Origin of the sequence: Microbacterium sp. UMB0228, assembly GCF_002871415.1 — a bacterium.
In the GTDB taxonomy this organism is placed as follows: domain Bacteria; phylum Actinomycetota; class Actinomycetes; order Actinomycetales; family Microbacteriaceae; genus Microbacterium.
This window is the reverse complement of the sequence record NZ_PNFU01000003.1, coordinates 479,703-536,294: the sequence shown is the minus strand read 5'-3', so window position 1 is coordinate 536,294 and position 56,592 is coordinate 479,703. Positions and strand designations below refer to the sequence as shown.

General features: G+C 70.2%; 54 protein-coding genes and 1 tRNA gene (1 of these 55 cut by a window edge). 18 read left to right on the top strand and 37 right to left on the bottom strand.

What is annotated here, in order from left to right:
* From CJ226_RS10035 to CJ226_RS09995, 9 genes are all read right to left on the bottom strand, one after another.
* A protein-coding gene (locus CJ226_RS10035) for a polysaccharide deacetylase family protein (RefSeq protein ID WP_102209076.1) crosses the window boundary here: on the bottom strand, nt 1–93 show its beginning. 1,017 nt of this gene lie to the left of the window's left edge; only the first 93 of its 1,110 coding nucleotides appear in the window; its start codon is at nt 91–93; its stop codon lies beyond the left edge, outside the window.
* A 2-nt stretch (nt 94–95) separates the two neighbouring features.
* Complete coding sequence (locus CJ226_RS10030; protein WP_102209075.1) at nt 96–1,211, bottom strand: adenosine deaminase; 1,116 nt, start codon at nt 1,209–1,211, stop codon at nt 96–98.
* Nucleotides 1,212–1,259: 48 nt separating this feature from the next.
* Nucleotides 1,260–2,552 (bottom strand): thymidine phosphorylase, encoded by a 1,293-nt coding sequence (locus tag CJ226_RS10025; RefSeq protein ID WP_102209074.1) that lies wholly within the window; start codon nt 2,550–2,552, stop codon nt 1,260–1,262.
* Nucleotides 2,549–2,968: a cytidine deaminase gene (locus tag CJ226_RS10020; RefSeq protein WP_062636553.1), complete on the bottom strand. Its 420-nt coding sequence runs from the start codon at nt 2,966–2,968 to the stop codon at nt 2,549–2,551. Before CJ226_RS10020 ends, CJ226_RS10025 begins: the two co-directional genes overlap by 4 nt.
* Nucleotides 2,969–2,996: 28 nt before the next feature.
* Nucleotides 2,997–4,280, bottom strand: coding sequence for an ABC transporter permease (locus tag CJ226_RS10015; protein ID WP_025105663.1), 1,284 nt, complete (start codon nt 4,278–4,280; stop codon nt 2,997–2,999).
* Nucleotides 4,280–5,587, bottom strand: a complete 1,308-nt coding sequence (locus tag CJ226_RS10010; RefSeq protein ID WP_102209073.1) for an ABC transporter permease — start codon at nt 5,585–5,587, stop codon at nt 4,280–4,282. Before CJ226_RS10010 ends, CJ226_RS10015 begins: the two co-directional genes overlap by 1 nt.
* Nucleotides 5,584–7,098: an ABC transporter ATP-binding protein gene (locus CJ226_RS10005; RefSeq protein ID WP_025105661.1), complete on the bottom strand. Its 1,515-nt coding sequence runs from the start codon at nt 7,096–7,098 to the stop codon at nt 5,584–5,586. The genes CJ226_RS10010 and CJ226_RS10005 overlap by 4 nt, the downstream gene beginning before the upstream one ends.
* Before the next feature lie 105 nt (nt 7,099–7,203).
* Nucleotides 7,204–8,322, bottom strand: coding sequence for a BMP family protein (locus CJ226_RS10000; RefSeq protein WP_102209143.1), 1,119 nt, complete (start codon nt 8,320–8,322; stop codon nt 7,204–7,206).
* A gap of 147 nt (nt 8,323–8,469) precedes the next feature.
* The gene (locus CJ226_RS09995; RefSeq protein ID WP_025105659.1) at nt 8,470–9,585 is read right to left on the bottom strand and encodes a mannose-1-phosphate guanylyltransferase; all 1,116 of its coding nucleotides are present in this window, start codon (nt 9,583–9,585) and stop codon (nt 8,470–8,472) included.
* Between the two features lie 165 nt (nt 9,586–9,750).
* On the opposite strand from CJ226_RS09995, the gene sdhC reads away from it, so the two are divergent.
* From sdhC to CJ226_RS09965, 6 genes are all read left to right on the top strand, one after another.
* Nucleotides 9,751–10,185 carry a succinate dehydrogenase, cytochrome b556 subunit gene (gene sdhC / locus CJ226_RS09990; RefSeq protein ID WP_082758508.1) on the top strand — a complete coding sequence of 145 codons (435 nt, stop codon included), beginning with the start codon at nt 9,751–9,753 and terminating at the stop codon, nt 10,183–10,185.
* A complete protein-coding gene (locus tag CJ226_RS09985) occupies nt 10,185–10,625 on the top strand; it encodes a succinate dehydrogenase hydrophobic membrane anchor subunit (RefSeq protein ID WP_025105657.1) in 441 nt (146 codons plus the stop codon). The genes sdhC and CJ226_RS09985 overlap by 1 nt, the downstream gene beginning before the upstream one ends.
* A 19-nt stretch (nt 10,626–10,644) precedes the next feature.
* Complete coding sequence (sdhA, locus tag CJ226_RS09980; RefSeq protein WP_025105656.1) at nt 10,645–12,471, top strand: succinate dehydrogenase flavoprotein subunit; 1,827 nt, start codon at nt 10,645–10,647, stop codon at nt 12,469–12,471.
* A 2-nt stretch (nt 12,472–12,473) separates the two neighbouring features.
* Nucleotides 12,474–13,241, top strand: a complete 768-nt coding sequence (locus CJ226_RS09975) for a succinate dehydrogenase iron-sulfur subunit (protein ID WP_025105655.1) — start codon at nt 12,474–12,476, stop codon at nt 13,239–13,241.
* 132 nt (nt 13,242–13,373) lie between these two features.
* Nucleotides 13,374–14,579: a YihY/virulence factor BrkB family protein gene (locus tag CJ226_RS09970; RefSeq protein WP_102209072.1), complete on the top strand. Its 1,206-nt coding sequence runs from the start codon at nt 13,374–13,376 to the stop codon at nt 14,577–14,579.
* 9 nt (nt 14,580–14,588) lie between these two features.
* The gene (locus CJ226_RS09965) at nt 14,589–15,428 is read left to right on the top strand and encodes an exodeoxyribonuclease III (protein WP_025105653.1); all 840 of its coding nucleotides are present in this window, start codon (nt 14,589–14,591) and stop codon (nt 15,426–15,428) included.
* On the opposite strand, the gene CJ226_RS09960 is transcribed toward CJ226_RS09965, so the two are convergent.
* Complete coding sequence (locus CJ226_RS09960) at nt 15,422–16,087, bottom strand: DUF4166 domain-containing protein (RefSeq protein ID WP_257996614.1); 666 nt, start codon at nt 16,085–16,087, stop codon at nt 15,422–15,424. The genes CJ226_RS09965 and CJ226_RS09960 overlap by 7 nt on opposite strands.
* Nucleotides 16,088–16,149: 62 nt before the next feature.
* On the opposite strand from CJ226_RS09960, the gene trpS reads away from it, so the two are divergent.
* Nucleotides 16,150–17,154, top strand: coding sequence for a tryptophan--tRNA ligase (gene trpS, locus CJ226_RS09955; RefSeq protein WP_102209070.1), 1,005 nt, complete (start codon nt 16,150–16,152; stop codon nt 17,152–17,154).
* 26 nt (nt 17,155–17,180) lie between these two features.
* The gene (locus CJ226_RS18105) at nt 17,181–17,813 is read left to right on the top strand and encodes a hypothetical protein (protein WP_180964578.1); all 633 of its coding nucleotides are present in this window, start codon (nt 17,181–17,183) and stop codon (nt 17,811–17,813) included.
* Between the two features lie 19 nt (nt 17,814–17,832).
* On the opposite strand, the gene pth is transcribed toward CJ226_RS18105, so the two are convergent.
* Both pth and CJ226_RS09940 read right to left on the bottom strand, forming a co-directional pair.
* Complete coding sequence (gene pth / locus CJ226_RS09945; RefSeq protein WP_102209069.1) at nt 17,833–18,414, bottom strand: aminoacyl-tRNA hydrolase; 582 nt, start codon at nt 18,412–18,414, stop codon at nt 17,833–17,835.
* Nucleotides 18,415–18,510: 96 nt separating this feature from the next.
* Complete coding sequence (locus CJ226_RS09940) at nt 18,511–19,128, bottom strand: 50S ribosomal protein L25/general stress protein Ctc (protein ID WP_062636537.1); 618 nt, start codon at nt 19,126–19,128, stop codon at nt 18,511–18,513.
* Nucleotides 19,129–19,352: 224 nt separating this feature from the next.
* Between CJ226_RS09940 and CJ226_RS18470 the strand changes: the two genes are divergently transcribed.
* Nucleotides 19,353–19,478, top strand: coding sequence for a hypothetical protein (locus CJ226_RS18470; RefSeq protein WP_255218687.1), 126 nt, complete (start codon nt 19,353–19,355; stop codon nt 19,476–19,478).
* Here CJ226_RS18470 and CJ226_RS09935 read toward each other — a convergent pair.
* Nucleotides 19,463–19,987 (bottom strand): gluconokinase, encoded by a 525-nt coding sequence (locus CJ226_RS09935; protein WP_102209068.1) that lies wholly within the window; start codon nt 19,985–19,987, stop codon nt 19,463–19,465. The genes CJ226_RS18470 and CJ226_RS09935 overlap by 16 nt on opposite strands.
* Nucleotides 19,988–20,004: 17 nt before the next feature.
* Complete coding sequence (locus CJ226_RS09930) at nt 20,005–21,063, bottom strand: D-2-hydroxyacid dehydrogenase (protein WP_062636534.1); 1,059 nt, start codon at nt 21,061–21,063, stop codon at nt 20,005–20,007.
* Nucleotides 21,064–21,226: 163 nt separating this feature from the next.
* Between CJ226_RS09930 and gndA the strand changes: the two genes are divergently transcribed.
* On the top strand, nt 21,227–22,681 hold the full coding sequence (gene gndA / locus CJ226_RS09925) for an NADP-dependent phosphogluconate dehydrogenase (RefSeq protein ID WP_102209067.1): 1,455 nt from the start codon (nt 21,227–21,229) through the stop codon (nt 22,679–22,681).
* Nucleotides 22,682–22,732: 51 nt separating this feature from the next.
* On the opposite strand, the gene CJ226_RS09920 is transcribed toward gndA, so the two are convergent.
* From CJ226_RS09920 to CJ226_RS09910, 3 genes are all read right to left on the bottom strand, one after another.
* A complete protein-coding gene (locus CJ226_RS09920) occupies nt 22,733–23,983 on the bottom strand; it encodes an FAD-binding oxidoreductase (RefSeq protein ID WP_102209066.1) in 1,251 nt (416 codons plus the stop codon).
* Nucleotides 23,984–24,059: 76 nt separating this feature from the next.
* Entirely contained in the window at nt 24,060–24,779 is a 720-nt protein-coding gene (locus tag CJ226_RS09915; RefSeq protein WP_180964583.1) for an ABC transporter ATP-binding protein, read from the bottom strand.
* Between the two features lie 47 nt (nt 24,780–24,826).
* Nucleotides 24,827–26,296, bottom strand: coding sequence for an ABC transporter permease (locus CJ226_RS09910; RefSeq protein ID WP_102209065.1), 1,470 nt, complete (start codon nt 26,294–26,296; stop codon nt 24,827–24,829).
* A 164-nt stretch (nt 26,297–26,460) separates the two neighbouring features.
* Between CJ226_RS09910 and CJ226_RS09905 the strand changes: the two genes are divergently transcribed.
* Together CJ226_RS09905 and CJ226_RS09900 are read left to right on the top strand one after the other, a co-directional pair.
* The gene (locus CJ226_RS09905) at nt 26,461–27,189 is read left to right on the top strand and encodes a response regulator transcription factor (protein ID WP_025105641.1); all 729 of its coding nucleotides are present in this window, start codon (nt 26,461–26,463) and stop codon (nt 27,187–27,189) included.
* 26 nt (nt 27,190–27,215) lie between these two features.
* Nucleotides 27,216–28,706: a cell wall metabolism sensor histidine kinase WalK gene (locus CJ226_RS09900; RefSeq protein ID WP_102209064.1), complete on the top strand. Its 1,491-nt coding sequence runs from the start codon at nt 27,216–27,218 to the stop codon at nt 28,704–28,706.
* A 491-nt stretch (nt 28,707–29,197) separates the two neighbouring features.
* Here CJ226_RS09900 and CJ226_RS09895 read toward each other — a convergent pair whose 3' ends face one another.
* From CJ226_RS09895 to CJ226_RS09870, 6 genes are all read right to left on the bottom strand, one after another.
* Nucleotides 29,198–30,772 (bottom strand): FAD-dependent oxidoreductase, encoded by a 1,575-nt coding sequence (locus CJ226_RS09895; RefSeq protein ID WP_102209063.1) that lies wholly within the window; start codon nt 30,770–30,772, stop codon nt 29,198–29,200.
* Nucleotides 30,769–31,662, bottom strand: coding sequence for an FAD:protein FMN transferase (locus tag CJ226_RS09890; protein ID WP_102209062.1), 894 nt, complete (start codon nt 31,660–31,662; stop codon nt 30,769–30,771). Before CJ226_RS09890 ends, CJ226_RS09895 begins: the two co-directional genes overlap by 4 nt.
* Nucleotides 31,663–31,677: 15 nt before the next feature.
* The gene (locus CJ226_RS09885; protein ID WP_102209061.1) at nt 31,678–32,154 is read right to left on the bottom strand and encodes an FMN-binding protein; all 477 of its coding nucleotides are present in this window, start codon (nt 32,152–32,154) and stop codon (nt 31,678–31,680) included.
* Between the two features lie 92 nt (nt 32,155–32,246).
* Nucleotides 32,247–33,281: a ribose-phosphate diphosphokinase gene (locus CJ226_RS09880; protein ID WP_025105636.1), complete on the bottom strand. Its 1,035-nt coding sequence runs from the start codon at nt 33,279–33,281 to the stop codon at nt 32,247–32,249.
* Between the two features lie 7 nt (nt 33,282–33,288).
* Complete coding sequence (gene glmU, locus CJ226_RS09875) at nt 33,289–34,719, bottom strand: bifunctional UDP-N-acetylglucosamine diphosphorylase/glucosamine-1-phosphate N-acetyltransferase GlmU (RefSeq protein WP_102209060.1); 1,431 nt, start codon at nt 34,717–34,719, stop codon at nt 33,289–33,291.
* A 1-nt stretch (nt 34,720) separates the two neighbouring features.
* Nucleotides 34,721–34,792 (bottom strand) — tRNA-Gln (locus CJ226_RS09870).
* Nucleotides 34,793–34,915: 123 nt separating this feature from the next.
* Between CJ226_RS09870 and CJ226_RS09865 the strand changes: the two genes are divergently transcribed.
* Nucleotides 34,916–35,425: a GNAT family N-acetyltransferase gene (locus CJ226_RS09865; protein WP_102209059.1), complete on the top strand. Its 510-nt coding sequence runs from the start codon at nt 34,916–34,918 to the stop codon at nt 35,423–35,425.
* On the top strand, nt 35,422–35,916 hold the full coding sequence (locus CJ226_RS09860; protein ID WP_062636517.1) for a MarR family winged helix-turn-helix transcriptional regulator: 495 nt from the start codon (nt 35,422–35,424) through the stop codon (nt 35,914–35,916). Before CJ226_RS09865 ends, CJ226_RS09860 begins: the two co-directional genes overlap by 4 nt.
* Before the next feature lie 158 nt (nt 35,917–36,074).
* On the opposite strand, the gene CJ226_RS09855 is transcribed toward CJ226_RS09860, so the two are convergent.
* Nucleotides 36,075–36,545, bottom strand: coding sequence for an Rrf2 family transcriptional regulator (locus tag CJ226_RS09855; RefSeq protein ID WP_102209058.1), 471 nt, complete (start codon nt 36,543–36,545; stop codon nt 36,075–36,077).
* 44 nt (nt 36,546–36,589) lie between these two features.
* Here CJ226_RS09855 and CJ226_RS09850 point away from each other — a divergent pair, with 44 nt between their 5' ends.
* On the top strand, nt 36,590–37,357 hold the full coding sequence (locus CJ226_RS09850; protein ID WP_257996612.1) for an SDR family oxidoreductase: 768 nt from the start codon (nt 36,590–36,592) through the stop codon (nt 37,355–37,357).
* Nucleotides 37,358–37,576: 219 nt separating this feature from the next.
* Nucleotides 37,577–38,500 carry a pseudouridine synthase gene (locus tag CJ226_RS09845; protein WP_102209056.1) on the top strand — a complete coding sequence of 308 codons (924 nt, stop codon included), beginning with the start codon at nt 37,577–37,579 and terminating at the stop codon, nt 38,498–38,500.
* 5 nt (nt 38,501–38,505) lie between these two features.
* On the opposite strand, the gene CJ226_RS09840 is transcribed toward CJ226_RS09845, so the two are convergent.
* The 6 genes from CJ226_RS09840 to CJ226_RS09815 all read right to left on the bottom strand — a co-directional run bounded on the left by CJ226_RS09840 (nt 38,506) and on the right by CJ226_RS09815 (nt 45,847).
* Nucleotides 38,506–39,165, bottom strand: a complete 660-nt coding sequence (locus tag CJ226_RS09840; RefSeq protein ID WP_062636509.1) for a methionine ABC transporter permease — start codon at nt 39,163–39,165, stop codon at nt 38,506–38,508.
* A complete protein-coding gene (locus CJ226_RS09835) occupies nt 39,165–40,208 on the bottom strand; it encodes a methionine ABC transporter ATP-binding protein (protein ID WP_062636507.1) in 1,044 nt (347 codons plus the stop codon). Before CJ226_RS09835 ends, CJ226_RS09840 begins: the two co-directional genes overlap by 1 nt.
* A 106-nt stretch (nt 40,209–40,314) precedes the next feature.
* A complete protein-coding gene (locus tag CJ226_RS09830) occupies nt 40,315–41,217 on the bottom strand; it encodes a MetQ/NlpA family ABC transporter substrate-binding protein (RefSeq protein WP_102209055.1) in 903 nt (300 codons plus the stop codon).
* Nucleotides 41,218–41,317: 100 nt separating this feature from the next.
* A complete protein-coding gene (locus CJ226_RS09825) occupies nt 41,318–43,096 on the bottom strand; it encodes a Na+/H+ antiporter (protein ID WP_102209054.1) in 1,779 nt (592 codons plus the stop codon).
* Nucleotides 43,097–43,135: 39 nt separating this feature from the next.
* Nucleotides 43,136–45,028, bottom strand: coding sequence for an ABC-F family ATP-binding cassette domain-containing protein (locus CJ226_RS09820; RefSeq protein WP_102209053.1), 1,893 nt, complete (start codon nt 45,026–45,028; stop codon nt 43,136–43,138).
* Nucleotides 45,029–45,070: 42 nt separating this feature from the next.
* Entirely contained in the window at nt 45,071–45,847 is a 777-nt protein-coding gene (locus CJ226_RS09815; protein ID WP_146008239.1) for an alpha/beta fold hydrolase, read from the bottom strand.
* A 90-nt stretch (nt 45,848–45,937) separates the two neighbouring features.
* On the opposite strand from CJ226_RS09815, the gene CJ226_RS09810 reads away from it, so the two are divergent.
* Entirely contained in the window at nt 45,938–47,359 is a 1,422-nt protein-coding gene (locus CJ226_RS09810; protein WP_102209051.1) for an HNH endonuclease signature motif containing protein, read from the top strand.
* Between the two features lie 98 nt (nt 47,360–47,457).
* On the top strand, nt 47,458–48,639 hold the full coding sequence (locus CJ226_RS09805; protein WP_102209050.1) for a Cmx/CmrA family chloramphenicol efflux MFS transporter: 1,182 nt from the start codon (nt 47,458–47,460) through the stop codon (nt 48,637–48,639).
* Between the two features lie 107 nt (nt 48,640–48,746).
* Here CJ226_RS09805 and CJ226_RS09800 read toward each other — a convergent pair whose 3' ends face one another.
* The 7 genes from CJ226_RS09800 to CJ226_RS18465 form a co-directional block, all read right to left on the bottom strand.
* Nucleotides 48,747–49,865, bottom strand: a complete 1,119-nt coding sequence (locus CJ226_RS09800) for a sugar-binding protein (RefSeq protein ID WP_062636493.1) — start codon at nt 49,863–49,865, stop codon at nt 48,747–48,749.
* A gap of 59 nt (nt 49,866–49,924) precedes the next feature.
* Complete coding sequence (mmsB, locus tag CJ226_RS09795; protein ID WP_025105620.1) at nt 49,925–51,295, bottom strand: multiple monosaccharide ABC transporter permease; 1,371 nt, start codon at nt 51,293–51,295, stop codon at nt 49,925–49,927.
* The gene (gene mmsA, locus CJ226_RS09790) at nt 51,292–52,812 is read right to left on the bottom strand and encodes a multiple monosaccharide ABC transporter ATP-binding protein (protein ID WP_308409686.1); all 1,521 of its coding nucleotides are present in this window, start codon (nt 52,810–52,812) and stop codon (nt 51,292–51,294) included. The genes mmsB and mmsA overlap by 4 nt, the downstream gene beginning before the upstream one ends.
* A 153-nt stretch (nt 52,813–52,965) precedes the next feature.
* Nucleotides 52,966–53,979, bottom strand: coding sequence for a LacI family DNA-binding transcriptional regulator (locus tag CJ226_RS09785; RefSeq protein WP_082802940.1), 1,014 nt, complete (start codon nt 53,977–53,979; stop codon nt 52,966–52,968).
* Between the two features lie 120 nt (nt 53,980–54,099).
* Nucleotides 54,100–55,032, bottom strand: a complete 933-nt coding sequence (locus tag CJ226_RS09780; RefSeq protein ID WP_102209048.1) for a 4-(cytidine 5'-diphospho)-2-C-methyl-D-erythritol kinase — start codon at nt 55,030–55,032, stop codon at nt 54,100–54,102.
* 7 nt (nt 55,033–55,039) lie between these two features.
* A complete protein-coding gene (mgrA, locus tag CJ226_RS09775) occupies nt 55,040–56,107 on the bottom strand; it encodes an L-glyceraldehyde 3-phosphate reductase (protein WP_085606093.1) in 1,068 nt (355 codons plus the stop codon).
* Between the two features lie 9 nt (nt 56,108–56,116).
* On the bottom strand, nt 56,117–56,592 hold a 476-nt coding region (locus tag CJ226_RS18465; RefSeq protein ID WP_308409682.1), incomplete at its 5' end, for an rRNA adenine dimethyltransferase family protein.

The window sequence follows — 56,592 nt, the reverse complement described above, 5'->3', positions numbered from 1 at the left end:
GGCGGCGACACCTCCCGCGATGAGCAGGACGCCGACGGCGGAGCCGATGACGGCTGCCGTGCGTGATCGTCGGTTCTTCCCCCCGGAAGCCACGATCAGGCGTCGAATCCCTCGGCGATCATCTCCACCAGCTCCTCCCGCTCCTCGACGGGGAGGAAGGCCGCAGCGGCGGCGTTGAACTGGAAGGCCTCGAGGTCGTCGAGGTCGTACTCGAAGGTCTGCACGAGCAGGGCCAGTTCCCTGGTGAGCGAGGTGGCGCTCATGGTGCGGTTGTCCACGTTCACGGTCACCGCGAAGCCGAGCTGGTAGAGCAGGTCGAAGGGGTGATCGGCGAGCGTCGTGCCCCACGCGGCGACCGCACCCGTCTGCAGGTTCGACGACGGGGAGAGCTCCAGCGGGATCTCCCGGTCGCGCACCCAGCGCGCGAGGTCGCCGAAGCGCACCTGCACCTCGTCGCCCTCCTGCGTGACGACCTCGAGGTCTTCCGCGATGCGGACGCCGTGTCCGAGGCGGAGCGCACGACCGTCCAGCAGGGCGGAGCGGATCGAGGCGAGGCCCGCCGCCTCCCCCGCGTGCACGGTCACCGGGAAGAAGTTCTCGGCGAGGTAGTCGAATGCCGCGCGGTGGTCCGACGGCGGGAAGCCGTCCTCGGGTCCGGCGATGTCGAAGCCGACGGCACCCCGTCCGCGGAAGTCCACAGCGAGCTCGGCGATCTCCCTGGCGCGGTCGGTGTGCCGCATGGCGGTCAGGAGCTGTCCGACGCGGATGCTGCGACCGTCCCGGTCCGCCGCATCCTCGCCCTCCTCGATCCCCTGCTGCACGGCCTCGACGGCGTCCTCCAGCGAGAGCCCGCCGGCCTGGTGCTGTTCCGGCGCCCAGCGCACCTCGCCGTAGATGACGCCGTCGGCCGCGAGGTCCTGCACGAACTCGCGCGCCACGCGGGTCAGTCCCTCCCGGGTCTGCATGACCGCGCTGGTGAGCTCGAAGGTCTTCAGGTACTCCCCCAGCGACCCTGCGTCGCTCTTCTTCGCGAACCAGGAGCCGAGCGCCGCCGGGTCGGAGGCCGGGAGGTCGAGACCGATCGCGTCGGCGAGCTCGATGATCGTGGCCGGACGCACGGCGCCGTCCAGGTGGTCGTGCAGCGACACCTTCGGCAGACTCCGCAGGGAGACGCCCTGGATGGCGACGTCGCCGTTCGCATCGATCGACATGGGGATCCTCTCGGTCGCGGGGTGTCCGTCCAGGCTAGCGCCCGGGCCTCACGCCGTGATGCGCTCGCGGACGATCGGCCCCACGGTCGGCGCGTCGTCGCCGAGCTCCCAGGCCCCTTCGAGAGCCTCCATGGCCCGGGGGAAGCGCGCCTCGTCCGCCGCCGACAGGGTGAACAGCGGCTGCCCGGCGGCGACCCGGTCGCCCGGCTTCGCGTGCAGGTCGATGCCCGCCTCGAAGATCACCGGGTCCTCGGCCCGCGCGCGGCCGGCGCCGAGACGCCACGCGGCGATGCCGAAGGGGAGCGCGTCCATCCGGGTCACGACGCCGTCCGCGGGCGCCGTGACGACGTGCGTCTCCCGCGCGACCGGGAGGGCCGCTTCGGGGTCGCCGTCCTGCGCGCGGATCATCGCCTTCCAGGTGTCCATGGCGCGGCCGTCGTCCAGCGCCGCCTCCACGTCCGCCTCGGGCCGGCCGGCCAGGGCGAGCATCTCCCTGGCGAGAGCGATGGTCAGCTCCCGTACGTCGGCGGGTCCCCCGCCGGCGAGGATCTCAACCGACTCGCGGACCTCGTTGGCGTTGCCGATCGCGCGGCCCAGCGGGACGTTCATGTCGGTCAGCAGCGCCGTGGTGGCGACGCCGGAGTCGGTGCCGAGCGCGACCATCGTGCGGGCGAGCTCGCGGGCGCGGTCGATGTCCTGCATGAAGGCGCCGGAGCCGAACTTCACGTCCAGGACGAGAGCGTCGGTCCCCTCGGCGATCTTCTTCGACATGATGCTGGAGGCGATCAGCGGGATGGCCTCGACCGTGCCCGTCACGTCGCGGAGCGCGTAGAGCTTCTTGTCGGCCGGAGCGAGACCCGACCCCGCGGCGCAGATCACGGCCCCGACGTCACCCTGCATCTGCGCGAACATCTCCTCGTTGCTGAGTGCCGCGCGCCAGCCGGGGATGGACTCCAGCTTGTCGAGCGTGCCGCCGGTGTGGCCGAGGCCGCGGCCGCTGAGCTGCGGGACCGCCACGCCGAACGAGGCGACGAGCGGGGCCAGCGGCAGGGTGATCTTGTCGCCGACACCGCCCGTGGAGTGCTTGTCCACGGTCTTCTTGCCGAGGGTCGCGAAGCTCATCCGCTCCCCCGACGCGATCATCGCGTCGGTGAGGACGCGGATCTCTTCGCGCTCCATGCCGCGCTGGAAGATCGCCATCGCGAAGGAGGCCATCTGCGCGTCGGACACATAGCCGCGCGTGTACGCATCCACCATCCAGCGCAGGGCGGGCTCGGGCACGACGCCCCCGTCGCGCTTGGCCCGGATCACATCGACCGCGTCGAACGGCTCCACACTCATCGTCCTTCTCCCTCGGGTCCCTGAGCCTGTCGAAGGGCGCGCGGCCCGAATGCATCGGGCAGCACCTCGTCGATCGTGCGGATGCCGGAGACCGTCTCCAGCAGCATTCCGGGTACGGCGTGCTCGAACAGCAGCTGCCGGCACCGGCCGCACGGCATGATCGTCTCGCCGTCGTTGTTCACGCACACGAAGGCGACGAGCTGGCCGCCGCCGGACATGAACAGGTCGCCCACGAGCGCGCACTCCGCGCACAGCGTGACGCCGTACGAGGCGTTCTCGACGTTGCAGCCGGCGACGATCCGCCCGTCGCTGACGAGAGCCGCCGCCCCCACGCGGTAGCGGGAGTACGGCGCGTACGCCTTGGTCATGGCCTCCGCGGCGACCTGGCGCAGCTCGTCCCAGTCGATGTCCGTCATGGTGATGGTTCCTTCTTCCCTGCGGGTTCTACGACTTGATGTACGGCTTGCCGCTGGCGGCAGGGCCCCGGATCTGTCCGGCGAACCCGGCGACCGCGAGGAGGGTGACCACGTACGGCAGCATGAGCATGAACTCGCCGGGGATCGGCGTCTTCAGGATCGAGAGCAGGTTCTGCAGGTTCGTCGCGAAGCCGAAGAGCAGGGCGGCGAGCGTCGCGCGGATCGGGTCCCAGCGTCCGAAGATCACTGCGGCGAGGGCGATGAAGCCGAGCCCGGCCGTCATCTCCTTGCCGAACTGCGGGACCGAGACGAGGGTGAAGTACGCGCCGCCGATGCCGGCGATCGCACCCGCGAGCAGCACGTTCCAGAACCGCGTCGGGTTGACCCGGATGCCGACCGTGTCGGCCGCCTGCGGGTGCTCGCCCACGGCGCGGAGGCGCAGGCCCCACTTGGTGCGGTACAGGCCCCACGCGACGACGGCCACGGTGATGAACATGAGGTACACGATGAAGGTCTGGTTGAAGAGCACCGGACCGATGATCGGGATGTCGCTCAGCACCGGGATCTCGATGCGGGAGAAGCGCACCGGGGTGTTCAGCTCGGCCTCGTTCGGGGCGAGGAGCGCGCCGTAGAGGAAGCCGGTGAGGCCGGTGACAAGGACGTTGAGCACGACACCGACGATGACCTGCTCGACGAGGTACTTGATCGCGAACGCCGCCAGCACGCTCGCGACGAGAACGCCGCCGATCATGGCGCCGATGAGGCCCACGAAGGCGTTGCCGGTGATGCTGGACAGCAGCGCCGCCGAGAACGCACCGAGGAGCAGCTGCCCCTCGATGGCCACGTTGACGACACCGGCCCGCTCGCCGATGACACCGCCGAGCGCGCCGAACACGAGCGGCACCGACAGCGACACGGCACCGAAGAGGAGGCTCGTGACGGGGACGAGGCCCCCGGCCGCGGCCCAGACGAGGAACGCGAACACCGCGAGCACGCCGTACGCCACGATGAGCCAGATCGACGGGGCGCGGTACGTCCATGCCCGGAGGAAGGCCCCGACCGTGAGGACGACGAGCACGGCGAAGACGACCCAGAAGGTCGGCGCGGTCGGCAGCCCCACGTCGGGGAGCTCGAAGGCCGACGTGCGGTCGCCGAGCCGGAAGGTGCTGATACCGCTCCGCGGCACGGCGAGGAAGAGCACCGCGAGCAGCGCGGTGACGACCGCGAGGCTGATCGGCGCCTTGAGGTGGCGCTCCCGGACGGTGGCGAGCTGCACCGTGCCGTCGGCGGCTTCGGTCTGCACGAGCGACATCATGCCGTCACCGCCTTCTTCGCGGCCTTGGCTCTCGCCTTGGCCGCCTTCTCTGCGTCGGACTTGGGGAGGAAGAACACCGTGCGCAGCAGCGGCGGCGCGGCGATGAACAGCACGACGAGCGACTGCACGACGAGCACGATGTCGACGGGGATATCCTGCGCCTGCATCGAGAACGAGCCCGCCTTGAGGGCACCGAACAGGATTCCGGCCGCGAAGGTCCCCCACGCGCGGCTGCGCCCGAGGAGGGCGACCGTGATGGCGTCGAAGCCGATGCCGGCGTCGATGGTCTCGGTGACGCCCGTGGTGACGGCGCCCTGGAGCTGGTTCATCCCGGCGAGGCCGGCGAGGGCGCCCGCGAAGAGCATCGCGTAGACGTAGACGCGCTTGACGCTGATGCCCGCGGCACGAGCGGCGTGCGGGTTCTCCCCCACCGCGCGCATGCGCATGCCCAGCGAGGAGCGCTCGATGAGCCACCACACGAACACCGTCGCGATCACCACGATGACGAAGCCGAGGTCCAGGAGCGGGAACTGCGGGCCGAGCAGGGTCGGGAACTGCGCGCTCTCCGGCGTGGCCGAGCCGAGCGCCTGGTTGGTGCCCGGCTTCTGCAGGAGCCCGGGCGTGCGGATCATCCACAGCAGCAGGTAGTACGCGATGTAGTTGAGCATGATCGTGAGGATCACCTCGTGCGCGCCCGTGCGTGCCTTGATGAGACCGGCGATGCCGCCCCAGAGCGCACCGCCGGCGATGCCGGCCAGCAGCGTGACGGGGAGGTGGAACCAGATCGGCAGGTCGAGGTTGAAGGTCAGCAGGGCCGCGACCGCGACGCCGACGAGCATCTGACCGCGGGCGCCGATGTTGAACAGACCGACGCGGAAGGCGAGCGCGACGCCGAGCCCTGCGGCGATCAGCGGGGCCGCGAAGCCCAGCGTGTTCGTGAGCGGACGGATCTGCGCGGCGAAGTCGGCGCCGCGGGCGTTGAAGATCGCTCCGCGGAACAGCGCCTCATAACCGTTGTAGACCGCGTTCCAGGCCGCGACGAACGTGTCGCTCGGCTTGTTGAAGAAGTACCCGGAGGCTTCCTGCACGTCTTCGTTGGTGAACGCGATGAGGATGCCGCCGACGATGAGCGCGAGGACGATCGCCAGGACCGTCGTGACCGCGCTGCCGCGGAGGATCTCCTTGAGGACGACGTTGCCGCGCGGGGGCGGGGGCACCTCGTCCGCGAGGCCCGTGCTGGGCGGGAGCTGCTCGGGAGGCAGCCCCTTCGTGACGTCTCCTGCACCGGGTGTCGCGCCGCTCACGCGGTCACCTCCGCATCGGCCGCTCCGGCCATCATGAGTCCGAGTGTCTCCCGGGGCGTGTCACCGGGGACGATGCCGACGATGGTGCCGCGGTACATGACCGCGATCCGGTCGGCGAGGGCGGCGACCTCGTCGAGCTCGGTCGAGACGACGATCACGGGGATGCCCGCGTCCCGCGTCTCGATGATGCGCTTGTGGATGAACTCGATCGAGCCCACGTCCACCCCGCGGGTCGGCTGCGCGGCCACGAAGAGCCGCAGTTCCCGGCTCATCTCGCGGGCGATCACGACCTTCTGCTGGTTGCCTCCGGAGAGGGTGCCCGCGGGAGTGTCCGGGCCCTGCGTGCGGATGTCGTACTCCGCGATGCGCTCCTTGGCGAAGTCCTCCAGGGCGCCGCGGCGCAGCGTCCCGGCCCGGCTGAACGCGGGATCGTCTGAGCGGTCGAGGATGAGGTTCTCGGCGACCGAGAATCCGGCGACGAGGCCGTCCTCGGTGCGGTCCTCCGGGACGAACCCGACGCCGGCGTCGAGGATGCCGCGGACGCTCTTGCCCACGAGCTCGGTGCCGTCGAGGATGATGTTCCCCTCGACGCGTGCGGCGAGGCCGACGATGGCCTCGACGAGCTCAGTCTGGCCGTTGCCCTGCACACCGGCGACGGCGAGGACCTCCCCGGGTCGCACGGTGAAGTCGACGTCGTCGACGACGATGGCTCCGGTGGCGGTGAGCACGCGGAGGTTGCGGACCTCCAGGCCGCCCTCGCCCAGCCGCGGAGCCTCCTTGTGCACGGTCAGCTCGACTGCGCGGCCGACCATCAGCGAGGCCAGTTCGGCGTTGGTGGCGGTCGGCGAGGCCTCCCCCACCACCCGACCGAGCCGGACGATCGTGATGCGGTCGGCGACCTCGCGCACCTCGCGCAGCTTGTGCGTGATGAAGACGATCGCGGTGCCCTCGTCTCGGAGCTGGCGCATGATGGCCATGAGCTCGTCGGTCTCCTGCGGCGTCAGCACCGCGGTCGGCTCGTCGAAGACGAGGACCTTGGCGTCGCGGGACAGCGCCTTGATGATCTCGACGCGCTGCTGCACACCGACCGGCAGGTCGCCGACGACCGCGTCCGGATCGATGTCGAACCCGAATCGGGCCGCGACCGCGCGCACGTGCTCGCGCGCCTTCGCGATGTCCAGCGTGCCGAGGCCCTTGGTCTGCTCGTGACCGAGCATGACGTTCTCGGCCACCGTGAACACCGGCACGAGCATGAAGTGCTGATGCACCATGCCGATGCCGGCGGCCATCGCGTCGCCGGGGCCGCGGAAATGCTGCACGACGTCGTCGAGGAGGATCTCGCCCTCGTCGGCCTGATACAGGCCGTAGAGCACGTTCATCAGCGTCGACTTACCTGCGCCGTTCTCGCCGAGGAGAGCGTGGATCTGACCGGGTTCGACCACGAGATCGATGTGGTCGTTCGCCACGAGGCTGCCGAATCGCTTGGTGATGCCGCGAAGTTCGAGCTTCATATCTGCACCTTATCCAGAAGAGTCACCGAGGAGAATCGTCGCCGCCCACAGTGCGGGGCGAGTGGCAGCCTGCGCCACTCGCCCCGTGCTGGGTACGGCTCCGACTCAGCGGGTGGGAGAGTTCTCGGACTCCACCGTGATGTCGCCGGAGATGATCTGCTCCTGCAGAGCGGACAGCTCGTCCATGAGGCCCTCGGGCAGGTCCGCCTCGAAGTCGCCGAAGCCGGAGAGCTTGACGCCCTCGTTCTCGAGCGTGCCGATGTAGGGCTCCGGGTCGAACTCGCCGGCGGCGGCCGCGAGCGTCGCGTCGCGGACGGCCACGTCGATGGCCTTCATGATCGAGACGAGCGTGATGTCGGCGACGCTGGGGTCGGCGACGGCGAGGTCGCTGTCGACACCGAGCATCAGCGTGTCCTTGCCGCTGTCGTTGATCGCCGCTGCGGCGCTCTGGTAGACCGGGCCGCCGACGGGGAGGATGACGTCGACACCCTGGTCGAGCACGCCCTGGGCGGTCTGCTTGGCGGTGTCGTTGGCGTCGAAGCCGCCCGTGAAGGAGCCCTTCTGGGTCTCAGCGTCCCAGCCGAAGACCTGGACGTCGGCCGACTTGTCCTCGTTGTACTTCTCGACGCCGAGCTGGTAGCCGTCCATGAAGACCGCGACCGACGGGATCTGCATGCCGCCGAAGGTGCCGACCTTGTTCACGCCGGCCTCCGCGGACCAGGCGGCCGCCGCGTAGCCACCGAGGTAGGCGGCCTGGGCGGTGTCGAAGACGAGGGGCTTGATGTTCGGCGCGTCGGTGGTGCCGTCGAAGTCGTTGTCGGCCCAGTCGTCGATGATCGCGTAGTCGATGTCGGGGTTCGCGAGCGCGGACTCGACCGTGGCGGCGGACAGCTTGAAGCCGACCGAGACGATGAGCGAGCAGCCCTCGGAGACGGCGGTCTCGAGGTTCGGCGCGTAGTCGTTGTCGTTCGCGGACTCGAACTCCAGCGGCTTGATGCCGAGCTCGTCGGCGGCGCTGTCCATGCCCTCCTTGGCCGACTGGTTGAACGACTTGTCGTTCCAGCCGCCGGCGTCGGAGATGAGGCAGGGCTTGAAGTCGGAGTCGACGGGGGCGGATCCGCCCTCGGACTCGTCGGTCGGCGCCTGACCGCAGCCGGCAAGAGCGAAGACGACACCGGCGGCGACCGTCGCGCCGAGCAGCTTCTTGGTGGTGGAGATGGTCACGGATGCCTCCCTCAACGAACCCGCGGCCATCGCGGATCGATCAAAGTTACCTAGTGTTTCGACGTTCGTGCACGTCGGCCCCGGGCGGCCGGGCCAATGGTTACAAAGCTGAAATCAACCCTGCCGATGAGCACGGGCCGATGCTCATCAGAGCACGTCGCCCTGTCCGTTGAGTTTCAACGACTCCACCACGCCCTTCACCCGCTGCGCGTTCTCGACCGTCGTGACCAGGAGCGCGTCGGGGGTGTCGACCACGACGATGTCCTGCACGCCGACGAGGCTGATCACGCGGCTGGTCTGGCTGACGAGGATGCCGCTGGCCGCGTCGGTGAGCACCCTGGCGCGGGGTCCGAGGACGGCGAGGTCGTTCTTGCGGCCGTTCGTGATGAGCTTCGTCAGCGACGCGAAGTCCCCCACGTCGTCCCAGTCGAAGTGCCCGGGGACCACGGCGAGGCGCCCGCGCCGCGCCGCCGGCTCCGCGACGGCGTAGTCGATCGCGATCTTCTTCAGCCGCGGCCAGATGCGGTCGACGGCCGGCCCGCGGAGCTCCCGGTCGTCCCAGGCCTCGGCGAGCTCGAGCAGACCGGCGTGCAGCGCGGGCTCGTTGGCCGCGAGCTCGTCCAGCAGGACGCTCGCCTTCGCGATGAACATGCCCGCGTTCCACAGGTAGGTGCGCTCGGCGAGGTAGGCCTTGGCCGTCTCCAGATCCGGCTTCTCGACGAAGCTCTCGACGAGGGCCGCCTCCCTGGCGCGCTCGACGACCAGCTCCGGCCCCTTCTTGATGTAGCCGAAGCCGACCGCCGGCTCGGTCGGCGCGATGCCGATCGTGCAGATGTAGCCCTCCCTCGCGACCTCGACGGCGTCGCGGACGGCGAACTCGAAGACCCGCGTGCCCCGGATGACGTGGTCGGCGCTGAACGAGCCGATGATGACGTCCGGGTTGCGCCGGTGCAGCACGGCCGCCGCCAGCCCGATCGCCGCCGCGGACTCGCGGGGCTCGGATTCCAGGAAGACGTTGAGGTCGGCGATGCCCGGCAGCTCCGCCTCCACCGCCGCCCGGTGCGCACGCCCGGTGACCACCGCGATCCGGTCCGGACCGGCGAGCGGCTCCAGACGGTCCCACGTGTCGCGCAGCAGCGAATGCCCGGACCCGGTGAGATCGTGCAGGAACTTCGGGGCGTCCGCCCGGGACAGCGGCCACAGCCGACTGCCGATGCCGCCGGCAGGGATGACCGCGTAGAAGTCTTCGATCGGCTCGCTCATGCAGGCCAGCGTAGCGGCGGGCCCGACTTAGGCTCCCCTTCGTCGCCCGGGGCGTCCGCGCGGGAATAGGATGGACACCGATCGGGCGTGCCTGACCCTCCTCCAGGCCAGATGTGGACGAAGCAGCGCACGCGACCGAAACACATCGATCCAGGGAGGACGACCGTGTCCACAAGCGCTCGCTTGACACCGTCGATTTCGGAAACCACGTCCAAGACCCCCCGCGGCACCCTCTACCGGGGTCGCGAAGGCATGTGGTCGTGGGTGCTTCACCGCATCACCGGAGTCGCCATCTTCTTCTTCCTGTTGGTGCACGTGCTCGACACGGCGCTGATCAGGGTGTCGCCGGAGGCGTACGACGCGGTCATCGGCACATACAAGAACCCGGTCATGGCGATCGGCGAGGTCGTCCTCGTGGCGGGCATCGTCTTCCACGCCATGAACGGCCTGCGCATCATCGCCGTCGACTTCTGGTCGAAGGGCGCCAAGTACCAGCGCCAGCTCTTCTGGGGCGTGCTGCTCGTGTGGGGCATCATCATGGCCGGCTTCGTGCCGCGCCACCTGATGCTCGCGTTCGCCGGCTTCGGAGGAGGACACTGATGACCGCCCAGACCGTCGCCGCTCCCGCCCGTCGCCAGCGCGGCGTCAACCTCGAGAAGTGGGGCTGGGTCTTCATGCGCGTCTCGGGCGTCGTGCTCGTCGTGCTGATCTTCGGCCACCTCTTCGTCAACCTCATGGTCGGCGAGGGCATCCACGCCCTCGACTTCGCCTTCATCGCCGGCAAGTTCGCCACCCCGTTCTGGCAGTGGTGGGACGTGCTGATGCTCTGGCTCGCACTCATCCACGGTGCCAACGGCATGCGGACGATCGTGAACGACTACGTGACCAACCCGACCGCGCGCAAGGCGCTCGTCTGGGCCCTCGGCCTGGCCGCGGGCCTGCTCATCCTCCTCGGCACCCTGGTCGTCTTCACGTTCGACCCGTGCCTGGGTGTGACCGAGTCGAGCACGCTGTGGGAGACCTGCCAGGCGCAGGGCTAGAAGAAGAGGCAAACGAGAAGTGACTACCCAGACGCAGGATTCCGTCGTCCGTGACGGCGTGCACTACCACCAGTTCGACATCGTCATCGTGGGCGCCGGCGGCGCCGGCATGCGGGCGGCCATCGAGGCCGGCCCCGGCGCGAAGACGGCCGTGATCTCCAAGCTGTACCCGACGCGCTCGCACACCGGTGCCGCGCAGGGCGGTATGGCGGCGGCCCTCGCGAACGTCGAGGAGGACTCCTGGGAGTGGCACACCTTCGACACCGTGAAGGGCGGCGACTACCTCGTCGACCAGGACGCGGCGGAGATCCTTGCGAAGGAGGCCATCGACGCGGTCATCGACCTCGAGAACATGGGCCTCCCCTTCAACCGCACCCCCGAGGGCAAGATCGACCAGCGCCGCTTCGGCGGCCACACGGCCGAGCACGGCAAGACCCCGGTCCGCCGCGCCTGCTACGCCGCCGACCGCACCGGTCACATGATCCTGCAGACGCTGTTCCAGAACTGCGTCAAGCTCGGCATCAACTTCTTCAACGAGTTCTACGTGCTCGACCTCATCACCGTGAAGGACGCGGCGGGCGCGACCCAGATCGCCGGCGTGGTGGCCTACGACCTCGCGACGGGCGAGCTGCACGTCTTCCAGTCCAAGGCCGTGATCTTCGCCACCGGCGGCTTCGGCAAGATCTTCAAGACGACCTCCAACGCGCACACCCTCACGGGCGACGGCGTCGGCATCGTCTGGCGCAAGGGCCTCCCCCTCGAGGACCTCGAGTTCTTCCAGTTCCACCCGACCGGCCTCGCCGGCCTCGGCATCCTCCTCACCGAGGGCGCCCGCGGCGAGGGCGCGATCCTGCGCAACGCCTCCGGTGAGCGCTTCATGGAGCGGTACGCCCCCACCATCAAGGACCTGGCGCCTCGTGACATCGTCGCGCGCTGCATGGTCCAGGAGGTCGCGGAGGGCCGCGGCGCCGGTCCTCACAAGGACTACGTGCTGCTGGACTGCACGCACCTGGGCGCCGAGGTGCTGGAGACCAAGCTCCCCGACATCACCGAGTTCGCCCGCACCTACCTGGGCGTCGACCCGGTCGTCGAGCCGGTCCCCGTCATGCCGACCGCGCACTACGCCATGGGCGGCATCCCCACGAACAACAACGGCGAGGTGCTCGCGGACAACGACACCGTCGTGCCCGGCCTGTACGCCGCCGGCGAGTGCGCCTGTGTCTCGGTGCACGGCGCCAACCGCCTCGGCACGAACTCGCTGCTCGACATCAACGTGTTCGGCAAGCGGTCCGGCCGCAACGCCGTCGAGTACGTCAAGACGGCCGAGTTCGTCCCGCTGCCGGAGAACCCCGCCGGGTTCGTCTCCGACATGCTCGAGGGCCTGCGCAACAACCAGGGCACCGAGCGGATCGCGGTCCTCCGCAAGACGCTGCAGGACGAGATGGACAAGGGCGCGCAGGTCTTCCGCACGCACGAGTCGCTGCAGCACGTCCTCGGCGTGATCGCGGAGCTCCGTGAGCGCTACAAGAACGTGCACGTCGACGACAAGGGCCACCGGTTCAACACCGACCTGCTCGAGGCGGTCGAACTCGGCTTCCTGCTCGACATCGCCGAGGTCGTCGTCTACGCCGCGCAGAACCGCGAGGAGAGCCGCGGCGGACACATGCGCGACGACTTCCCGAAGCGCGACGACGAGAACTACATGAAGCACACCATGGCGTACCTCACGGGCGACCCGCACTCCTCCGACCCGAGCGACCACATCAAGCTCGACTGGAAGCCGGTCGTCTTCACCAAGAACGACAAGGGCGAGTTGAACTACCCGCCGATGGAGAGGAAGTACTGAGCATGTCGAACGCCATCGCCGAAGCGCCGGCCGAGACGACCGAAGACACCGGGATCCAGTCCTTCATCGTCACCTTCAACATCCGCCGGTTCGACCCCGAGGTCGACGCCGAGCCGCACTGGGTCGACTACGACGTGGAGCTCTACTCCACCGACCGCGTGCTCGACGCCCTGCACAAGATCAAGTGGGAGGTCGACGGCTCGCTGACCTTCCGCCGCTCCTGCGCCCACGGCATCTGCGGCTCCGACGCCATGCGCATCAACGGCCGCAACCGCCTGGCCTGCAAGACGCTGATCAAGGACCTCGACATCTCGAAGCCGATCTACGTCGAGGCCATCAAGGGCCTGCCGCTGGAGAAGGACCTCGTCGTCGACATGGAGCCGTTCTTCGCGTCGTACCGCGAGGTGCAGCCGTTCCTCGTCGCGAACTCCGTGCCGGAGAAGGGCAAGGAGCGCACGCAGTCCATCGCCGACCGCGAGATCTTCGACGACACCACCAAGTGCATCCTGTGCGCCGCGTGCACCTCGTCGTGCCCCGTGTTCTGGACCGACGGCCAGTACTTCGGTCCGGCCGCGATCGTCAACGCGCACCGCTTCATCTTCGACTCGCGCGACGACAACGCCGCGGTGCGTCTCGACATCCTCAACGACAAGGAGGGCGTCTGGCGCTGCCGCACGACCTTCAACTGCTCCGAGGCGTGCCCCCGCGGCATCGAGGTCACCAAGGCCATCGCCGAGGTCAAGCAGGCGGTCCTCCGCGGGCGTCCCTGACACGCCGACGCAGGCAACCACGCGAGAACAGGCGGTCCCGGACGGGGCCGCCTGTTCTCGCGTCTGCGCCTGTTCTCGCGGAGGCAGGCCGGGCGCGCGAAGGCGGGGCCCGCGCTTGGGTAGGGTGGGGGCGTGTCCGAGCCCGGTTCGGCGACCGACGGTCGTCTCGATGCCGCGGTCGAGCGCGCGACCGCGCTGACCCGGCGTACCCTCGGCCTCTTCCCGGTGCGGGTGTGGCGGCACTTCCTGCAGCACAACGGCTTCCTGCTCGCCGCCGGGGTGAGCTACCAGGCGCTGTTCGCCATCTTCGCCGCGATCTACCTCGCGTTCGCGATCGCGGGCCTCTGGCTCGGCGGCAGTGAGGAGGCGGTGAACGGGCTCATCGAGATCATCAACAACTACATCCCGAACCTGATCCTCGACGAGGGCGGCGTCTTCACTCCCGCGCAGGTGCAGGAGATCGCCTCGAACACCAGCGGGCTCCTCGGCATCACCGGTCTCATCGCCCTCGGCACGGTGATCTGGACCGCGATCGGGTGGGTGACCTTCTCGCGGCGGGCCGTGCGCGACATCTTCGGCCTCGAGCCCGACCGGCGCAGCTACCTCCTCCTCAAGGCGCGCGACCTGCTCGCCGCCCTGATCTTCGGCGTCGCCCTCATCGTGGGCTCTGCCCTCAGCTCCGCCAGCGCCGCGGTCCTCAGCTGGGTGCTGTCGCTGCTGGGCTGGGACGCCGGCTCCGACGGCCTCAACATCAGCATCCGGATCGGCACCGTCCTGGTGTCATTCGTCCTGCTGACGGGAGCGCTGGCGGCGATGGTGCGCTTCCTCACCGGCACCTCGCTGCACTGGGGCACGATCTGGCCGGGAGCGCTCCTCGGCGGCGCGGCCATGACGGTGCTGCAGTTCGGGGTCGGGTTCCTGCTGAGCTACACGCCGTCGAACCCGCTGCTGGCGACCTTCGCGATCTTCGTCGGACTGCTGCTGTGGTTCCGGGTGAACGGGGTGGTCATGCTCGTCGCCGCCTCGTGGATCGCCGTCGCCGCCCAGGACCGCGACCTCCCGCTCCTGCTGCCGACGGAGGCCGAGCGGCGGGTGGCCGAACACGCCACGCTGCTCTCCGCGGCACGGATCCGACTGCGCGACGCCCGCGCCGCGCGCGACGAGGCCCCGTGGTACCGGAGCTGGGCGGCCGGGCACGCCGTCCGCGCGGCGGAGGACGAGGTCGCGCGACTGGAGGCCTCCGCTCCCCCGCCCGCACCCCCGACCTCCCCACTCGCGCAGCGCCTGCTCTCCGAGCTCGATCACCGTCAGAACCGCGATGTCGGCGGTGCTCGTTAGGCTGGAGGAATGCCTCACCTGCGTATCGCCTCGGTCAATGTCAACGGGATCCGGGCGGCCGCCCGCAACGGGATGAGCACGTGGCTGGACGCCGCCGACATCGACATCCTCACCCTTCAGGAGGTGCGCGGGCAGGACGAGCACATCGAGGCCGCCCTCCCCGGCTGGACCTTCGTGCACGACGAGGCCACGGCCAAGGGGCGCGCGGGCGTCGCGATCGCCAGCCGCCTCCCCGCGCTCGCCTCCCGGGCGGACTTCGGCCCGGAGGACTTCGACTCCAAGGGGCGCTGGATCGAGGCCGACTTCCTGATCGGCGACCGTCCGCTCACCGTCGTCAGCGCCTACGTGCACTCCGGCGAGGCCGACACCCCCAAGCAGGACGAGAAGTGGAAGTTCCTGGACGCGTTCGAGGCTCGACTGGCGAGTCTGAACACCGACGGCGCCCTCGCCCTCGTCACGGGCGACCTCAACGTGGGGCACCGCGAGCTCGACATCAAGAACTGGCGCGGCAACCGCACCAAGGCTGGCTTCCTGCCGCGCGAGCGCGCCTACTTCGATCGCTTCCTCGGTGAGGCCGGGACGTCGGTCACCGGCGTCGACGGCTCGGTCGGCACGGGCCTGGGCTGGGTCGACGTCGGACGTCGCTTCCACGGCGAGGTGGACGGGCCGTACACCTGGTGGTCCATGCGCGGGAAGGCCTTCGACAACGACTCGGGATGGCGCATCGACTACCACCTGGCCACGCCCGCTCTCGCCGAGCGCGTGCAGGCGTACCACGTGGCCCGTGCGGCCGCGTATGACCAGCGCTGGAGCGACCACGCGCCGGTCGTCGTCGACTACACCTACTGACCCGGTTCCGGCCGCTCGGAGGGCGACGGCTCCGACTCCCGGTACCATCCGCGGTACTCCAGCACGGTGCCGAGCACGGGGTTCACGGCGCGCATGTCAATCGTGCGCCGGCGGTGCTCGGCGTCCCAGCCGTCGACGAGGTCCACGCGCACGCCGAGCGGTCCGGGCAGAGCGAACCGCCGCCCGAACAGCCGCAGGGCGACCCGGACGGTACGCATCCGCAGGAAGCCCTCCGCCGTCACACTGCACTCCTCGATGAGCTCCACGCGGCCACGGGCGCCGAGGAGATTCCGCACCAGCCCCGGCCGCACGCTCACCGTCAGCCGGTCCACGATCCGTGCCGTCCGACCGGGGAAGAGGAACTCGCGGGTGGAGTCGAGCGTTGCGCGGCCGGTCGCCGCGCGCCCGGTCGTCGTGCGCAGCACGAACGGCACGTCCCGCCCCGACGTCGGCACCAGCAGCCCCGGTCCCACGATCGGACGCGCGAGGGCCGCCCAGCGGCCGAACCGGCTCCCCGCGACCGCGAACACGCCCTCCGCGTGCCCCGCCGAGAGCGGAGCACGGTACTGCGCGAGGATCTCCGGGTGGAGGCGCTCCGCCTCCGTGCCCAGGGCGTCGAGGAACACCTGTCCGCGTCTCAGGGGCATGCCGTCCGTCATGACGTCAGCGTAGGGGATGCGACGGCGCCGGGCACCGCGGCGCGGGCGCATAGGATTGACGGGTGAACAAGCCTCGCCTCTACTCCGGAATGCAGCCCTCCGCCGACTCCCTCCAGATCGGCAACTACATCGGCGCGCTCCTGCAGTGGCGGGAGCTCCAGACCTCGTATGACGCGTTCTTCTCCGTCGTCGACCTGCACGCCCTCACGGTCGCCCAGAACCCGGCCGAGCTGCGCGAGAAGACCCGCCGGACCGCCGCGCAGTACATCGCCGCGGGCATCGAGCCGTCGCAGTCGACGCTGTACGTGCAGTCGCACGTCCGTGCGCACGCCGAGCTCGCCTGGATCCTCAGCACGATCACTGGCTTCGGCGAGGCCGGACGGATGACCCAGTTCAAGGACAAGTCGGCCCGCTACGGCGCCGATGCGACCAGCGTCGGCCTCTTCACCTACCCGGTGCTCATGGCCGCCGACATCCTGCTGTACCAGACCGACGTCGTGCCGGTCGGCGACGACCAGAAGCAGCACGTCGAGCTCACCCGCGACCTCGCGGAGCGCTTCAACTCGCGGTTCGGCGAGACCTTCACGGTGCCGGTCCCGGTGATCCAGAAGGAGACCGCGCGGATCTACGACCTGCAGAACCCGACGGCCAAGATGTCGAAGTCGGCCGAGAGCGACGCCGGTGTGCTGTGGATGCTCGACGACCCGGCGAAGTCGGCGAAGAAGATCATGCGCGCGGTGACCGACAACGAGGGCACCGTGCGGTTCGATCGCGAGGCCAAGCCGGGAGTCTCGAACCTGCTCACCATCTACGCCGCGCTGACCGGACGCCAGATCCCCGCGATCGAGGACGAGTACGCGGGCCGCGGATACGGCGACTTCAAGAAGGGCCTCGCCGAGGTCGTCGTGGAGGAGTTCGCTCCGGTGCGCAGCCGGGCTCTCGAGCTCCTCGACGACCCGGCGGAGCTGGACCGGATCCTCGCCGAGAACGCCGCCCGTGCCGACGCCGTCGCCGACCGGACGCTGTCGGACGTGTACGACCGCGTCGGACTCCTGCGCCGGGCGTGAGCCGCGGCCGACCCTAGGATGACATCGTGACCGATCCGCAGCTGCCTCCTCCGCCCGGCGCCGTGCCGCCCCTGCCTCCGACGACCTCGGTCGCGCAGGAGCCGGCCTCCGGTGCCGTCCCGCCGCCCGCATATCCGTCGGCACCGCCGGCCGCTCCGGCACCGTACCCGCCCGCGTATCCGCCGGCACCCCCTGCCGCGCCTCCCGGGGCGTATCAGGTGCCTGTGGGCGGCTACGCGACACCGTCCGGCTCGTACACCGCACCGGATGCCGCGCCGAAGCCCTCGGGGTTCCTCGGCCTGCTCGCTCTCGGCCTCTCGATCCTCGCGGCCGTCGTCATGCCGATCATCGGCGGTGTCAGCGCGTTCGAGGTCGGCCGCCGCATCCCGCAGGGCGTTAGCGGTTCCACGGGCGATCTCGGGTTCCTGTCCCCCGCGCGGGACCAGGTGCTGTGGACGGAGCTGTCCTTCTGGGCCGGCACGGTGTTCGGCATCGCCGCCATCGTGCTCGGCATCATCGCGATTCGCCGGAAGCAGGGGCGCGGAGCGGGCATCGCCGCGCTCATCGTCGCCGTGATCGGCGCGATCATCTTCTTCGTCGCCGTCTTCACCGCTTTCGCCGTCGGCGGGGCGGCGGGGTACGCCACCTTCACGACCTGACCCGCGACGCGCCGCGTCCTCAGCGGGGGGCGTGGTGCTTCTGCTGAGCGGCGAGCAGCCCCTCGTCGACGAGGAGCTCGACGGCGTCGGCCGCGTCGCCCACGAGGAGGGGCAGGTTCGCGCGCTCGTCCTTGCCGAACGGGGAGAGCACCCAGTCGGCCGGGTCCTGCCGACCCACCGGGCGGCCGATGCCCACGCGCACCCGGGGGAAGTCCGGGCTTGTGAGCGCCCGCGCGATGTCGCGGACGCCGTTGTGCCCGCCGTGGCCTCCCCCGGTCTTGAGCTTGACCGTGTCGAACGGGATGTCCAGCTCGTCGTGCACGACGACCAGGTGGTCGAGGGGGACGGAGTAGAACCGGGCGAGCGCCGCGACGGGCGTGCCCGAGACGTTCATGAACGTGTTCGGCTTCGCGAGCACGAGCTTGTCGGCGCCGGGGCGGAGCCAGGTCTCCACGACCCGGGCGCCGCCCTTGTGCTCCCGGAAGCTCTCGCCGCGGCGGGCTGCGAGCTCGTCGACGACCATCTGGCCGATGTTGTGACGGGTCGCCTCATAGCGGGGTCCGGGGTTGCCGAGACCGACCACGAGCCAGGTCGCTGCCATTCCTCGTCCTCTCTCGCCGGAGCCGTCGCCCCGGTCAGGATACGACGGAGGGGACGCGATCCGATCGCGTCCCCTCCGTGATGAAGCAGGCGGAGATCACTCCGCGGCGGCCTCCTCGGACGCCTCGGCGGCACCCTCGGCGGACTCGCCCTCGGTCTCCTCGTCCTCGACCGGAGCGGCCGGGACGGAGATGGCGACCACGAGGACCTCGGCGTCGGTGAGGAGCGTCGAGCCCTTCGGGAGGGTGACGTCGGCGGCGGTGATGTGCGCGCCCTCCTCGAGCCCCTCGACCGAGACCTCGATGTTCTCGGGGATGTGCGTGGCCTCGGCCTCGACCTGGATGGTCGCGGCGTCGAGGTTGACGATGGTGCCGGGAGCCGGCTCGCCGGTCACGACGACGGGGACGTCGATGGCGACCTTCTCGCCCTTCTTCACGACCAGGAGGTCGATGTGCTCGATGATCTGGTGCACCGGGTCCTTCTGCACGTCCTTGACGAGCGCGAGCTGCGAGGTGCCCTCGATGTCGAGGTCGAGCAGCGCGTTGGCGCGGCGGATGATCAGGGAGACCTGGTGACCCGGCAGCGCGACGTGCACGGGCTCGGTGCCGTGGCCGTAGATGACCGCGGGGATCTTGCCGGCGGCGCGCAGACGACGGGCGAAGCCCTTGCCGAAGCTGCTGCGCAGCTCGGCGTGGACCGTGGTGTCTTCAGACATGAGGTTCTCCTTCGGGCACGCAGCGAAGGCGCCGCGCGGTGGTCTTGGAATTGTGGACTCGAACGCGGACGCGTGAGGAAAGCCACCGGGCTTGCTTCGCCGCGTCGATCACGGACGTCCGCGCACGCGCAGAAGCGTCCCTCGCCGAGGTACGACTCCATGGTACCGGATGACCCGATAGGCTGAGGACACCGGTCCCCTCTGCAGAAATTCGGAGTACCTCCATGCTCGACGCCGCGTTCCTCTCTCACGTCCTCCTCTGGGTGATCGGCGCCATGTCGCTGTGCGCCGCCGTCGCGACCGGCGCCGCCCTGTTCTCCCTCGGCCGCTCGGGCTACCGCAAGGACTGAGCGTCCCCCGGTGCTCTCGTGATCGCGACGAGCGCCTCCCGGATCGCCGCCACCTCGCGCCTCAGCGGAAGCGCGGCATCGACGCGGAGCCCGACCTCGTCGTCCCGCAGCGGTTCCCACGCGTCGAGCTGGGAATCGAGCAGCGAGGCCGGCATGAAGTGCTCGGGCCGATCGCCCAGCCGTCGTGCGAGCGTCTCCCGTGCCACGCCGAGCTCGACGAAGACGGCGTCCGGTGCCTCCGCCCTGATGGCATCCCGGTAGCGCCGGCGCAGCGCCGAACAGGCGACGACGATGCGCGTCTCGGCGGCGAGCGTCCGTCCGACCACGCGGAGCCACGGCATCCGGTCGTCGTCGTCGAGAGGGGTGCCCGCCGCCATCTTCTCGACGTTGGTGAGCGGATGCAGGTCGTCCCCGTCCACGAAGCGCGCCCCGAGGTCATCGGCCAGCGCCCCGCCCACCGTCGACTTCCCGGAGCCGCTGGGCCCCATCACGACGATGCGCACGCTCATGCCCGTCGCCTCCCGGCTCAGTAGAACTCGACCGTGTCGACCACTGCACGCAGCTCCCGGCCGTCGAGCAGCCGGGTGGCGTTCTCGGCGAACCTCCGTGCGATGCGCTCCTCCTCCTTCGAGCTCAGAGCCGCCGTGTGCGGGCTGACGAGGACGCGGGGGTGCGTCCAGAGCGGCGAGTCGGCGGGCAGCGGCTCCTGCTCGAAGACGTCCAGCCCGGCGAAGCCGACGCGGCCGTCATCGAGCGCGGCGAGAAGCGCCGTCTCGTCGACGACGCTGCCGCGTCCGACGTTGGTGAGGATGACCCCGGGCTTCACGGCCCGAAGGACCTCCTCCCCGATGAGGTGCCTGGTCTGCTCCGTGCCCGGCAGCGTGACGACGATCGCGTCGACCTCGCCCACCGCGTCCACGAGCTCGTCGGGCGCGATGAGACGGTCGACACCCTCGACCGCGCGGCCGGAGCGGCTGGTTCCCCACACCCGGGCGCCGAGCGCGTGGAAACGGCGGGCGCACTCCGCGCCGATCCCGCCGACTCCGACGACGAGCACGGTCATCTCGTCGACCTGACGCATCTCCCAGCGGTCGGGCCAGGTGCGCTTCCGCTGGTCGTCGAGCAGCCGCGGGAGGCCCTTCGCCCCGGCGAGCACCGCGAAGAGCGCGAACTCGGCCAGCGTTCCGCCGTGGACGCCCGCGCTGGTGGTGAAGACGATGCGGTCGAGGTCGGCGCGGTCGAGTCCCGCCGCCTTGACGGTGCTGCCGCCCCCGGCCGCCGTGGTCATGACCCAGCGCAGTCCCGGATTGGCGGATACCGTCCGCGCCAGTGCCTGCGGGTCGACATCGGGGATGCCGAAGAGCACGTCCGCGGAGTCGACGAGATCGTCGAACGCGCGCTGCTGCTCCGGGGTCCGGCTGAATTCCGGGTCTCCCGACCAGTCGGCAGGGCCGCGCATAGGAGGCACGAGCGCCGCATCGTGGACGACCTCGAGCCGCGGCTCGAGCTCTTCGATGAGCCCGCACAGCTCCTCCGCCAACGGCACCGCGACGACGGCGCGGACCTTCTTCTCGGACTCCGTCACGACCGACTCCCTCCAGCTCCTGTGCTCTCCTCAGCGTAGAGGTCCCGAGCGTCCCGGCCGCCCGGCACCGCGGACGATGACAGGGTCGCGTCACGGGTGCGCCTCGATCCGCCCTACAGCGATACGCTGAACTCAACCCTTCTTCACGATCGAGGAGCCTTCCGTGCCCGAAGCATCAGCGAACATCGGAGTCGTCGGACTCGCCGTCATGGGGTCGAACCTCGCCCGCAACCTCGCGAGCCGCGAGGGCAACACCGTGGCGATCTTCAACCGCAGCTACGAGAAGACGCAGACCCTCCTCGACGAGCATCCCGAGGCGGGCTTCATCCCGGCGAAGACCTACCAGGAGTTCGCCGATTCGCTGCAGAAGCCGCGTACCGCCATCATCATGGTCAAGGCCGGAGCTCCGACCGACGCCGTGATCGACTCCCTCGTCGAGGTCTTCGAGCCGGGCGACATCATCGTCGACGGCGGCAACGCCTACTTCCCGGACACCATCCGCCGCGAGAAGGCCGTCCGCGAGACCGGCATCAACTTCGTCGGCGCCGGCATCTCCGGCGGCGAGGAGGGGGCCCTCACCGGTCCCTCGATCATGCCGGGCGGCTCCGACGAGTCCTGGGTCACGCTCGGGCCCATCCTGAAGTCCATCGCCGCGGTCGCCGAAGGCGAGCCCTGCGTGACGCACGTCGGCCACGACGGCGCCGGCCACTTCGTCAAGATGGTGCACAACGGCATCGAGTACGCCGACATGCAGCTCATCGCCGAGGCGTACGACCTCATCCGGCGCGGCACCGGCAAGACGCCCACGGAGATCGCCGAGATCTTCGCCGAGTGGAACCGCGGCGAGCTGGAGTCGTACCTCATCGAGATCACCGCCGAGGTGCTGCGGCAGGTCGACGCGTCCACCGGCAAGCCGCTGGTCGACGTGATCCTGGACCAGGCCGGCGCGAAGGGCACCGGCGCCTGGACCGTGCAGACCGCGCTCTCCCTGGGCGTGCCGGTCTCGGGTATCGCCGAGGCGACCTTCGCCCGCTCCCTCTCCTCCCACCCCGAGCAGCGCGCGGTCGCCGCCGCGCTTCCGGGCCCGGACGAGGAGTTCACGGTCCCGGCCGACGAGGTCGACGCCTTCGTCGAGGACGTCCGCCTGGCGCTCTACGCCTCCAAGATCGTCGCCTACTCGCAGGGCTTCGACGAGATCCGCGCCGGCGCCGCCGAGTACGGCTGGAACATCGATCTCGGTGCGATCTCCAAGATCTGGCGCGGCGGCTGCATCATCCGTGCACAGTTCCTGAACCGGATCGCGGATGCCTACGCCGAGACCCCCGACCTGCCGGTGCTGATGACGGCTCCGTACTTCGCCGAGGCGCTCACCCGCGGCCAGGCGGCATGGCGCCGCGTGGTGGTCACGGCGGCGCAGTCCGGCATCCCGGCTCCGGCGTTCTCGTCGTCGCTGTCGTACTACGACGGCATCCGCGCCGACCGCCTTCCGGCCGCTCTCGTGCAGGGTCAGCGCGACTTCTTCGGTGCGCACACCTACAAGCGCATCGACAAGGAGGGCACCTTCCACACGCTGTGGTCGGGCGACCGCTCCGAGATCGAAGCCGAAGACACGCACTGACCTCGGGTCTTCGAAGGGCCGGGCACCGCAGGGTGCCCGGCCCTTCGTGCGTCAGACGAGAATGTTGTGGTTGCGGCGGAACACGTTCTGCGGGTCCCACTGCGCCTTCACCGCCCGCAGACGCTCGTAGGCGTCGCCGTCGTACATCCCGGACACCGCGTCCGGGCGCTCGCGGTCGACGAAGTTGCTGTACTCGGCGAGGCGGCCCCCGACGATCCGCTGCGCGTCGGTGGCGGCCTTCTCACGCCCATGCTCGTCGAGCAGCCCGGGGACGTCGAAGGCACCGGCCATGACGAACCACGTCGCGGTGCGCGCCGGGAACGCCGTCTCCTCCTGCGGCACGTCGCTGAACGCCCCACCGAGGGATCGGAGGAACACGACCGAGGCCGGGTACTCCCGCCGATAGGCCACCAGCCGATCGATCGTCTCGTCGTCGAGGTCGGCGACGAGACCGTTCCCGCCGAGGAACCCGGGAGGGGCGGGAGCCTCGCCGCCCTCGGGCTGGGGCATCTCCATCAGGATGTCCCGGTAGGCAGGCTCGGTGATCTCCGTCGTGACACCGTCGAGCGCGGTGATCGGCGCGAGTTCCACGCGAAGCGCTTCCGGGTCGGGCCCTGCCCATACGGCGGTCAGCCGGGCACCGGCCGGAGCACTCGGGTCCATGGGCGGCACGTCCATGTACGTGACGGTGAGCTCGCGCGGGGCGTCGCGGAGGAGTTCGCGCGCGGCCCGGAGCACGGCGGTCGCGTCGCCGTCGACGACGGACTCGGCCAGCGCGATCCCTGGCAGGCGATGCGCTTCGAAGTCGAAACGGGTGACGATGCCGAAGTTGCCGCCACCGCCACGCAGCGCCCAGAACAGGTCGGGATGCTGCGTGGCCGACACCTCCACCACGTCTCCGCTCGCGGTGACGACCTGGGCGCCGACGAGCTGATCGACGGCGAGGCCCCACGCGCGCACCATCCAGCCGATGCCGCCGCCGAGCGTGAGGCCGCCGACACCGACGCTGGCCGTGTCGCCGGAGCTCAGGGCGAGGCCGTGGCCGGCGAGGGCTGTCGCGACATCGCCCCAGACCGCACCGCCACCGATGCGCACGGCGGTGCCGTCGACCTCGATCGAGGAGAGCTCCCCGAGTTCGAGCCGCAGACCGGGAGCGGAGGCGTGGGACCAGGGCCCGTGTCCGCCGGAGACGACGGTCAGGGGGACAGCCTCCTGCGCGGCGGCGCGGACGAGCGCGGCGACCTCGGAGACGGTGGAGGGACGGTGGACGGTGGGCTGTGCGGATTCGACGTGGTCGACCATGAGCACACGGTAGACCCGGGGTCGGACATCGCGGAAGAGGGGCGGCCCACCGTCCGCCCCTCCCCCGCGCCGCCCGCTATCGGGTGATGTCCCTCACCGTCCCCTGCGTCAGACGCAGCCGTTTCGTCGCCCGCCGCGCCACCGCGGAGTCGTGCGTGACGACGACCATCGTGATGCCCTCCGCGCAGAGGCGTTCCAGCAGGTCGAGGATCTCGTCACGCATCCTCTCGTCGAGGTTGCCCGTCGGCTCGTCCGCGAGCAGCACCCGGGGGCGTTTGACGATCGCCCGCGCGATCGCGACACGCTGCTGCTGCCCGCCGGACAGCTCCGCCGGACGATGGTCTCCGCGGTCCGCCAGGCCGACGTGCGCGAGAGCGGCGGCGACCCGGGTGCGTCGTTCCGCCGGGTCGATGCCGAGCGGCTCCAGGGCCATGTCGACGTTCTCCGCCGCCGTCAGCGTGGGGATCAGGTTGAACCCCTGGAAGACGAATCCGATCTCCTGCGCGCGGATCCGTCCCAGCTGCGACGGCGAGGCCGACGACAGTTCACGGCCGTCCAGCTGCAGCGTCCCGGAGGTCGGTGTGTCGAGCGCCCCCAGCAGTTGCAGCAGCGTCGACTTGCCCCCTCCGGTCGGCCCCTGGATCGTGACGAAGGCGCCGGGCATGATCTCCAGGTCGACGCCGGTGAGTGCCGTCACCGTCCGTCCCCTCCGCGTATAGGTGCGGGTGACGCCCGTCGCCCGGTACAGCGGGGTCGCCGCCGACGAGGCCGGAACGCGGGCCTCGGAATCCGTCATCGTGGTCATCTCGGTCTCCTTCTCTCCTGTGTGGTTCGCGACGCCGCTCATGCGACGGACCGCAGTGCCTCGGCGGGGCTCAGTCGCGCCGCCCGCCAGCCTCCGAAGGCGCCGGCGACGAGCCCGCCCAGCACCGCGAGGCCCACGGCGGCGACGAGCACCCAGGGGGTCAGCGGTGCCTGCAGCACGATGTCGGTGGCGGTCTCCGCGCCCGGGGCCATGCCGGCGGGGCCACCGAAGCCGCCTCCTCCCTCCGGGCCTCCGCCGACGGCCGCGGAGCCGGCGGCCACGGTCGGCTGCACGACGGTGATGATCAGGATCCCGGCGAGGCCGAGCACGAGACCTGCCGCTCCTCCGAGGAGTCCCTGCACCATCGACTCCCCGGCGACCTGACGCACGACGCGGCCGTTCGACCACCCCATCGCCTTCAGGGTGCCGAACTCGCGGGTGCGGCGGCCGACGCCGGAGAGCGTGAGGAGCACCGAGAGCAGCACGGCGACGGCGAGGACGATGATCGACAGCCAGGTGCCGAGGTTCGTGACGAGCGCCGTCGCGTTCGAGAGCGAGCCGGACACGGTCGCGGCGAGCTCGGACTGCGAGGAGACGGTGGCGTCGGGAAGCTCCTCCGCCAGGGCCGTCTGCACCTCGTCGATGGACGCCGCCGAATCCGCCTGGACGTACACCGTGGAGATCAGGTCCTCCATCCCGGCCAGCTCCTGCGCGGTGTCGAGCGGGAGGTAGACGTCCGCCGCGGTGTCTGCGGCATCCGACGCCGAGGTGAGGAGGCCGACGACCTCGACGTCGGAGCCCGCGACGTCCAGGGTGTCGCCGACGGCGATGTCCTCGCTCGCGGCGTAGGTGCTGTCCACCAGCGCGACGAGCGCTCCGCTGTCATCGGCGTCCAGCCCACGCCCCTCGCCGATCTCGGCGGAGGCCAGCGGCCCGACCTCCGACGCGGACGGGTCGATGCCCAGGACGGTGAACGACTCGATGCCGAACGCACCGCCCCCGCCCCCGCCGCCGCCACCCTGCGGAGGAGCCTGGCCCTCCGCGGGCGCCTCGCCGCCCTCCGCACCGTCCTGCCCGCCGAAGCCGCCGCTCGGCAGCTCACCGGAGAAGGTCGAGTTCGTCAGGCTCAGCGCACCGGTCGCGGCGGCGACGCCGTCGGTACCGGCCACCGTGTCCAGCACCGCGGCATCGAGCGTCGTCCGGCCGAAGTCCGTGCGCAGGGTCGACTGCTCCAGGGTCGTGGTCTCGCCGTCGCTCTCCCCCGCGTCCTCGTCGAACTCGAACCGCGGCCCCGTCCCGTCGCCCGGTTCCGCGGCCGCACCCGTGACGGTGAGATCCGTCCCGACCCCGTAAACCGCCGCGAGCGACTGCGCCTGGGCGTCGCGCACACCGGTCGTCAGGGCGTTCACCACGATCACGAGCCCGATCGCGATCGCGAGACCGATGGCCACGATCGCCGTCTGCTTTTTGCGGCCCGCGAGTTCGCGCCGCAGATATCGTCCGTACATGTCTCTCCTCCCGCCGCGACGATCGCGGCGCGGAACCGACGCTAGGGACGACCGTTATGCGGATTCGAGGGACGGATGATGAGGGTTCTATGAGGCGGACATCTCCCAGAGAACCCATAGCCCGCTCCATAGAAATCACATAGGAACTTCCGCAGAATAGAGGCATGACCAGCGACCTGCCCGAACTGCGCCGCCCCGACGGCTCCCCTCTGCGCATCCTCGCCGTGGACGACGAGCAGATGCTCACCGATCTGCTCGCCATGGCCTTGCGCATGGAGGGCTGGGAGGTGCGCACCGCCTCCTCCGGTCTCGAGGCGATCCAGGTCGCGAAGGAGTTCGAGCCGGACGCCCTCGTGCTCGACATCATGATGCCCGACCTCGACGGGATGGCCGTGCTCAAGCGTCTCCGCGAAGCCGGCAACCTCGTCCCCGTCCTCTTCCTCACGGCGAAGGATGCCGTTGGCGATCGCGTCGCCGGGCTCACCGCCGGGGGCGACGACTACGTGACCAAGCCGTTCAGCCTCGAGGAAGTGATCGCCCGCCTCCGCGCGATCATCCGGCGCACCGGACACGCCAGCGCCGACGACGGGCAGTCCATCCTCCGGGTCGCCGATCTCACGCTCAACGAGGACAGCCACGAGGTCGTCCGGGACGGCGTGGAGATCGAGCTGACCGCGACCGAGTTCGAGCTGCTGCGCTACCTCATGCGCAACGAGCGCCGGGTGCTGTCCAAGGCGCAGATCCTCGACCGCGTCTGGAGCTACGACTTCGGTGGCAAGTCGTCGGTCGTGGAGCTCTACATCTCCTACCTCCGGAAGAAGATCGACGCCGGGCGCACGCCCCTCCTGCACACCGTGCGCGGCGTCGGCTACATGATCAAGGCCCCGCAGTGAGCGGAGCGACGGTGACGCGACGGCCCATGAGTCTGCAGACGCGGCTGATGACCGCGGTGATCGGGTTCGTGTCGCTGATCCTCGTCATCGTCGCCGTCATCACCAGCGCCACGCTCGGCAGCACGCTGGAGGACCAGCTCGACAACAAGGTGAAGAGCTACGCCGCGACGATCCGGGACGGGATCGTGGAGCGGGTCGCGCCCTCCGAGGCGACCGTCGACAACATCCTCCCCCTCCTCAACTCCCGCGTCCCCGGACTGCTGCTCTCGCTCGGGAGTCCCGTGGCCGGACCGAGCGGTGTCACGTTCCAGGAGAGCCGTGGGGCGTTGAACAGCACGCCGCAGCCGCTCACGCCCGAGCAGTTGCAGAGGTTGTACGGCACGGTCGCACTCGGGACCCCTGCGACGGTCTCCTTCGACGGTCTCGGCTCGTATCGGGTCGTCGCGACCACCGCGAGCAACGGCGTCGTCGTCGTCACGGGACTCCCCCGCGACGACATCCAGAATCAGCTCACGCAGCTCCTCACCGTGATCCTGCTCGCGACGGCGGGCGGCCTGATCCTCCTCGCCCTGACGACGGCGGTCACGATCCGCGTCGGGCTGCGGCCGCTGCGGGCGGTCGCGGCGACCGCGACGAGAGTCGCCAATCAGCAGCTCGACCGCGGCGAGGTCAGCATCACCGAGCGTGTACCGGCGAGCGAGGCCGATCCGCGGACGGAGACCGGGCTCGTCGGCGCCGCGCTCAACAAGCTCCTCGACCACGTGGACACGTCCCTCGCGGCGCGCCAGAAGAACGAGGAGCAGATGCGCCGGTTCGTCGCCGACGCGAGCCATGAGCTGCGTACGCCCCTTGCCTCCATCCGCGGCTACTCGGAGCTCTCGTTGCGGGCGCTGCGTCAGGCACCGGAGGCGACGAAGGAAGACGCGGTCATCGAAGGCACGACCTCTTCGCTGGAGCGTATCCAGGCGCAGTCGCTGCGCATGACGCGGCTCGTGGAGGACCTCCTGCTCCTCGCCCGCCTCGACGAGGGACGCGAACTCGTGTACGGCACGGTCGACCTCGCCCAGCTCGCCCTTGAGGGCCTTTCGGATGCGCGACCGACCGCGGCCGATCATCATTGGAACATCGAGGTGCCGGATGAGCCGGTCACCGTCGTCGGTGATGCAGGGCGGCTGCATCAGGTCGTCGCGAACCTGCTGGCCAATGCCAGGACCCACACCCCCGCGGGGACCACGGTGACGTTGAGCGTGGCCCGGGAGGGCGACGAGGCCGTGCTCCGCGTGCACGACGACGGCCCCGGGATCGATCCTGCCCTCCGCGACGAGCTCTTCGCCCGATTCGCCCGCGGGGACAGCTCCCGCGCCCGGCAGACCGGAGGCACCGGACTCGGTCTCGCGATCGTCAAGGCCATCGTGGAGGGCCACCACGGCCGCATCTCGGTCGACAGCGAGCCCGGCGACACGACCTTCACGGTCCGGATCCCGATGACTCCTCCCGGCGAGACCCCCGACGTCTGACCCGTCCCCCTGTCCTGCACCCGTGCCGAATGCACGATCCGGGGGCGGATGCACGACCGGAACCCGCCCGCACGACTGATCCATTCACACCGTCGTGCACCGGTCCCCCGGTCGTGCAGGTGTCCCCGGCCGGTCTCCGAGGTCGACACGAGCCCGTGCTCACCCGCACGACCCGAACCCGCCCACACGACCCATCCGTTCATCCCCTCGTGCACCCGTCCCCCCGTCGTGCAGGTGCCCCCCAGTCGTGCAGGTATCCCCCGGTCGTGCACCCGTCCCCCAGTCGTGCAGGTGTCCCCGGTCGTGCACCCGTCCCCCGGTCGTGCACCCGTCCCCCGGTCGTGCACCCCGTCCCCCTGTCATGCACCCGCGCCATCGGCACGATCCGGGGGCGGATGCACGACGAGACCGGGGATTCCGTCGTGCGGGTGTCGCGGGGTCGTGCAGGTGTCGCAACCTCCCCGGGCCGAGCGAACGGAGGACGATCCGGGTCAGTAGCCGGCGAAGGCGTCGGTGGTGAGGGAACGGGCCTTCTGCAGCGCGGGCGCGAGGTCGGCGATGAGCCGCGGCGGCCCGGAGATGAAGGCGTGCCGCGCCGAGAGGTCCCCCACCGCGTGCTCCAGGGTATCCGCGTCCAGGCGGGCCCCCTGCGCCCAGGTCCAGTGCGCGGGGAGGTCGTCCGGCTCGTCGCGGGTGAACACGACCGCGCGCACACCCGTCGCGGCGAGCTCGTCACGGAAGGCGAGCTCTTCCGCCGAGGACGCCACGTAGACGAGGACGATGTCGCGCCGCTCCCCCGTCGCCTGGAGCTGCCGGAGCTGCGACACGAACGGGGTCACGCCGATGCCGGCCGCGACCATGAGCACCGGCTGCTCGCCGCGCGGGAGGATGAAGTCGCCCCAGGTTCCGGTCACGGCGAACGTCGCACCGGGCTCGGCCGCCGCGAGAGCCCGCTTATAGCTCGACGGGTGCTGCTGGTCGCCGTTCTTGTACGCGATGCGAAGGGTCGGCAGGTCGGCCGGAGCGGACACGATGCTGAACTCGCGGCGCGTCCCGCGCGCGTCCGGCCGTCGGTGCGGCACGTCGAGCTCGAGATACTGCCCGGGGAGGAACCGCACGCGGCCCTTCGCCCGGAAGGTGAGCTCCTGGGCGGTCGGCGTCACGGAAGTGCGGCTCTCGAGGACGAGACGCACGGACCCGCGGAGCGCGAACGCGAAGGCCACGAGGTTCCCGATGAGCAGAGCGCGCTCCTGTCCGAGCGTGAACAGACCGGCCACCGAGATCGGCCACCCCGCGAGCACGCCCACCACGACGGCGACGACGAGCTGCTGGCGACGACGCGGCGGGAGCGTCAAGGGCTCCGACAGCATGAACGCGCCGAGGAAGAGGAACGGCGACTGGAGCACCGCGAACGACAGCGCCGTCACGAGGTCGAAGGCCACGTCGAACTGCACGGCCTGCACCGCCTGCCGCACGATCGAGGTGGCGACGGCGACGACGAGGAAGAGCAGGACGACCCCGACCTTCTCCGTACGCCAGAGCACGGTGAGCCCGAGGAGGACGACGGGGATTACGAGCACCGGCGTGCCGACCCACCAGGAGGACGAGGTACCGAGCCAGTTGAACGCCCCGAACGCCCCCAGGATCGACACGACCGCGGCACCGAACGCCGCCGGGTTGAAGATGTGCCGTCCTCGCCAGGCGATGAGGTACTTGGACACGCTGGCCACCGCGCCCGCGATGGCGAGGCCGAGCAGCGCCGACGGCTCGATGCCGGGACGCAGCACGAACAGCAGGATGAGGGCCGTGACGAGTGAGGACTCCACGCGCCAGGGCAGGCGGAGCAGGCGCTGCGCGACCGCGTCCACGGCCGAGATCACGACCGCGAGCACGAGGAAGGACGCCACCAGCTCCATCGGCGTCGGAGAGACGATCACCCCGAGCAGGGACAGCACGAGGGCGATGAGCGCGAGGGCCGTCAGCGCGAACAGCACGAGACGGTACATCGACAGTGAGCCGAGCACGGCGAGGACGCGCTGGCGGGCGGCGGCGAAGGCGGTGGTCATGGTGTCCTGTCTCCCACGGTTCCGGCGGCTCGCGCAGGAGCTGCGGTGAAGAGCTCGGCCTGGCAGCCGGGCGAGCGCTGCACACGGCCGTCGGTGGTCATGCGCACCCACTCGACGCCCCAGCGGGCGGCCAGCTCCGGGCCGCCGTCGAAGAACAGCGCGGTGGCCACGGCGTCCGCCGTCATCGCCTCCGGGGCGAGTGCCCACGTCGCCGCCCAGGTGCGGACGGGCTGTCCTGTCCGCGCATCGAGCACGTGGTGGAGGCCCTCGCCCCAGGCCCGTCGATTGACGGCCGAGGCGCACAGCGCGCCATCGGCGATCTCGACGACGCCGATCGCCTTCCGCGCATCGAACGGGTGCTCGAGAGCGACGCGCTCGCCGGCGCCGCGCACCCGGATGTCTCCGCCGGCATCCACGACCACGCCCCCGGGGACGTCGGCCAGCACCGCCATCACCCGGTCGACGAGACGCCCCTTGCCGAGGGCGCCCACGTCGAGGAGGGCGGGCTCGTGCGCCTCGACCGTGTCCGCCGACCAGGTCAGCAGGGACGTCCAGGACGCGGGAGCGGGGCGGGGCTCCACGGCCCGCAGCGAGTACGCGGCGTCATAGCCCAGGGCCTCCAGGCTGTCGGCGACCAGGGGGTTCACCGCACCGGCCGTCGCCGCATCGAGCTCGCGATAGGCATCGAGCATCGGCCCCGTGTCCGGAGCGGACAGCGAGCCGCCCGACCGGCCGAGACGCACCACGTCGGAGTCGTCTCGGAAGCGGGACCAGAGGCGATCGAAGCGCTCGATCTCGGCGGTCACGGCCGCGCGGACGTCATCCGTGAGCGCGGCACCGGTCTCGATCTCCCACCCGGTGCCGATCGCCTCGAATCGCCACTCCCCCATGAGGACGCCTCGCGCCTAGGCGGCGGCCTGCTCCTTAATGGAGGCCACGGCGTCGTTGAAGCCGCCGCTCGTGAGCGACGACCCGGCGACCCGGCTGACGTTCAGCTCGTCGATCGACTTCCCCACGACCTCGTCCGCGATCCCGTCGATGAACTCGCCCTGGTAGCGCTCGGTCTCCGGAGCCTTCGGGTCGCCGGTCACCTCGACCTCCGTCACGACGCCGTCGGCGAGGGTGAGCGTGACGGTGATCTCCTCCACCGTCTCCGGGGTCTGGTACGAGCCGTCGGCGGTGTACGTGCCGTCGGTGTAGGTGCCGGAGGCGTCACCCCCGCTCGACGAGGACGAGGTGCTCGACCCCGCGGTCTCGTCGGTGCCGGTCGAGGTGTCTGCGGCGTCGCCGGTCGACGAGCATCCGGCGAGGACGAACAGCCCCGCGATCCCGAGAAGGGCGGAGCCCGTGCGGACAGAGGTCGGAACGGTCGTGCGGATCATGGGGTCCTCCGTGGTCGTCGTCGGTCGACTCTTCCGTCGATGACTCGACCGTAAGCACCGGGTCTATGCGCGGGCTGTGCCGTCCCGATGAATTACGCGTCCCCGCCGAACATGCTCGTGACGGAGCCGTCTTCGAAGACCTCGTGGATCGCCCGCGCGAGCAGCGGCGCGATCGGCAGCACCGTGAGGTTCTCCCAACGACGCGACGCGGAGAGCGGGATGGTGTCCGTGACGACGACCTCGTCGATCGCCGCGTCCTGCAGCCGCTCGGAGGCCGGGTCGCTGAAGATCGCGTGGGTCGCCGCGACGATCACGCGGTGCGCGCCGTTCGCCTTCAGCGCCTGCGCGGCCTTGACGATCGTGCCGCCGGTGTCGATCATGTCGTCGACGAGGAGGCAGGTGCGCCCCTCGACGGTGCCGACGATCTCGTGCACGGAGACCTGGTTGGCGACCTTTGGGTCGCGGCGCTTGTGGATGATCGCGAGCGGGGCTCCGAGGCTGTCCGACCAGGTGTCGGCCACACGCACGCGGCCCATGTCCGGAGAGACGACCGTGAGGATCTCACGGTCCTCCGGCGTGAGCGTGCGCTCGAAGTGGTCGAGGAGCACCGGTTTGGCGAAGAGGTGGTCGACGGGGCCGTCGAAGAAGCCCTGGATCTGAGCGGCGTGCAGGTCGACGCTCATGACGCGGTCGGCGCCGGCCGTCTTCAGCAGATCGGCGACGAGGCGGGCGCTGATGGGCTCGCGGCCGCGGCCCTTCTTGTCCTGACGCGAGTACGGATAGTACGGCGCGACGACGGTGATGCGCTTCGCCGAGGCGCGCTTGGCGGCGTCGATCATGATGAGCGTCTCCATGAGCCACTCGTTGACCGGCTCGCCGAAGGTCTGCACGAGGAAGAGGTCGCAGCCGCGGATCGAGACCTCGAAGCGGGCGTAGATCTCGCCGGAGGCGAAGGTGCGGTGCTCGACCGGAGCGATCTCGGTGCCGAGCGACGCGGCGACGGCAGCCGTCAGCTCGGGATGCGATCGACCACCCGCGATGACCAGACGCTTCTTCGTCTTGGCGACGAGGCCGGGGGCCACGCCGTTGTCGCGATCCAGGTCGACCGTCTTCTTCTTCCGGGCCATGCTCCGCCTATTCCGCCGAATTCTCCCGGGCCGCGGCATCCGCCGCGCCCGTCCCTGCTCTGTTCTTCTCGACCCACCCCTCGATGTTGCGCTGGGGGGCCACGCTCATGGCCAGGGCACCGGCCGGGACGTCCTTGCGGACGACGGCGCCGGCGCCGGTCTTCGCACCAGGACCAAGCCTAACGGGCGCGACCAGCACCGTGTGCGAGCCGGTGTGCACCTCGTCGCCGATCTCCGTGCGGTGCTTGTTGACGTCGTCGTAGTTGGCGGTGATGGTGCTCGCCCCGAGGTTCACGCCGCGGCCGATCGTCGCATCGCCCACGTACGACAGGTGCGGGACCTTGCTGCCCTCGCCGATCTCCGCGTTCTTCGTCTCGACGTATGCGCCGATCTTCCCCTTCGGCCCCAGCACGGTGCCGGCGCGGAGGTAGGAGAACGGGCCGACGGTCGCCTCGGCGCCGATCACGGCCAGGGTCGCGTCGGTCCGGCGGACGACCGCATCCTCCCCGACCTCGCAGTCGACGAGCGTGGTGTCCGGACCGATCGTCGCCCCCGCGGCGATCGTCGTCGCGCGCAGGATCTGCGTGTTCGGCAGGATCGTGACGTCGGGGGCGAGCGTGGCGTCGTCGTCGATCCAGGTGGTCGCCGGGTCGACGATCGTGACGCCCTCGAGCTGCCAGCGACGGACGATGCGGGCGTTCAGACGACGGCCGACCTCGGCGAGCTGGGCGCGGTCGTTGACCCCGAACGTGACCTCGACGTCCGACACGATCGACGCCGCGACCCGGTCGCCGTCCTGGCGCACGAGGCCGGGCACGTCGGTCAGGTACATCTCCCCCTGGGCGTTGTCCACGCCGATCCGCGGCAGGTAGGTGCGCAGCGTGGCGGCGCGGAACACGTACATGCCGGCGTTGATCTCGCTGACCGCCGCCTCCTCCGCCGTGGCGTCCTTCTGCTCGACGATCCGGTCGACCGTGCCGTCGGCGTCGCGGATGACCCGCCCGTAGCCGGTGGGGTCGTCGACGAGGGCGGTCATGAGGGTCGCCGGGGCTCCGGAGGCGCGGTGCTCGTCGAGGAACGTGGAGAGCGTCTCGGCATCGGCCAGCGGGCAGTCGCCGGAGAGCACGAGCACGTCGCCGTCGAAGTCCGCGGGCAGCGCGTCGACCGCGACCTGGACGGCGCGGCCCGTGCCCGGCACGTCGTCCTGGTCGACGAAGACCGCGTCCGGGTAGTCCTCGCGCAGCGCCGCCACGACCTGATCGCGCTCATGGCGCACGACCACCTCGATGTGCGCCGGCTGCAGACGGGTGGCCGTCGTCAGCACGTGTCCGACCAGAGGCCGCCCGCTGATCCGGTGCAGCACCTTCGGCAGGCGCGACTTCATGCGCGTGCCTTGGCCCGCGGCGAGGACGACGATGGCGAGGTTGTTCCCAGTCATGCTCCGCCGCCAGGACTCGAACCTAGACCTCACAGCTCCAAAGGCTGTCGTGCTGCCATTACACCACGGCGGACCGCGGCACCCCGGGGGCGCCGCCCGATAAGTCTGCCACGTCCCGGTGTCCGTTCCTGTGTGTGCGACCCGCGTCGCGCCGGCCCGTCATCCGCTCGAAACACCGCTCTGCGATGCTGGGACGATGACCCTCGTGATCGACCGTGTCACCGTCGCCGCCCCCGAGATCGCGGCCTTCGTCGCCGCCCACCACGCGGAGATGGACGGCACCGCTCCACCCGAGAGCCAGCATGCGCTCCCGCTCGACCGGCTGCTGACTCCGCGCGTCCGGTTTTTCACGGGACGGGTCGACGGACGGATCGCTGCGACGGGCGCCCTCGCGGTCGTGGAGGACGGACATGAGGAGCTGAAGTCGATGCGCACCGATCCCGCCTTCCGCGGGCGCGGGTTCGGGCGGACGATGCTCGGTCATCTCCTCGACGACGCCGGCGCGCGGGGCGTCCGGCGGCTCTCACTCGAGACCGGCCGCGACCCCTTCTTCGCCCCCGCGCGGGCGATGTACGCCGCCGCCGGGTTCCGCGAGGGCGCCCCGTTCGGCTCCTACCTCCCCGACCCGCACAGCGCGTTCCTCACGATGCTCGTCCCCGCGTCTTCCGCGGCCACGACGCCCTCGCGCGCGATAATGAACGGATGAGCGAGGCGGATGAGGTCGATCGGATCGTCGGCGCGTGGAACACGCAGCGGCCCGACCTCGACTTCTCCCCGCTCGAGGTGCTGTCCCGCATGGACCGCCTCTCCCGGCACCTCGACCGCGCACGCCGCGAGGTGTTCCGCCGGAGCGACCTCGAACCGTGGGAGTGGGACGTGCTGTCGGCGCTGCGCCGGGCCGGGTCGCCGTTCCAGCTCTCCCCCAAGCAGCTCCTGCAGCAGACCCTCGTGTCGAGCGGCACCATGACCAACCGCATCGACCGTCTCGTCGGCCGTCGCTTCGTGCGCCGTGAAGCCGACCCGGCGGACGGCCGCAGCGTGCTCGTGACCCTGACCGACGACGGCCGGGTCCGGGTGGACGCCGCGATCACCCGGCTCGTGGACGCCGAGGCCGACCTCCTGCGCGCCCTCTCCCGCGCCGACCGGGACCGACTGGCCGCCCTGCTGCGGAAGCTGAGTCTCAGCTTCGACGCCTGACCCGGACCCGGTGTGGTTCGGTCCGGCCCGTCCGGTCTGTTCCGTTTGCACGATCCGTGCACGGCTGCTGGGGAAAGTGGTCATATCGTCGTGCATCCGGACCCGGGTCGTGCAGGCGTCGCAGGACCGACCCGGCACGGATCGGGCGAACGGGCGGGTCAGGGTCCGAGGAGGAGGCGCCGGTTCTTGGCCGGGACGGTGTCGGGGAGCGTGCCGACGACCTCCGCGATCGACACCGCCTCCAGAGAAACCCTCCAGGCCTCGTGGGCACGGCGCATGACGACGGCGAGTCCGCACGGCGCGGTGCAGTCCTCCGGACGGGCGGCGCCCCTCCCCTGCTGACGGAGTTCGCGGCAGATGTAGGGGTCGGCGGCGCCGTCCACCGCGGTGACGAGATCGAGGATAGTGATGCTCTCGGGCTCCCTGGCCAGGCGGAAGCCGCCGCGGGGCCCCGTGCTCCCGGTGAGGATGCCGGCGCGGACGAGCTTCGCGAGCTGCTTCGAGAGGTACGGCCCCGGCACGCCGAAGTGCTCGGCGAGCTGCGCCCCGGACACCGTCGACCCCGCGGGGAGCTGAGCGATCACCGCGACGGTGTGCAGCACCCATTCCGAGGTCTCCGGGAGTTTCACTTGCCCATCGTATCCGGGCGCCCTATTGTGGACACACAATATCCATGATTGAAGGAGTGGGCATGCGCATCGCGGTCGCGGGAGGAACGGGCCGGATCGGGCGACTGGTCGTCGAAGAGGCCCGGCGTCGGGGGCACGACCCGCTGTCGCTCAGCCGCAGCGAGGGTGTCGACCTGACCGCGGGCGAAGGTCTCGCGGCGCTGCTGCGCGGAGTGGATGCGGTCGTCGACGCGACGAATCCTCCGGTATCCGACGTCGCCGAGGCCGAGCGGGTGTTCACCACGCTCAGCCGCACCCTGCTGTCCGCCGGCGCCGAGGCCGGGGTCGGCCACCACGTGACCCTCTCGATCGCGGCGCTCGATCGCGTGCGCGGCAATCCGCACTACGCAGGCAAACGCGCCCAGGAGCGAGAGGTCACTCGTGGCCCCGTTCCGTTCACCATCGTGCGGGCGACGCAGTTCCACGACTTCCCCGCGATGATCGCCGAGTGGAGCATCGAGGACGGCGAGGGCATCGTACCCCCGCTGCTGCTGCAGCCCATCGCGCCCGTGGACGTGGCCGTCGCCCTCGTCGACGCGGCGGAGTCGCCGGCGCTCGGCGGCTCGTTCGACATCGCCGGACCCCGCACGGAGGACGCCGTCGACATGGCGCGCCGCACTCTCGCCGCCTGGGGACGCGACCTTCCGCTGCGCGCCGCGTGGAAGGGTGCCGCGCTCGGCGTCGAGTTCGCGGGTGAGGTACTGCTTCCCGGCGACGACGCGCGCACGGCGCCGACGACCTTCGACGACTGGCTGGCCACCGAAACCCGCTGACACCCCGACCGGTTCCGGGTTCTCCCGTCCGGTCCCCTCCCTCCGGATGCACGACCAGAGGCCGGACGTGGGACGAGAACCCCGAAACGGTCGTGCAGGCGCAACGGGATCGTGCAACCGAGGCAGGAGTGGCCGCGGCCCACGGACCCTGCCCGAGCGGTCGCCTAGGCTGGGAGCACCCGGTCGCAGCCCCGCGACCCCTGCTCCGAAGGCCGAGACATGGGCATGCCCTCCCCGCTTCCCGTGCGCGACGGGGTCGGCGCGACCCGGCTGCACGTGCCGATGACGGGTGCGTGGCCGACCATCGCCGCCTACATGGTCGAGCGGTTCTTCCACCTCGATCCGGAGCGGCTGCTCGTGCGCTTCGACCGCGGGGAGATCGTCGCGCGCGACGGCCGGCCGCTCTCCCGGGACACGCCTCTCGGCGCCGAGGAGTTCGTCTGGTACTACCGGGAGCCTCCTGTCGAGAAGGAGATCCCGTTCACCGAGGAGATCCTGCACCAGGACGAGCATCTGGTGGTGGTGGACAAGCCGCACTTCCTCCCCACCACGCCGGGCGGCAAGTACCTGCAGAACTCCGCCCTGGTCCGGCTGCGCAATCGCCTCGGCAACCCCGATCTCACGCCCATCCACCGCCTCGACCGGGCCACGGCGGGGCTGCTGATGTTCTCCGCCCGCCCTGCCACCCGTGGCGCCTACCAGCTGCTGTTCGAGGACCGTCGTGTGGAGAAGATGTACGAGGCGGTCTCCGCGCGCCCGGCGGACTGGGATCCGTCGCGGTTCCCCCTCGTCTACCGCAACCGGATCGAGAAGCTCCGCGGTCAGGTGTGCGTGCAGGTGGATGAGGACGGCGAGCCGAACTCCGAGACGCTCATCGAGGTCATCGCCGCCGACGATCGCGTCGTGCACACGCTTCTCCGTCCGCATAGCGGGAAGATGCACCAGCTCCGCGTGCACCTCGCCGCGCTCGGCCTCGGCATCCTCCACGACGGCTTCTACCCCGTGCTGCAGCCGGAGCGCCCGGACGACTTCACCCGCCCGCTCCAGCTCCTCGCACGCGAGCTCCGGTTCACCGATCCGCTGAGCGGGCAGGAGCGCACCTTCACCACGCGCCGGAGCCTGCAGGAGGCCCCGGCACGCTGATCGGCTCAGCGGCGCATGACCTTCCGCGCGAGCCGGGTCCCGAGAAGCTGCACGAGGTGCACGAACACCACGATGAGGATGATCGCCGCCCACATCACGAGCGGCTCGAACTGCCGGAAACCGTAGATCTGCGCGAAGGCCCCGAGCCCGCCGCCACCGATGAGTCCCGCCATCGCGGTCATGTCGATGAGCGCGACGACGATGAAGGTGTAACCGAGGATGAGGGGGCCGAGCGACTCGGGGATCGCGACGGTGAAGAGGATCCGCCACGGCCCGGCGCCCATCGCCCGCGCCGCCTCGATCACGCCCGGCGATACGGAGACGAGATGCTGCTCGACGATGCGGCCGATCGCGAAGGCCGCCGCGAGACCGATGATGAAGGCTCCGGCGGTGGTGCCGATGCCGCTGCCGACGACCAGGCGCGCGAACGGCTGCGCCACCGCCATGAAGATGACGAACGGGATCGGTCGGAAGAAGTTCACCACGAAGTTCATGAGCCCGGAGACGACGCGGTTCGGCATCAGTCCGCCCGGGCGCGTCACGTACAGCAGGACGCCCACCGCCAGCCCGAGGATCCCGCCGAGCACGAGCGCGAACGACGTCATGTACAGGGTCTCGAGCGCGGCCTGCCAGAACTCCGGCCACAGTTCGTTCAGACGATCCATCAGCGACCCTCCTCTCCGGCGATGACGGTGACTTCGACGCGCTCCGCGATACGCGCCAGGGCGTGATCGATCGCGGCGCGGTCACCCCGGATGGCGAGCGTGAGGTGGCCGAACGCACGACCCCGGATGTCGTTGATCCCGCCGTAGACGAGCTCGAAGTCGAGACCCGCCGCGGCGAGGTCGAGGAACACCTGGGCCTGCGACGAGTCGCCGTCGCGGAACGACAGGGTCACCAGGCGTCCGGTATGCCGGTCCCGCAGCACCGCGAGTTCCGACGGAGAGGGCACCCCCTTCACCACCGTGCCGACGAACCGCTGAGACGCCGGATTCCGCGGGGCGGAGAAGACGTCGAAGACGTCGCCCTGCTCGATGACCCGCCCGTTCTCCATGACGGCGACGCGGGTGGCGATGGTCTGGATCACATCCATCTCGTGGGTGATGACGACGATCGTGACGCCCTGCTCCTCGTTGACGCGCTTGAGCAGGTCGAGGACCTCGTGCGTGGTCTGCGGATCGAGCGCGCTCGTCGCTTCATCCGCGAGGAGGATGGCGGGCTTGGTCGCGAGCGCGCGGGCGATCCCCACGCGCTGCTTCTGTCCACCGGAGAGCTGCTCCGGGTACGCCTTCGCCTTGTCGGAGAGTCCCACGAACGACAGCAGCTCGGCGACGCGCGCCTCGATGTCCGGTTTCGACCAGCCGGCGAGCTTGAGCGGGTACGCGATGTTGGCCTTGACGCTGCGCGACGAGAACAGGTTGAACTGCTGGAAGATCATCCCGATGCCGCCGCGCACGGCGCGCAGCTCGCTCTCCTTGAGCGCCGTGATGTCGACACCGTCCACCGTGATGGTGCCGTGGGTGGCCGGCTCGAGCGCGTTGATGAGACGCACGAGCGTCGACTTCCCCGCACCGGAGTATCCGATGATGCCGAAGACGTCGCCCTTGTCGATGGAGAGGGTGACGTCGTCGACGGCGACGATCTCGCGATCGCCCTGGCTGCGGGAGGGGTAGGTCTTGGAGACGTTCGTCAGGGTGACGATCGGCATGTGGTGCTCCGGTCTGGTTCTCGGGAAACGGAGAATCGGGCGGCGCACGAAGCGCCACCCGATTCTCCCTCATCGAACAGGGGGCGGATCACACCCCGGCGTCCGTTTACTTCTCTTCGGCGTCCTTCTGGACCTTCTCCAGCGAGGCCACGAGGTCCTCGACCGGGGTACGCAGCGCCACCGCGGTGTCGCCGGAGGACTCGAGCAGCCCCGCCTGCACATCCTCGTTCGTCTGGAAGATCTCGACGAGCTTCTGATACGTCTCGTTGTCCGCGTCCTCTGCCCGCGCGGCGAAGATGTTGACGTACGGGAGGGCGTTCGGGTCCTCCGGGTCGTCCTGCGCGATCGCGTCGTCGAACGTCAGTCCGGCGTCCTCGACGAAGTCGTTGTTGATGATCGCGGCCGCGACGTCCGGGAGCGAGGTCGGGATGAGCGCACCCTCGAGGGCCGTCACCTTCACCTTGGACTTGTCGGCATCGATGTCGGCGAGGTCGGAGTACGGCGTGCCGCCGCTCTTGAGCTCGAGCAGGCCCGCCTGCTGCAGCACGTTGAGCGCGCGTGCCTGGTTCGAGGCGTCGTCGGGAACCGCGACCGTGTCGCCCTTCTTGATGTCGTCGACGTCGTCGTACTTCGTCGAGTACAGGCCGAGCGGGTAGATGGCGGTCGAGCCGATGGGCGTGAGGTCGGAGCCCGAGGCGTTGTTGTACTCCGCGAGGTACACGATGTGCTGGAACTGGTTGAGGTCGATCTCCCCCTCGGTCAGCGCCGGGTTCGGCTGCTCGTAGGAACCGAAGTCGACGAGCTCGACCGTGATGCCCTCGTCGGCGGCGGCCTCGACGAAGGGCGCCCACTGCGCGTCGCCCTTCCCGACGACACCGATCTTGACGGTCTCGTTCTCGGAGCCGCCGTCGCCGGAACCCGCGTCGGACGAGGTGGCGCACCCGGCGAGGGCGACGAACAGCGGGACCACGGCGAACGCGGCGAGGGCGGAGGTGGTGCGGCGGGACATGATGAGGGTTCCTTCCTGGCGGGACTCGACAACGTTAGACAGGAGGGCGCGCTGTCGCGGAATCGGGATGTCACACGGCGTCACAGCCGCGCGGGATCGGTCAGTCGAACTCTTCGATGCCCTGCAGACGCACTTGCTCCAGGTCGAGACGGGCGGAGATCCGGCGGACCACCATGTCGTCCACGGTGCCGGCGCCGCGGAGCCCGAGCAGCACCTCGCGCTTGCGGTCGAGCAGCGCGAGCTTGAGCCGGGTGTGCTCCTCGTGCCGCACGAGCGGCGAGCGCTGGGCGAGGTCGACGTCGGCGGAGGTCGCGATCATCTGCAGCGTCGTGCCGTCCGTCGCCTCGGGCTCCGGGGCGGTCCCCGCGGACACGGCGACGTCCCCCGCGTCCTCGTCCTCGCGGCTGCGCGCCTCTCCCCCGGTGCCGTAGGGATCGGGCGCGCCGAGCATCTCGTCCAGCGCGTCGGCCTCGGCGTCGATGAGCGCCTGCTCCCGCGCGAGCGTCCTGGCGTTCGCGAACTCCAGCGCCTGGTACCCCTCGGCACGCACCCGGTCGCGCACCTCCTGTCCGATGCCGTGCTCCGCGGCGAGGTCGTCGAGCGCTGCCAGGGCCGCACCCGAGATCGCCCGCTCAGCGAGCTCGTACTCCTCGTCCTCGGCATGGTCGACCGGGAATCGCGCCCACCGCACGAGCGCGGGAAGCAGGGGCGCCTGAACGAGGAGGCTGAGCAGGATCACCCCGGCGGTCACGAAGACGATCTCGTCGCGACCGCCCACGACGCTCCCCTGGGAGACCTCGGCCGGCACCGACAGCGCGATCGCCAGCGACACCGCGCCGCGCATGCCGGCGACCGTCGACACGAGTCGGGCACGGGAGCGGGCGCCGCGCGGCGGGCGTTCGGCCGGGCGGCGCTGGAACAGCACGTTGAGGAGCTGGAACACGTACCGCACGGCGAAGAGCGTCGCCCATACGGCGAGCGTCACGAGCACCAGGCGGCCGATGGCGGCGGCGGAGATCTCGTGCGCGACGAACTGCACCTCGAGGCCGATGAGCACGAACAGCGCCCCGTTCAGCAGGAAGACGCCGAACGGCCAGGCCGCGTCGGCCTGCCGGCGCGAGGCTGCCGTCGTCACGCGCGGCGACACCCAGGCGACGATGAGTCCGGCCACGACCACGGCGAGCACGCCGGACGCGTGGACGAGCTCGGCGAGCAGGAACGCGGAGAACGGCACGAGCAGCAGCGTGACGTTGATGACGATGGTGGAGGAGATGCGGCGCAGCAGCAGCGTGGCCAGGGCCGCGACCGCGATCCCCGCGGCGATCCCGCCCACGTACGACACCAGCACGTCCCAGGTGACCGAGAGCGGCGTGACCTGGCCGCCCAGTGCGAGGGACACTGCGATGGCGTAGAGCACGAGCGCGGTGCCGTCGTTGGTCAGGCTCTCGGCCTTGAGCTTCATGAACATCCGACGAGGCAGCAGCCGGCCGAGGGCGGCGACGGCCGTGGCATCGGGCGGCGCGACCGCGGCCCCGAGGATGAGGGCGATCTCCCAGGGCATGCCGAACAGCACGCCGATGCCGGCCACCGCGAACGCGGAGGCGACGACGAGGAGCGTGCTCATCGGCACGATGTAGCGGAAGTCGCGGCGGATAGACCGCAGCGATGTCGTGAGGCTCTCCCAGAACAGCATCACCGGCAGGAACAGCAGCAGCACGGTCTCCGGCGGCAGCTGGACCTCGCGCAGCGGCGGGACGAATCCCAGCAGCAGTCCGAGGATGACGAGGACGAGGGGCAGCGCGAGACGCACGCGCGGGGCGATCAGGGTTCCGACGAGGATCGTGAGTCCGAGCAGGACGGTTACTTCGAGGCCTTCCATCGCTACTCCCAACAGTCGTGGGAGAAGGATATTCCTCCGTCAGCCGATCTGCTCCGTGAGTTCGAACCAGCGCAGCTCCAGCTCCTCGATCTCGGCCTCCTGCGCGGTGATCGCCTTCATCCGCTCGCCGAGGCCCGCGTAGTCGGACTGGTCGTGGTCGGCGAGGGCGTGCTTGGCCGCGTCGACCTGCTGCGTGAGCTTCTGGATGCGACGCTCGAGGGCGGCGGCTTCTTTCTGCGCCGCCCGGAGAGCCGCGCCGTCGAGACCGCTCGCTGCGGGGGCCGACGCCGCCGTCGAGGTCGCCGGGGCGCTCTCGACGCGCTGCCGCAGACGCAGGTACTCGTCGACGCCGCCCGGGAGATGCCGCAGGCGCCCCGCGCCGTCCGGACCGGGAAGGATCGCGTACTGCTGATCCGTCACCCGCTCCAGGAAGTACCGGTCGTGGCTCACGACGAGGAGCGTGCCCGACCAGGAGTCGAGGAGGTCCTCGATCGCGGCGAGCATGTCGGTGTCCATGTCGTTCGTGGGCTCGTCGAGGATGAGCACGTTCGGCTGGTCGAGCAGCACGAGCAGCAGCTGCAACCGGCGCTGCTGGCCGCCGGAGAGATCCTTCACCGGCGTCGATAGCTGAGCCGAGGAGAACCCGAGCCGCTCCAGGAGCTGTCCTGGTGTGAGCTCCTGCGCCTTCGACCCGGCGCCGAGCGTGTACGACGTGCGCAGGCCCGAGATGACCACGCGCACGGGGTCGTTCCAGTGCGGGAGGAGTTCATCGAGGCGCTGCGTGAGCGTGCGCACCTGCACGGTCTTCCCCCGCTTGATCCGCCCCTCTGTGGGCTCGACCGTGCCGGAGATGAGCCCCAGGAGTGTGGACTTCCCGGCGCCGTTCACCCCGAGGATGCCCGTGCGCTCGCCCGGGGCGATCCGCCACTCCACGTCCTTCAGCACGGTCTTCCCGCCCGCCCCTGAGCCCGCCTGGGTCCCTGAGCCTGTCGAAGTCTGGGTCCCTGAGCCTGTCGAAGTCTGGGTCCCTGAGCCCGTCGAAGGGTACGTCACCCCCACATCGAGCAGGTCGACGACGTCCTTACCCAGCCGTGAGACGGCGAGCGACTGCAGCGAGACCTTGTCGCGGATCTCGGGCACGTCGGCGATGAGCTCGTTGGCCGCGTCGATGCGGAACTTGGGCTTGCTGGTGCGGGCCGGGGCACCGCGGCGCAGCCAGGCGAGCTCCTTGCGGGCGAGGTTCTGCCGCTTCGCCTCGGTCGCCGCCGCCATGCGGTCACGCTCCACGCGCTGCAGGATGTAGGCCGCATAGCCGCCCTCAAAGGGCTCCACGATGCGGTCGTGCACCTCCCACGTCTCGGTGCAGATCTCGTCGAGGAACCACCGGTCGTGGGTCACGACGAGGAGGGCTCCGGCGTTCGCGGGCCAGCGCTTCTTGAGATGCCCGGCGAGCCAGGTGATCGCCTCGACGTCGAGGTGGTTCGTCGGCTCGTCGAGAGCGATGACGTCCCAGTCTCCGGTGAGCAGCTTCGCGAGCGACACGCGGCGGCGCTGACCGCCGGAGAGGGAGCCGATCTGCGCGTCCCAGGGAAGATCGGTCAGCAGCCCCTCGATCACGTCGCGGACGCGGGCGTCACCGGCCCATTCGTGCTCGGCCATGTCGCCGACCACGGCGGCGCCGATCGTGATGTCGTCGGGGAGGGTGTCGGCCTGGTCCAGCACGCCGATGCGGGTGCCGCCGCGGACGGTCACCCGACCGGAGTCCGGCTCTTTCGTGCCGGCGAGCATGCCGAGGAGGCTCGACTTGCCGTCGCCGTTCCGGCCGACGATGCCGATGCGGTCGCCCTCCTCGATGCCGAGGGTCACGGCGTCGAAGACGACGCGGGTCGGGTATTCGAGGTGCAGGGCTTCGGCCCCGAGAAGATGTGCCATGTCCTCTCCAGGGTAGTCGCGCCGCGCTGGACGGTCTCCCGGTCAGACCAGCGACGGGGCGAAGAGCTCCGGCAGCGCGGCGGTGAAGACCTCGAAGTGGCTGTACCAGACGGTGTGGGCGGCCCCGGGGATGCTGCGCACCGTGACCCCGCCATGCTCGAACCGCCGCGCGTCCTCGTCGGTGACCCAGGCACTGGGTTCCGCGCGGACGACGATGGAGCCGGGGGCGGCGGTCCAATGACCGTCCTCCCCGCAGGAGACGGAGGCCGCGGTCGGCGGATCGAAGCGCTCGGCCGCCCGCGCCTCGACCGTGGCGTCGTCGACGGAGTAGAAGGGCCGGAGCTTGCGGAGTTCCGCGGGCGACATGCGCGCGCGGCGATCATGCTCGTACTGCGAGATGAGAGAGGCGCGGTCCTGGCCGCCCTGGAGGGCGAGCGGCGCGTCGACGTAGACCGCGAGACTCGGATCGAGGCGGGGCGCGGCGGCGGCGAGCACGGTGGCGCCGAAGGAGTGCCCGACGGCGACGGCGAGCGGGAGGGCCGCCCCGTCCCCCGCTGCGGAACCTCTCCCCGGAGGGAGCGCCGTCTGCGCGAGCGTGGCGACGACGGCATCGGCCGCCGTCTCGATCGTGAGCTCCGGGTCACGCGGAGAGAGGCCGTGGCCGGGCAGATCGAGCGCGAGCACGCGGAAGCCGCGTTCCACGAGCAGCGGGACCACGCGGTGCCAGCTCTCGGCGGACCCCATCATGCCGTGCAGCAGCACGGCGACGCGGTCGCCCTCCCCGGCTTCGATGACGTTCAGGAGCACGGAGCCAGTCAACCACGGTCGTTATCCTTTCGTGATACGACTTTCGGCCAGATTCCTTCGAATCTTCGTTCGAATGTCGGTGGTCGGTGATGGACTGCCGTCATGCCCGCACTGCTCGACGCGACCGACTCCCAGATGGCGATGCTGGCCGATCTGGTGGAGGGGCTGGAAGCGGCGGAGAAGACGCTGAGCAGCATGCAGGCGGCCCGCGACGGACTGCTCGCGATGGCGGGGCGACTGGCGGTCGACATCGCCCGGCAGGCGCGGCATCCGGACGGCGCAGACATGGCGATCCGCACGGTCGCCGCGGAGATCGGGGCCGCGCAGCGCGTGAGCGACCGCACGATCGAGCGGCGGATGTCCGATGCGTCGTGGTTGGTCGAACGGTTCCCCGCCGTCTGGGAGGCTCAAGGCGCCGGGCGGATCAGCGCCGCGCATGCACGCGTGATCGTGGAGGCGGGGGCTCACCTCGACGACGCCGACGATCGTTCGCGTTTCGCGGCGGAGGCGATCGAGGTGGCCGCTGCGGAATCTCCGAACCGGATACGCCGACTCGTGCGCCGACTGGCCGACCGGTTCCAGGAGCGGACGCTCGTCGAGCGACATCGTGACGCCAGGGAGCTGCGCCGCGTCTGGGTGACCGATCTCGAGGACGGCATGGCCGAGCTCGGCGCGCGTGGCCCCGCGGCGCTCGTGCACGGGATGTACGACCGGCTCTCCCAGATGGCGTATGCCGTGCGGGAGGAGAACGCGCGGGCGCGGCGTCCCGAGGCGGAGGAGAGCGTCCTCGACGACCGCACGGTCGATCAGCTGCGCGCGGACCTGCTCGCCGATCTCGTCCTGACCGGCGCTCCGGCGGGGCATGACTCTGAAGAAGGACTGCTCTCGAAGCTTCGAGCGCGCGTCGAGGTCACCGTGCCGGTGCTCACGCTGATGCACGGCGAGCTGATGCACGGGGAGCAGGAACGGACGACAGAGGGCACTCCGATCCTCGCCGCCGAGCTGGACGGGATGATCCCGATCGATCCGGCCACGGCCCGGAGACTGGCCGGCGCGGCGAGCGGCTGGGATCGGGTGCTCACCCACCCGATCAGCGGGGCATTGCTGGCCGTCGACCGGTATCGCCCGAGCGAAGACCTCCGCCGACACCTGCGGGCCCGCGATCAACGCTGCCGCTTCCCGGGCTGCGGTCTCGCGCCGCGGAAGTGCGACCTCGATCACAATCACGATGCGGCGCTCGGCGGCGAGACCGTGCACGACAACCTGGCGACCTTCTGCCGACGACATCACATGCTCAAACACCACTCTCCGTGGCACGTCGAGCAGGGGCCGGGCGGCGTTCTGGAGTGGACGAGCCCCACCGGCCGGACCTACATCGACCGACCGCCGCCTCCGCACACCGTCACCTTCGCCGAGGAACCTCCGTGGTCTCCCGCCGACAGCCCTAGAGTGGAGGGCATGTCGAGCCCCGAATCAGACAGGTCGGGGGCTGCCGGTCACACGGTCAGCCCCGCGAACCACTGATCCCTTCGTCCGCCCTGCCAGCGGGCGCGCGCCGGTGACCCGGGCGCTGACCGTGGTGACGAGAAGCATTCCTCTTCCCTCTCACCTCGGAGCACTCGATGCCTTTCCCCCTCTATGCCCTTGCCCTGGCGGTCTTCGTCATGGGCACCTCCGAATTCATGCTCGCGGGACTCCTCCCCGCGATCGCGCACGAGCTCGACGTCCCGGTCGGCACGGCGGGCCTCCTCACCTCCGCCTTCGCGGTCGGCATGGTCATCGGCGCACCCGCCATGGCCGCGTTCGCGCGCAGCTGGCCCCCACGCCGCACACTCGTCGCCTGCCTCGCGCTCTTCGCCGCGTGCCATGCCGTCGGCGCGATGACGTCCCTGTTCGAGCTTCTGCTCGTCACGCGCGTACTCAGCGCCCTCGCGAACGCCGGCTTCCTCGCCGTCGCCCTGCGCACGGCGACCCTCCTCGTCCCCCGCGAGCGCACCGGACGAGCGCTCGCGGTGCTGCTCTCCGGGACGACCGTCGCCACCATCGTCGGCGTCCCCGTGGGCGCCATCCTCGGCACCGCGCTGAGCTGGCGCGCGACCTTCGCCGCTGTCGCGCTCCTCTGCCTCCCTGCGCTGCTCGGAATCCTCCGCGGCGTGTCGACGACGATCCCGGGCACGGAGCGCGACCCCGCCCCGGCACCACTCCTCCGGAAGGAACCGGCCCTCCGCACGGAGCTCGCGCTCCTGGGGACACCGCGCCTGGCCCTCGCGATGACCCTGGCGGCCCTGGTGAACGCGGGGACCTTCGCGGTCTTCACGTTCCTCGCGCCGATCGTCACCGAGGTCGCGGGCCTGCCCGACGCTGCGGTCCCGCTCGCGCTGGTCCTGTTCGGTATCGGCTCGTTCCTCGGCGTGACCATCGCGGGTCGGTTCGCCGATCGACATGCCGCTGTGCTCCTCGCGGTCGGCGGCCCGCTGCTCCTCGGCGGCTGGATCGTCCTGGCGGCGGTCGCGACGCAGCCGACACCCCTCCTGTTCCTCGTCTTCGTACAGGGCATGGCCTCGTTCGGCGTCGGAAGCACACTGATCACCCGGGTGCTGTACGCCGCCTCCGGCGCCCCGACCATGGGAGGGTCCTACGCGACCGCGGCCTTGAACATCGGCGCTGTGATCGGACCGGCGTCGGGAGCGTGGACCCTCGCGAGCGGGGCGGGTCCGCTCTCCCCCGTCGCTCTCGCAGCCACGCTGACGATGGCGGCGCTCCTCCTCGCCCTGGCGACGCGGCGATGGCGGCCCGTCGGCTGAGGGCAGACGGTGACGCGCCGCAACGGCGACGAGCCGCCCGGACCCGAGGGTCCGGACGGCTCGTCGTGTCCGATGTTCTCTGGGAACCCGGATGTTCGCGCTACGGCTTACTCGTACGACTTCACGATCTCGAGGAGGCTCGGGACGTTGGCGTAGGCCTCGGCCGCGTTCTCCTTGGTCACGATGACCGGCGGGAGCAGGTAGGCCGGGACGACCTTCTTGCCGTTGTCGTACTGGTCGGTGTCGTTGACGTCGACCTCGTCACCCTTCTGGAGCTGACCGACCATCTTGATGGCCTGCTCCACGAGCAGCGTGGTGTCCTTGTTGATCGTGGAGTACTGCACGCCCTCCATGATCGACTTCACCGACTCGACCTCGGAGTCCTGACCGGTGACCACGGGGACGGGCTTGCCGGCCTGCTGCGCCGAGGTGATGATGGCGCGGGCAAGGGTGTCGTTCGGGGACAGGACGCCGTCGAGCGTCTCCGAGCCGTAGCTCGACGTGAGGATCGAGTCCATGCGGCGCTGGGCGTTCTCCGGCTTCCAGCCCTCGGTCGCCGTCTGGGAGATCTCGGTCTGCCCGGAGACGACGTTCAGCGTGCCGTCGTCGATCTTCGGCTGCAGCACCTCCATCGCCCCGTTGAAGAACACCGCCGAGTTGGCGTCGTCCGGCGAGCCAGAGAACAGCTCGATGTTGTACGGCGCCTCGTGATCCGCGCGCTCGGCGAGCCCGTCGAGCAGCGCCTGGCCCTGGAGCTTGCCGACCTCGAAGTTGTCGAAGGCGACGTAGTAGTCCACGGCGTCGGTGTTCTCGATGAGACGGTCGTAGGCGATGACCGCGACACCGGCGTCGCGCGCGGCCTCCACCTGCGTGGTGAGCTGCTTGCCGTCCTTGGCGCCGATGATGATGACCTTGGCGCCACCGGTGACCATCGCCTGGATCTGGTTCTGCTGCTCGGCGACCGTGTTGCTGGCGGGCGCGTACTGCACGTCCGCCTTGAAGCCGGCCTTCTCGAGGCCGTCGGTGAACAGCTGACCGGCCAGGACCCAGTTCTCCGAGGTCTTGTCGGGCAGAGCGACACCGATCGTGGAGCCGGCGTCGAAGCCCGAGGCGGCCTCCTCGCCCGACCCCGAACCCGAGCCACCGCCGCGCTCCGAAGAGCAGCCGGTGAGGGCGAATGCGCCCGCGACGACAAGCGCTGTCGCCGACAGAAGGATCTTCTTCATGTGATCTCTTTCTCTGGTGTGTGCAGGTCCCGTCGCGCCTGCGTTGCGCGACGCGGCCCTTACTTTCCGCGCGTCTCCTCGACGGCGGGGGCTTCGTACTTCTGACTGGTGGGGTAGTTCGTCTTCGTGGGATCGAACGTGTCGGTGGCCGGATCCTGCTTGCGGCCGAGACGGCGCGTGAGGAAGCCGATGATCGACGGACGGCCCTGCTGCTTGTTCCACACGTCGACGCCGACGGCGAAGAGGAGCACGAGGCCCTTGATCATCGAGACGACGTCGGCACCGGCGCCGAGCAGCGCGAGGCCGTTGTTCAGGAACGCCATCACCAGACCACCGATGATCGAGCCGATCACCGTGCCGATGCCACCGGAGACGGCCGCGCCGCCGATGAAGACCGAGGCGATCGCGTCGAGCTCCCACCCGTTGCCGTCCTGCGGACCGGACGCGGTCGCCCTGGCGACGTAGATCATGCCGGCGAGCGAGGCCAGGACCGACATGTTCATCATCACGAAGAAGTCGACCCAGCGGTCCTTCACGCCCGAGAGGCGCGCCGCCTGGCGGTTGCCGCCGACCGCGTAGATGTGACGGCCGAAGACGGTGTTGTTCGTGATGAACGAGTAGAGGATGACGAGAGCGAGGAGGATGACGCCCGAGATCGGGAAGCTCGTGCCCTCACGCCCCGTGGCGAACAGCCAGCCGGCGACGAGGATGACGGCCGAGATGAGGACCACCTTCGTCACGCTCACCCACAGCGGCGCCATGTCGGAGCCCATCTTGCGCTGGATGCGCCGGGTGCGGATCTCCCAGAAGACGATCCATGCGACGCCGGCGAGCGCCAGCAGCATGGTCGGGATGTTGAACGGAAGCGGCAGGGCGATCTCCGGCAGGTAGCCGGCGCCGATGATCTTGAAGCCTTCCGGCACGGGCACCGACTGCGAGTCGCCCACCGCCTGGTTCGCACCGCGGAAGAACAGCATGCCGGCCAGCGTCACGATGAACGCCGGCACCCCGACGTAGGCGACCCAGAACCCCTGCCAGGCACCGACGAGCACGCCGACACCGAGACCGAGGAGGATTCCCAGCGGCCAGGGGAGGTTCCAGTCCTGCATGGCCTTCGCCACGACGATGCCCGTGAACGCGGCGACGGATCCGACCGAGAGGTCGATGTGCCCCATGATGATGACCATCACCATGCCGATCGCCAGGATCAGGATGTACGAGTACTGGTTGACGACGTTGATGAGGTTGCCGGAGGACAGCGTGAGGCCGGTGCCCTTGAAGATCCACGTCAGCACCTGGAAGACGACGAGGATGACGACGAGGCTGCCGAGGATGCCGAACTGACGGAGGGTCGACTGCCCTCCCCCGAACATCTTCGTGATGTCCTTGAAGTGGAAGCCGCGCTTCGCGGTGGTCGAGTCGGTGGTCATGCGGATGCTTTCTGGGTCGCGGAGGTCATGCTGCGCATGAGGTCTTCGGGGGTCGCCTGGTCGGCCGGGATGCAGTCGGTGACCCGGCCTTCGAACACGGTGTAGATGCGGTCGGAGATGCCGAGCAGCTCGGGCAGCTCGCTGGAGATCACGATCACGCCCTTGCCCTGGGCGGCGAGCTCGTTGATGATCGCGTAGATCTCGTACTTGGCGCCGACGTCGATGCCGCGGGTGGGCTCGTCGAGGATCAGCAGGTCGGGGTCGGTGAACATCCACTTCGCCAGGACGACCTTCTGCTGGTTGCCTCCGGAGAGCTTGCCGACGCCCTCCTCCACCGACGGGGTCTTGATGCGCAGGGTCTTCCGGTAGCGCTCCGCCACCGAGAACTCCTCGCGGGAGTCGACGACGCCGTTGTGCGCGATCTTGGAGAGCTTCGCCGCGACGATGGACCTCTTGATGGTGTCGAGCAGGTTGAGCCCGAGCACCTTGCGGTCCTCGCTCACGTACGCGAGGCCGTGCTTGATCGCGGCGGCGACGTCGGGGAGCTCGATCTCCTGGCCGTCCTTGACGAGCGTGCCGGAGAGGAACGTGCCGTAGGAACGGCCGAAGATGCTCATCGCCAGCTCGGTGCGGCCGGCCCCCATGAGGCCGGCGATACCCACCACCTCGCCGCGGCGGACGTTGATGCTCGACCCCTTCACGACCATGCGCTCCGGGACGGTCGGGTGCTGCACCCACCAGTCCTTGACCTCGAAGAACACCTCGCCGATCTCCGGCGTGCGGTCCGGGTAGCGGCTCTCCAGCGAGCGGCCGACCATGCCGCGGATGATGCGGTCCTCGTTGATCTCGCCGCGGGAGATGTCCAGCGTCTCCACCGTGCGGCCGTCGCGGATGATCGTGATCTCGTCGGCGATCTGCTCGATCTCGTTGAGCTTGTGGCTGATCATGATCGACGCGATGCCCTTGGCCTTGAGCCCGAGGATCAGGTCGAGGAGGTGCTGCGAGTCGTTCTCGTTGAGCGCGGCGGTGGGCTCGTCGAGGATGAGCAGCTTGACGTCCTTGTTCAGCGCCTTGGCGATCTCGATGAGCTGCTGCTTGCCGACGCCGAGGGTCTTGATCGGCACGTCCGGGTCCTCGTCCAGGCCGACGCGAGCGAGCAGCTCGATCGTGCGCTCCTTCTGCGCCTGCCAGTCGATGCGGCCGAAGCGACGGATCTCGTTGCCGAGGAAAATGTTCTCGGTGACCGAGAGCTCCGGGATGAGCGCGAGCTCCTGGTGGATGATGACGATGCCCGCCTGCTCGCTGGCCGCGATGTCCTTGAAGCGCTGCTCCTCGCCGAACAGGAGGATCTCGCCGTCGTAGCTGCCGTACGGGTACACCCCCGAGAGGACCTTCATCAGCGTCGACTTCCCGGCGCCGTTCTCGCCGCAGATCGCGTGGATCTCGCCGGCGCGGACGGTGATCGAGACGTCGGCGAGCGCCTTGACTCCCGGGAACTCCTTGGTGATGCGGCGCATCTCCAGGATCGGGCCTGACACGGTCGGCAACGTTGCTGTGGTGCTCACGGATCTTCCTCGCGACGTGCGGTCACCTTCGATGTGACCGTTCACATCGGTATATCGTCGTCTTCCGCGGGAGCGGTGTCAAGTCCGCGGCGTGTTTTCGTGTCGCTACCGTGATGCAGCGGATTCGCGCGCCCGCAGGAGCGTCTGCAGCGGGCCGAACGCGGGGGTCTTCTCGCCGCGGATCTCGGCGAGGAGGATGCGCACGGCGCGCCGTCCGAGCTCGGGGAAGTCCTGGTGCACCGTGCTCAGTGTCGGCGCCACGTGCGCGGCGACCGGGATGTCGTCGAACCCGATCACGCTCACGTCGTGCGGCACGCGCACCCCGGCGTCGCGGAACCCGTGCAGCAGCCCGATGGCCATGAGGTCGTTGGCCGCGAACACCGCCGTGAAGTCCCGCCGCAGCGAGAGCTCCTTGCCGGCGAAGTAGCCGAAGTCGGCCGTCCAGTCGCCGCGGATCGGCGGGAACGTGGGCAGGTCGGCGTCGCGGAGCGCATCCAGATACCCGCGCATCCGGGACTCCGCCTCGATCCAGTCCTGCGGCCCGGCGAGATGGAGGATGTCGCTGTGCCCCAGCGCGATCAGGTGCTCGGTCGCCGCTTTCGCCCCCGCCACCTGGTCGGCGGAGAGGCTGACGCCGTCCGACCCCGAGGCGGTCTGCAGGGTCACGAAGGGCATGGTGACGTTCATGCCGCGCAGGACATGGAAGACGCGCACCTGCGGCGCGAGCACCACGATGCCGTCGACCTGCTCGCGTTCGAGCTGGCGGACCGCGTTTCCGATCGCCTCCGGCGTGGTCGCGGGGAGGTTGAGCGTCGAGACGGAGTACCCCTCCTCGCGCGCCGCGTCCTCGATCCCGGCGATGGACGACGTCGGCCCGAACTCCCCGATCGTCGCGGAGAGGATGCCGAGCATGTTCGACTTGCTCGTCACGAGCGCGCGCGCCGCGAGATTGGGACGGTAGTCGAGCACGGCGATCGCGTCGAGCACCTTCGCCTTGGTCTCCGGGCGGATGCTGGGATGGTCGTTGAGCACCCGGGAGACGGTCTGATGCGAGACGCCGGCGAGGCGGGCGACGTCGCGGATGCTCGGCATGCGGGCACGCTCGGAGGAGGTGGACATCCAGCCTCCTCGCGTGTGCACGGTCACATGACTACTTCATTATGTCTGCGATGACCCGCCGGGTGCATCTCGACCGCGCGCACGCTCCTCGCGGCTCGGACGCGAGGGAGCGGGGCTGGCTCAGCCGATGATGCGGGCTCCGGGGACGGCGCCGTGCACGTGCAGCGGATCGAGACCGTCCTCGCGGAGGGCCGTCTGCACCGCCTGCGCGGACTCGGGATCCGCGCAGAGGAGGGCCACGGTCGGCCCCGAGCCCGACACGAGACCGTGCAGCGCACCGGCCGCGACCCCGCGTTCGATGGTCTGCGCCAGATCCGGTCGCAGGTCGAGCGCGGCCGCCTGAAGGTCGTTGTGAAGCGCGCCGGCGAGCTGCCAGGCGTCTCCGGTGCGCAGCGCCTGCAGCACCGGGATCGGCACGTCGAGCGAGAGCGGCGGATCGTCGGCGAGCGCCCCCTCCTCCTCGCGCAGCTCGTCGAGCCGGGTGTACACGGCGGGCGTGGACAGCCCCTCGTCGCTGGTCACCAGCAGCCAGTCGAAACGGCCGCGGGCGAGAGCCGGGTTCAGCTGATCCCCGCGGCCGGTGCCGACGGCCGTGCCGCCATGCAGCGCGAAGGGGACATCGGCACCGAGCCGCGCGGCGAGGTCGTGCAGCCGCGCGGCCGAGAGTCCCGTACCCCACAGGGCGTCGCAGGCGACCAGGGCGGCCGCGGCGTCCGCGGAGCCCCCGCCCATACCGCCGGCGACCGGGACGCTCTTGCGGATCTGCAGCGCGACCCCGCCGGGGTGATCCGTCGCCGTCGCCAGCAGCTTGGCGGCCCGCATCGCGAGGTTCCGGTCGTCGAGCGGAACCGAGCCGTCGTCCTCCACCCCGGTCACCGTGATCGAGAAGTCGTCGGCCTCGCGGGCGATCACGTCCTCGTACAGCGACACCGCCTGGAAGACCGTCGCGAGGGCGTGATAGCCGTCGTCATGACGCCCGCCGACACCGAGGTAGACGTTGATCTTCCCCGGCGCGCGCACGTGCACGGACCCGGAGGACGCGGCGAGGCTCATGAGCGGGTCACAGGTCCGACGAGGTCGCCCACAGGTTCACGTCGATGGCGCCGGCGAGCTCGTCGATGCGGCGGAGCTCCTCGTCGGTGAAGGCGGGACCGTCGAGGGCGGCGAGGTTCTCGTCGAGTTGCTCCGTCCGGGAGGCGCCGATGAGCGCCGAGGCCACGACCGGGGTGCGCAGCGTCCACTGCAGCGCGAGCTGGGCGAGCGACTGCCCCCGGCCCTGCGCGACCTCGTTCAGCGCCCGGAGCGTCTGGACCGCGTCCTCGGACAGCTTGCCGTTCGGCAGCGAACCGCGCTGCTGTGCACGTTCGGCCGTGCCGTCGCCGAGGTACTTGTCGGTGAGCAGCCCCTGGGCGAGCGGGGTGAAGGCGATGGCGCCGAGGCCCGACTCCTCCAGGGTCTGCGTGAGGCCGTCCTCGATCCAGCGGTTGAGGATCGAGTACGCGGGCTGGTGGATGACCAGGGGCGTCCCCAGCTCCTTCGCCACGGCGACGGCCTCGGCCGTGCGCTCCGCGCTGTACGAGGAGATGCCGACGTACAGCGCCTTGCCCTGGCGGACGAGGGTGTCGAGCGCGCCGACCGTCTCGGCGATCGGGGTGACCGGGTCGACGCGGTGCGAGTAGAAGATGTCGACGTAGTCCAGCCCCATGCGGGTGAGCGACTGCTCGGCGCTCGCGAGGATGTACTTCCGGCTCGCGTAGTCGCCGTACGGTCCGGGCCACATGTCCCAGCCGGCCTTCGACGAGATGATCAGCTCATCGCGGTAGGGACGCAGGTCCTCCGCGAAGATGCGGCCGAAGTTCTTCTCGGCCGAGCCGTACGGCGGGCCGTAGTTGTTCGCCAGGTCGAAGTGCGTGATCCCGTTGTCGAACGCGTGACGCAGGAGCGCCCGCTGGTTGTCGAGCGGGATGTTGTCGCCGAAGTTCCACCAGAGGCCCAGCGAGATCGGGGGCAGGTAGAGGCCGGAGGCGCCCACCTGACGGTAGGCGAACCGTCCGTAGCGGCCCTCGTCGGCGGCGTACGGACGGTGCAGTTCGGGGACGTCGGGGCGGAAGCGGGGGGAGTCGGTCACCGTGCCAGATTAGCCGCTGACGCCGGAACCCTCGATCGCCGTTGCGTGCTGGGCGATCCGCTGGTAGTCGTCGACCGTGAGGTCCTCCCCGCGGGCGGTCGGCGCGACCCCGGCGGCGGTGAGCACGTCGGTCGCCGCGGCGGAGCTGCCGAAGAGGCCGGAGAGGGCCTGCCGCAGCATCTTGCGCCGCTGGTTGAAGGCCGCGTCCACGATGGCGAAGGTGCGCCGGCGCTCCTCCACCGGGCCGCGCTCGCCCTCGGAGCGGTCGAAGCCGACGAGGAGACTGTCCACGTTCGGCACCGGCCAGAACACCTGGCGGGAGACGTTCCCGGTGAGCTTCCACTCGCCGTACCAGGCGGCCTTGACGCTCGGCGAGCCGTAGATCTTCGACCCCGGCTTCGCGGCGAGCCGCTCGGCCACCTCCGCCTGCACCATCACGACGCCCCGCTGCAGATAGGGGAACGTCTCGAGGAAGTGCAGCAGCA

Coding starts and splice junctions, on each gene's coding strand:
- CJ226_RS09935 (WP_102209068.1), bottom strand. CDS start 19,987: ATGAGCGTGCGCATCGTCGTGATGGGGCCCAGCGGCTCCGGGAAGTCG.
- mmsB (WP_025105620.1), bottom strand. CDS start 51,295: ATGACCACCGACTCGACCACCGCGAAGCGCGGCTTCCACTTCAAGGAC.
- CJ226_RS09880 (WP_025105636.1), bottom strand. CDS start 33,281: ATGGCCCGGAAGAAGAAGACGGTCGACCTGGATCGCGACAACGGCGTG.
- glmU (WP_102209060.1), bottom strand. CDS start 34,719: ATGACTGGGAACAACCTCGCCATCGTCGTCCTCGCCGCGGGCCAAGGC.
- CJ226_RS09915 (WP_180964583.1), bottom strand. CDS start 24,779: ATGACGGATTCCGAGGCCCGCGTTCCGGCCTCGTCGGCGGCGACCCCG.
- CJ226_RS09905 (WP_025105641.1), top strand. CDS start 26,461: ATGACCAGCGACCTGCCCGAACTGCGCCGCCCCGACGGCTCCCCTCTG.
- CJ226_RS10005 (WP_025105661.1), bottom strand. CDS start 7,098: ATGAAGCTCGAACTTCGCGGCATCACCAAGCGATTCGGCAGCCTCGTG.
- CJ226_RS10020 (WP_062636553.1), bottom strand. CDS start 2,968: ATGACGGACATCGACTGGGACGAGCTGCGCCAGGTCGCCGCGGAGGCC.
- CJ226_RS09920 (WP_102209066.1), bottom strand. CDS start 23,983: ATGGTCGACCACGTCGAATCCGCACAGCCCACCGTCCACCGTCCCTCC.
- CJ226_RS09985 (WP_025105657.1), top strand. CDS start 10,185: ATGACCGCCCAGACCGTCGCCGCTCCCGCCCGTCGCCAGCGCGGCGTC.
- CJ226_RS10025 (WP_102209074.1), bottom strand. CDS start 2,552: ATGAGTGTGGAGCCGTTCGACGCGGTCGATGTGATCCGGGCCAAGCGC.
- CJ226_RS09885 (WP_102209061.1), bottom strand. CDS start 32,154: ATGATCCGCACGACCGTTCCGACCTCTGTCCGCACGGGCTCCGCCCTT.
- CJ226_RS09965 (WP_025105653.1), top strand. CDS start 14,589: ATGCCTCACCTGCGTATCGCCTCGGTCAATGTCAACGGGATCCGGGCG.
- CJ226_RS09900 (WP_102209064.1), top strand. CDS start 27,216: ATGAGTCTGCAGACGCGGCTGATGACCGCGGTGATCGGGTTCGTGTCG.
- CJ226_RS09825 (WP_102209054.1), bottom strand. CDS start 43,096: ATGGAAGGCCTCGAAGTAACCGTCCTGCTCGGACTCACGATCCTCGTC.
- CJ226_RS09835 (WP_062636507.1), bottom strand. CDS start 40,208: ATGCCGATCGTCACCCTGACGAACGTCTCCAAGACCTACCCCTCCCGC.
- CJ226_RS09785 (WP_082802940.1), bottom strand. CDS start 53,979: ATGTCCACCTCCTCCGAGCGTGCCCGCATGCCGAGCATCCGCGACGTC.
- CJ226_RS09800 (WP_062636493.1), bottom strand. CDS start 49,865: ATGAAGAAGATCCTTCTGTCGGCGACAGCGCTTGTCGTCGCGGGCGCA.
- CJ226_RS09995 (WP_025105659.1), bottom strand. CDS start 9,585: ATGAGCGAGCCGATCGAAGACTTCTACGCGGTCATCCCTGCCGGCGGC.
- CJ226_RS09805 (WP_102209050.1), top strand. CDS start 47,458: ATGCCTTTCCCCCTCTATGCCCTTGCCCTGGCGGTCTTCGTCATGGGC.
- CJ226_RS09940 (WP_062636537.1), bottom strand. CDS start 19,128: ATGTCTGAAGACACCACGGTCCACGCCGAGCTGCGCAGCAGCTTCGGC.
- CJ226_RS09865 (WP_102209059.1), top strand. CDS start 34,916: ATGACCCTCGTGATCGACCGTGTCACCGTCGCCGCCCCCGAGATCGCG.
- CJ226_RS09780 (WP_102209048.1), bottom strand. CDS start 55,032: ATGAGCCTCGCCGCGTCCTCCGGGTCCGTGCACGTGCGCGCGCCGGGG.
- CJ226_RS09820 (WP_102209053.1), bottom strand. CDS start 45,028: ATGGCACATCTTCTCGGGGCCGAAGCCCTGCACCTCGAATACCCGACC.
- CJ226_RS09830 (WP_102209055.1), bottom strand. CDS start 41,217: ATGTCCCGCCGCACCACCTCCGCCCTCGCCGCGTTCGCCGTGGTCCCG.
- CJ226_RS09850 (WP_257996612.1), top strand. CDS start 36,590: ATGATTGAAGGAGTGGGCATGCGCATCGCGGTCGCGGGAGGAACGGGC.
- CJ226_RS09845 (WP_102209056.1), top strand. CDS start 37,577: ATGGGCATGCCCTCCCCGCTTCCCGTGCGCGACGGGGTCGGCGCGACC.
- CJ226_RS09860 (WP_062636517.1), top strand. CDS start 35,422: ATGAGCGAGGCGGATGAGGTCGATCGGATCGTCGGCGCGTGGAACACG.
- mmsA (WP_308409686.1), bottom strand. CDS start 52,812: ATGCGCCGCATCACCAAGGAGTTCCCGGGAGTCAAGGCGCTCGCCGAC.
- CJ226_RS09895 (WP_102209063.1), bottom strand. CDS start 30,772: ATGACCACCGCCTTCGCCGCCGCCCGCCAGCGCGTCCTCGCCGTGCTC.
- CJ226_RS09840 (WP_062636509.1), bottom strand. CDS start 39,165: ATGGATCGTCTGAACGAACTGTGGCCGGAGTTCTGGCAGGCCGCGCTC.
- CJ226_RS09975 (WP_025105655.1), top strand. CDS start 12,474: ATGTCGAACGCCATCGCCGAAGCGCCGGCCGAGACGACCGAAGACACC.
- CJ226_RS10015 (WP_025105663.1), bottom strand. CDS start 4,280: ATGTCGCTCGTGCAGACCGAAGCCGCCGACGGCACGGTGCAGCTCGCC.
- CJ226_RS09890 (WP_102209062.1), bottom strand. CDS start 31,662: ATGGGGGAGTGGCGATTCGAGGCGATCGGCACCGGGTGGGAGATCGAG.
- pth (WP_102209069.1), bottom strand. CDS start 18,414: ATGGCAGCGACCTGGCTCGTGGTCGGTCTCGGCAACCCCGGACCCCGC.
- CJ226_RS09960 (WP_257996614.1), bottom strand. CDS start 16,087: ATGACGGACGGCATGCCCCTGAGACGCGGACAGGTGTTCCTCGACGCC.
- CJ226_RS18470 (WP_255218687.1), top strand. CDS start 19,353: ATGCTCGACGCCGCGTTCCTCTCTCACGTCCTCCTCTGGGTGATCGGC.
- CJ226_RS10030 (WP_102209075.1), bottom strand. CDS start 1,211: ATGTCGATCGATGCGAACGGCGACGTCGCCATCCAGGGCGTCTCCCTG.
- CJ226_RS09910 (WP_102209065.1), bottom strand. CDS start 26,296: ATGTACGGACGATATCTGCGGCGCGAACTCGCGGGCCGCAAAAAGCAG.
- CJ226_RS09810 (WP_102209051.1), top strand. CDS start 45,938: ATGCCCGCACTGCTCGACGCGACCGACTCCCAGATGGCGATGCTGGCC.